This is a genomic window from Buchananella sp. 103232 (assembly GCF_058725725.1).
The window spans coordinates 1-57,671 of record NZ_JBZXJM010000006.1; the positions used below are offsets into that span (position 1 = coordinate 1).

The window sequence follows — 57,671 nt, forward strand, 5'->3', positions numbered from 1 at the left end:
CCGGAAATCCCACCCTCGCCCCACAGCCAGCCGATGAACGTCAGAATCAGCAAACCGGCGCCTACCGCTACAGCAATCGCAAACCAGAGACGCTTATAGATTGGGGATTTCGCCTGTTTACCGGGCCTGGTCTGCTTCGCCATGCGTCATTCCTATTTGAAAAACCGACCTTGTGTCCCTAGTTCACGGCAGCACGTGGCCTGCTGCACGGTAGAGCTCGTAGAAGTGCTCCCGGCTCAGCTCCAACTCGCTGGCTGCCGCGATTCGCGCCAGTCGCTCACCCTTGGTGGTGCCGGTGACCACCTGGGTGCCGCCGACCCGCAGGATCCACGCCGCCGGGATAGCCTCCGGCGCAACGCGGTACTCACCAGCCAGGCGCTCGATGACCTCGTTGAGCTTGCCCCAGTTCTCCCGATCCCCCATGAAGGTGCGCCAACGCTTGGTGTCCATGTACGGCGAGTAGGCCTGCAGCACCACGCCGTCCTCACGCGCCGCCTCCAGCAGCCCCGCGTCCCGCGAGGGCGACAACTCCGTGGACAGCATGTTCACCGTCAGGTGCGCCGCCACCAGCGCCGGGTGCGCCAGCGAGAACTGCACCTGGTTGGCCGCCACCCACTTCGACGCCAGCGACCTCATCTGCCGCGCATTGTGGTTGGACACGCCAAAGGCCCGCACCTTCCCGGCCGCGTACAGGTCCTCAAACGCCCGCTCGATCTCATCGGCGTCCGCCAACACGTCGGGCCGGTGAATCAACAGCACATCCACGTAATCGGTGCGCAACGCCACCAGAGATTCCTCCACGCTGCGCACAATGTGCTCATACGACGAGTCGTAAAACCCCGGCCTAATCCCCGTCTTGGTCTGCAACTGCACGGCCTCGCGCTCCACGCCCACGGCCCCAAACAGCTCTTCGCACACGTGCCGCGCCCCGCCGTAAATGTCCGCGTGGTCAAAGAACGTCAGCCCGCTCTCCAGCGCGCTATCCACAAACGCCCGGCGCCCGGCGTCGTCCAACTCGTTAATCCGCATGCAACCGACCGCAATGTTCGGTACCTCGATTGCTTCGCCCGGCCCATGCAGTACGACGTTCCGCATCTCTTCCTCCTCACCGCGCCGCCCGTTGCTTGGCCGCCGGGCGATATGGGGGCCGGCGGCTTGCGCTCCCCTAAAGCCTATTTCCACCGGCGGCCTGATAAGCGCGCAACGCGCGCGATTTCTTACTGAGGCCGATTGGCGGGATCGGAAAAGACCGCGCCCGCAAACCAGTTCTGGCGGGCGTGGTTGGTGCGGTCGGTGTAGACGGGTCCCTCAAAGAGCGCGCCGTCAAACCGAGGCGGGCGGCGGAAACTCGCCCCCGCGTAGACCGCCTCGCCGGTGAAGCGGGCGCCCTGGAAGGCGGCCCCGGGCCCAAAGGAGGCCGTGGAGAAGCGCACACCGGTGTGGAAGGCATCGTCCATGTAGCGGGGAACCGTCGCATTCGGGGCCGCCCCGAACGTCACGCCCGAAAAGCTCGCGTTCTCACCGAAGCTGGCGGAGAAGAAGTCCACCCCGCGCGCGAACGCCGCGCCGTCAAAGTCGGCCCCGGCCCCGAAGCGGCTGCCGTCAAAGGCGGTGAAAGAGTTAAACGCGCAGCCCCGGAAGCTGGCCCGCGCCCCGAAACCGGCCCCGGAGCACTCCGCCGTTTCCGCAAAGCGCGCCCCGGCAAAGCTCGCGCCGCGCCCCAGCAAGGCGTTCGTGCAGGAAAACCCACCCTGGACGGTGAGCCCGGAGAAGTCGGCCCCCTCCCCCAGCGTGGCGGCGGTGAAGTCGCAGCTGGCGCGGAAGGCCGCCCCGGCAAAACTGGTCCTGGCCGGGAACCGCGCCAGCACGAATTTGGTGTGACCGCCAAACTCCGTCCTGGTGAAGTCCGCGCCCCGCCAGAACCTCGCCCTGGAGAAGTTCGCGTTCCCCTGGAACGTCGCGCCCGCAAAGGAAACGGGGGCAAAGAACTCGCAACGCTCGAACTCCACGGGGGCGGCGAGCACTGCGCCGGTGAGATCGAAGCGGCACGCGCTCCACGAGGTCTTTGCCGGCGCGCGCAGGTGGGAGGAGATGAGCTCCAGCACCGCCCTCTGAGTGTCAGCCAGCGCTGCACCGTCCTCAGCCTGCGCGTGCGCCGCCCCGGCGTGCTCCGCCACCTGCGCCACCGTAGCCGCGGTCGCCACCTCGGCTACCCCGCTCCCCCGCAGGAAGCCGCACAGCGCGCCCACGACGCGCTGCTTGTAGACGCCCCGGTATAAGTCGGCCAACTCCCCCAGCGCGCGCACCGCTTCGAGCCGCGCGTCCGCCTCGGGCGCGCCCAAACCAAGTGCGGCCCGCTCGATCCGGGCCAGTACCTCGCGGTGGCGAGCGCGCCGCAGCAACGGCCCGCCCAGCGTGCGCACGATCGGCCCGCCGTGCAGCCACAGTCCCAGGCGCCGCCAGAGCCCGGCCTGACCCCACCACCACAGCGCGCCGACCACCCCTCCCAGGCAGACCAACACCTGTAGTAGGAGCGGCCAGGCGGTAACGTCGTCCCCCCAGGGCCAGTTCGCCGCCCGCCAGCCCTGCCAGGCCGGGCCCGGCACCCAGAGCAAGGCGGCTGCAGCCAGGTGCGCGCCACCTATCCGGGTGGCGGCCTGCGGGCTGAGCGTGAGCACGGCGCGGCGCAGGCGCGGCATCCCGTACTGCAGGAACTGAAAGAACAGCAGCACCAGTGCCACCAGAGGCGCTACCAACACCCCCAACAGCACTTTCGCTACCTTGCGCACACGCGAATTCTAGGCCTGCCTTATTCCCGCCCGCCCACTCGCACCCTGCCGCAGGCCCGCCCCGCCTGCCCGCACTGCCCCGCTCACGCGGCGCGGCCCGCGTCCCCGGCCGGGAGAACGCGGGCCGCGTGGCCGCAAGGGCTTTTAGTGGCTGGCCTCGTGCAGCAGCTCCTGGAAGACGGCCTGCGAGACCGACCCAGTGCCGCCCACCACGTAGATCTCCTCATATTCCGACGGGTTGATGTAACCGCGCAGGGGCTGGGGCACGCTGTTGGGCCGCGTCAGCACCAGGGCGCCCCGCTTGCTGGCCGCGAACGCGCCACCGCTGAGTGCGTCCGGGAAGGACTCCCCGCTCGTTACCACCACCATGGTGGGCCGGTAGATGTACTTGGCAGCCACCTGCACGGCGGTGTCGTAGCGGTCGGTGCCCACCACCTTGTCCACGTGGATACCGCGGGTAGCGGACACGGCCGCGCCTCCGATGGCGTGCTTGGGGGCGTGCAGCGAGTTCACAAACGCGCGCTCGTCTGCGGTGAGCGGCGTAGCACCGCGCGTCAGCAGGATCGCGCCACTCTTGGCTGCTGCTGCCGGGCCGGCTGCCAGGGCGTCCGCGAAGTTGGTGCCGTCCACAAACAGGATCGGCCCCATCGCATCGCCGTTGTTCACGGAGATGTCATAAATCAACTCTGTTAGCTGCCTGGCGGTTTGGTAGCGGTCGGCCCCGGCGTGGCGGACCACCGAGGCAAAACCCATTGCCTTGACCTGGTTTTCCACGCCGGTCCCGATGGACGACGTTCCACCGACCACGTGAACGGATACCGCTCCGTCCGCTTTTGCCTTGAGGAGGGCATGGCGGCTCTCCAGGCTGAGCGTGTGTTTGGGGGCAAGGATCAACGGGGATGTGCTGAGGGCAGCAAAGGGGGTGGCGGCCAGGGCGTCGTACGGGTTCTCACCACTAACCAGCACCACGGCTGTTCCCCACTGTCCCTTTTCAAACACCTTCGCTGCGGTGGCGTAACGGTTGGGGCCGGCCAGGCGTTCAAAGACGCTGGGCGGCACTGGCGGCGGGCCGTCCAATGGGAGTGGCGCCACCACGCCGGCTGCCCCGGCGGAAACGGCCATGGCTGCTTCGGCTGGGGATCCGGTGTGGCCCACCGGCCGGGCGAGTGCCGGGGAGGCCACCAAGAGGCCTGCCATGGCTGCCGCTGCGGCCAGTGCAACGCCGGTTCTGGTGCTTTTGGGTTTCACGATCCTTTTCCCTTTCTCTGGGCGGTTGCCCAGTGAGCTTCAGTTAGCGCCAATCTCTAAGCGGATGCGGTTGAATGTGGCCCCGGAGACGGACTTGGGACCGCCGGTCACCAGCGCGAAATGAAAACGGCCCGGTTCCAGGTAGTCCAGCACGGGCGGCGGCACCTGGTTGGGCCTGGTCAACACCAGGGCGCCGTTTATGTAGGCCGCCATCGCGCCTCCGGAGAGTGCGTCCGGGAAGTCCTCCCCGCTGGCGATCACCAGCTGCCGGGTGGTGGTGACGTAGGCGCGTGCCACCTGTACAGCGGTGTCGTAGCGATCCGCGCCCACCAGGGTGCCCACGTGTACCCCGCGCAGCGCCGCCACGGCCGCGCCTCCCACCGCGTACATGGGCACGCCGTAGTTCTGCGCGTTGCCCAGGATATCGGGGCGCACACGCCGCCCCTCCGTCAGGAGGATCGCGCCGTTCTCTGCGGCCGCCGCCGGGCCCGTGGCCAGTGCGTCGGGTACAGAGGTGCCGTCCACGAAGAAGATGGCGTTGAACTCCTCTCCCTGGGAGAGATACTCCGCGCGCGTCTGGTGGGCCAGGACTGAGGCGGTCTCGTAGCGGTCACTGCCGTAGTGGCGGCTCACCTGCTGGAATCCGAGCGCCCGGACCTCCGCCTCCACGCGAGGGCTGAGAGAACCAGTTCCCCCGGCCAGTCGCACGTCCGTCACTCCGACGGTGCGAGCGTTGAGCAGCACCTCACGCGCGGCCGGGTGCAGGGAGCCGGGGGTCGTCAGCACCACGGGCGCCCCCAGTGCGGCCGCGAGCGGGGTGGCGGCCAGAGCGTCCCACGGGATCTCCCCGGAGGCCAGGACGATCGACTTGTAGTCCCAGGCACGGGAGAAGTAGATCGCCTTGGAGGTGGTGTAGCGCGAATTGCCGGCGATGCGCTCGATCCACGGGCTGGCGGCCGGCATCACCTCGCCCTTACCGTCTGGCGAAGCGTGGCCGGCGTCAACCGCCGGTGCGGCCCCGGCGGCGCTGGCCGGCGCCGGGGCGAGGAGCGCGAATGAGGTGGCGGCCAGCAGGCCGCACGCGGCCGCCAACGCAGCCCGGGCCCTGCCTCGTATTGTCTTCATGTCACTACCTTTCAACTGGACCATCGCTCCGGTCGAAGCAGCGGCAAAAGCGGTCGCACCGGGGCCGGCGACCGCGCTGCACTAACGCACGCGCGCGAACTCACGCAGGCTCTCCGCACTCTGGTGAGAAATGGAGTGGTAACCACCCACGACGATCAGGCCGTCGGCGTCCTCGACGGTCTGGAGGTAGCGGTCCTCCGCCTCCGGCGGGGAGTCGACGCCCAGCGCCACCACCGGCACGGATAGGCAGATCGTCAGCGCCCCTACGAGGGCGCCGAGCAGCGCTTTTCGGCTACTGCGTAAAGCGTTCCTCTTCACGATGTTTTCCTTTCCGGGAAAGTGCGGGGCAGGAAATGCGTTCTGCTGGCACCGGGCGCGCCCTGGTCGCCTGTTAGACACATTACAGGCGGCCAGGGCGAAAATGGGCTGGAAGCCGATTGAGCACCTCAATCGGTGCGCGCAATAGCGGATGGCGGTAAACGGCGGGCCGAAATCGCGTGAGCTAGGGCAGCAGCAGGGCCTCGCACAGCCGCCTTTCGGTGAAGCTGCTTACCGAGCCGGGGCCGCCCAGCACAAACAGGTCGGTAGCCCGCCCAGTGGAGCGCAGGTAGTTAAGCAGCGGCGCCGGTACGCCGTTGTGCTTCGTCAGGAGCATGGGGCTGCGCAGATTGGCGGCCAGCGCTCCCCCGGACAGGGCGTCCGGGTAGGTGTAGCCGTTGGCCACCAGCCACTTGGTGGTGGACGGGAAGAAGGTCCGGGCCACCTGGGCGGCGGTGTCGAACCGGTCGGCGCCCACTACCGGCCGGGCTCCGATGGATGTGGACGCCTTGGCCGCGTTCCCGCCGATGGCCCACATGGGTCGATCGTAGGAGGCTGCCTCCTCGGCCACGTACCAGACCATCGCCGGGCCGTTGGTGAGGAACAGCAGGCCGTTGCGCGTGGCTGCGGCCGGACCTGCCGCCAGCGAATCGGCGAAGCTGGTGCCGTCGGCGAAGAAGACGGCCTTCACCTCCTGGCCGTTCTCCTGGTATATCTGCGCGGTCTTGATCGCCACGGTGACGGAGGTATCGAAGCGGTCATCGCCGAAATAGCGCACCAGAGAGGGGTACCCCATTTCCTGGATCTGGTTGAACACCCTGGGGCTGAGCGCGTTCAGCCCGCCCACCAGGACGGCGTAGTTGGCGCCGTGCTCCTTGGCGGTCTGCAGGGCGGCGCGGGTTTCTGCGGAGAGCCCGGCGGCGGGTGAGAGCAGTAGCGGGGCTTTGAGCGCGTTCGCCAGCGGGGTGGCCGTCAGGGCGTCGAAGGGATTCTCTCCGCTCGCCACCACCACGAACCTGCCCCAAGCGCCGGCCCCCTCCTCCATCACCGCCTGGGAAGTGGCGTAGCGGTTGGGCCCCGCCAGGCGCTTGTAGGTGAACCCGGGCGCCTCACAGGCAGAGCGGAGGTGCGGTCCGCGCGGGTCAGGCTGGTCGGCACGCGAGCCCGCGAAGGCAGCCGGGGACGCGCTCAAGGAAATAACCAGTGCGCTGGTAACTGCGCACATAACCGCACCAAGGGCGCACGTGCGTCGCGTTGATGTGAACCGAGATTTCATTGCCATTTCCCTTCTTTCTACCGGCTTGTCCAGGATTTATCTGGCGGCCTCGCAGAGCTGGCGACGGGTTGGTTCGGAAATCGAGCTCAGGCCGCCAAGGAGATAGATGCCCTCTGCGTCTGTCGATTCATTCAGGTAGGTGCGCACGACGCCCGGAACGGTCTTGGCCTTGGTCAACAGGAGCGGGGAGTGAAGTCGTGCTGCCAGGGCGCCACCGGAGAGCGCGTCGGGGTAGGAATCGCCATTCGCGGCAACCCAACGGGTCCTGGAAGGGAAGAACGTGCGCGCCACCTTCACGGCGGTGTCGAAGCGGTCGGTTCCCACCACCGGTGTCGCGTTGAGGTGAGCCGCCGCCTTGGCCGCGTTGCCGCCAATTGCCCACATGGGAACGTCGAGGTCTAAGACGGAGTCGTTGATGTGGTAGACCATCGATGAGCCGTTCGTCAGCAGCAAGATGCCGTTGCGCGCGGCTGCAGCGGGCCCGGCAGCCAGGGAATCGGCGAAGTTCCTGCCGTCTGCGAAGAACACGCCCTTCAATAGTTGGCCAGCTTCTTCGTAGTACTGCCTGGTTTTGAACGCTACCATCGCGGAGGTGTCGAAGCGGTCCACGCCGTAGTAGCGCTCCAACAAGAGTCCCATGTCGGAGATTTGGTCAGAAACCCTGGCTGACAGTGAACTGAAACCACCAACGACGACCACGTCTGTGACCCCACGGGCCTTGGCGGCTTGCAGCGCGGCGCGGGTTTCTGGAGACAAGCCCTGGGAAGGCGATAGCAGGATCGGTGCCTTCAGCACATTAGCAAACGTGGTGGCAGAAAGGGCGTCGTACGGGTTGTCTCCGCTGACTACCACCACCGTGGTGGTTCCCCACGGGATCCCGGGGTGTTCCATCACGGCCTTCGATGTGGCATACCGGTTGGGGCCAGCCATGCGGTCACATACGAACGCGTTGGCATCGGTGTGCCCGGCCGCTGCCGGCAGACATGCCTGTTGATCAACTACGGGCGAGCTCTGTGCGCTCACAGCGGTTGCCGGCGTGGAAACAGCCAGCGCCAGCGCGCCAACAAGGACGCTCAACGCGAGTCGCCTTTTGCTTCGGGGCGAACGAATCTTCATGGCAGCTCTCCTTCTCTCTAGCTCGAAACACTGAATTTGTTCCGGCACCTTCGCGCGGTTACCTGCGCAACCGGTCAACTCGGTGCCAAACCCTGTTCAACCTGCTCCACGCAGGACTCGAAAGCGGAAGTAGACAACCGTGGTAGTCGGAAAGACTTAAGCCGGCGCGCCCGCTTGGGCGACCGGTGGTGCGGGGCTTGCAGCGCGCAGTGACCTGCTACTTCCCCACCGTGTTGACCAGGAAGTCGATGACGTCCTGGGAGATGGAACCGTAGCCGCCGAGCACCGACAGGTGTGCGAACTTTCGGGGCGGCAGGTACTGCTGCACGGTTAACGGCACGTCATCGCGGCGGCAAAGCACCAGGGAGGCGGACTTGTTGGCCGCCAGGGCCCCGCCGGCCAGGGCGTCGGGGAAGGTCTGCCCGCTGGCCACGTAAACCTCAGGCACATTCGGCAGGTATGTGCGGGCCACCTGAACGGCGGTCTCGTATCGGTCGGCGCCGGCAACCAGCCCGTCGGCGTTGTACTTGAAAGCGGCCACGGGGCCGCCACCGATGGCGTGGCGCTCACCGTGCAGCTTGCTGAGCGCGTACCAGGTGGACTGAGGCACCCTAGAACCGGCGGTGAGGAGGATGACACCACGGTTTGCGGCCGCAGCAGGGCCAACGGCCAGGGCGTCGGCGAAGTTGGTGCCGTCCACCAGGAAGACCTTCTGCAGGGGCGCTCCCGAGTTTCGGTAGACCTCTGCGGTGGCAAAGGCCAAGCCCTGCGCGGTGACGTAGCGGTCTGCGCCCCCAAAGTGCTGGGCGATGTCGAAACCGTAGGACCTGATCTGTGCACGCAGCTGGGCGGTCATCACGTTCGTGCCACCCACCAGGTAGACGCGGTTTGCGCCCTTCTCGCGGGCGGTACGGAAAACCTCGGCAGTGGGGGCGGGGATGTGCCCGTTGCCGACCAGCACGATCGGGATGTTGTGGGCGGCCGCGAAGGGCGTGGCCGCCAGGGCGTCGGCGTAGTTCTCTCCGCTGGCCACCACCAGGGCTTCCCGGTTCCACCAGCCCCCAAGGTAGAGCTTGCGCGCGGTGTCGTAGCGGTCAACGCCGGCGAAGCGGGAAAAGCGGGTGGCCTCCGCCTGGGCTACGGCATGCCCGGTGAGGGCGGGAACCTCGGTGGGCTCCAGCTCGGTTGCGGCCGGCTCAACATCCTCGCCATCCAAGGCCGCCTGCTCGCCGCCCACAGGGGAGCCGGTCGCTGCGGGCGTGGGCGCGGCAGCGTTGGCAGAAGCCCACGGGGCGAGGCCCGCGAACGCCGCCACAGCCAGAACTGACAGTGCTGCTCTCCAGACGCGGCTCTTGCTTACAGTGAGGGTCATTGCGGTGTCCTTCCCGTCAAATGCTCGAGTAATGGCGATAGCTTGCAGCGAACGAGGGTGATCCAGCCTACAGACACGCGGGGCGTTTTCGCAGGGAATTAGGCGTGCGAAACAACGGTCGGGGGGTGTGGGGTGGCAGTGCCACCCCACACCCCCCGAGCCGAACTTGGGTTACTTGCGCTTGCGCTTTTCCCTCACACGCACGGAGATCGTGATGGGCGTTCCCACAAACCCGAAGGTCTCGCGCAGGCGACGCTCGATGAAGCGCCGGTAGGACGGGTCCAGGAAGCCGGTGGTGAACAGCGCGAAGCGCGGCGGAGCCACGTGCGCCTGGGTGCCGAACAGGATGCGAGGCTGCTTTCCACCACGCACCGGGTGGGGGTGGGCGGCGGTGAGCTCACCCAGGAACGAGTTCAGGCGGCCAGTGGGCACGCGAGTACCCCAGCCTTCCAACGCGGCGTCCAGGGCGCGCACGATGCGGTTAGTGTGCCAACCAGTCTTGGCGGAAAGGTTGATGCGCGGCGCCCACTCCAGCTGCACCAGGTCTCGCTCCTGCTCGCGCTTGAGCAGCGCCTGCCGCTCCTCGTCCACCAGGTCCCACTTGTTGTTGACCACCACGATGGCGCGCCCGGCGTCCACGGCCTGCTGGATCACGCGCACGTCCTGCTCGGTCATCGGCTCAGAGGCGTCGATCAGGACTAGGGCGGCCTCGGCGTTCTCCAGGGCGGTCTGGGTGCGTAGGGAGGCGTAGAAGTCCGCCCCGTAGGTCTGGTGGACGCGGCGGCGAATACCGGCGGTGTCCACGAACAGCCACTGCCGGCCATCCAGTTCGATGATTTCGTCAACCGGGTCGCGTGTGGTGCCGGCGGTGGGGTCCACGACCACGCGGTTTTCCCCCGCCAGGGAGTTAAGCAGCGAGGACTTGCCCACGTTGGGGCGTCCCACCAGTGCGATCCGGCGCGGTCCCCCCTTGGGGCGCGGCTTGGCCACGCCACTGACTTCTGGCAACGCCGCCACCACAGCGTCCAGCACGTCACCGGCACCCCGTCCATGCAGCGCGGACACCGGGAAGGGCTCGCCCAGACCCAGGTTCCACAGGGCGTAAGCGTCGGCCTCCTGGGCCGCAGAGTCAACCTTGTTTGCGGCCAGAACCACGGGCTTGCCGGCCTTGCGCAGCAGCTTGACCACGCGCTCGTCGGTGTCGGTGATACCGACGGTGGCGTCCACGACGAACAGCACGGCGTCGGCCATCTCAATGGCGATCTCGGACTGGTCGGCCACCGCCTTATCCAGGCCGGCTACGTCCATCTCCCAGCCGCCGGTGTCCACCAGGGTGAAGCGGCGTCCCGCCCACTCGGCCGGGTAGGAGACGCGGTCGCGCGTCACGCCGGGCGTGTCCTGCACCACGGCCTCGCGGCGGCCCAGCACGCGGTTGACGAAGGTGGACTTGCCGACGTTCGGGCGCCCGACCACCGCCAGCACAGGCGGGGCGGCCTCCTCCTCGGCCTCCTCGTCCCAGCTCTCCTCGCCGGCCAGCAGGGCCAGGTCCTCGTCGTCCAGGTCGAACTCCTGCAGGCCGGCTAGCAGGGCCTGCGCGCGCTGGGCGTCGTCGGCGTCGTCGTCCAGCGCAGGCAGCGCCGCGTCCGCGCCAAGCACATCGACGTCCAGCGCGGACAGCTCGATGGCGGAGGCGTCCAGCTCGTCGGCTGCAAAGTTCTCAGTCATGTTCCCAATTCTTCCAAAGTGATTGCTTAGCGGCCACCGCACCGGCGCCCCATGGTGTACGACGTCCCGCCCGCCGCCCGGATCAGTGCGCGCTACTGAGTGCGGGCAAAACGCGGGTAGACGGCCGCGGTGATGTCGATGACGGCCGCCAAGGTCTGGGCCGGGGTGAAGGTGGAGTTGTCCAGGGTGACCACGCCGTCGGCGGCCGTGGAGAAGTTGGAGACGGTGGAGTCGTCTGCGTCGCGGCGAACCACGGCGTCTCGCACCGCCTCGCGCTCGCTCTCCCCCGCCGCGCCCAGCACCTCCATGGCGCGGCGCTCCAGGCGCGCCTCCGGGGCGGCCACCAGCAAAATCCGCACGGGCGCGTCCGGCGCGATCTTGGTGGTGATGTCACGGCCCTCGGCCACAATCCCCTCCCCGCTGGCCACGGCGGCGTCGATGAGCTCGCGCTGCAGGGCAGCCAGGTGGGCGCGCACGTCCAGGTTCGTGGCCACCTTGGATACGACGGTGGAGATCTGCTGGTCGCGGATGGCCTCCGTGATGTCCTGCCCGTCCACGCGAACGAAAGGCGCGTCGGGGTCCTGGCCCATCTCCAAGGGCGTGGCGCGCGCGGTGGCGGTCACGGCTGCAGCGTCGTCCAAGTCGACGCCGCACTGCTGGCACCACCAGGCAACGGCGCGGAACATCGCGCCCGTGTCCAGGTAGCGCGCCTTCAGGTGGCGGGCCAGGCCCTTGGCGGCGGTGGATTTGCCCACCCCGCTCGGGCCGTCGATCGCCACCAGCGGCGCATCGGTGCGCCCAATCCCGGCGCCTGCATCCTGCGTGCTCATCAGCGCGCCTCCTTAAACCTCGGTCTCCACGATCCGCCAACCGCGCCTGGTCAGCTCGGCGGCCAGATCGCTCAGGTGCGCCGGCAGCACGGAGAGTTCCACCATGCCCATCTTCTTGCCGCGCGCGTGCTCGATCGTCACGTCCTCGATAGAGATGCCGGCCTCGCCGGCGTCGGTGAAGAGTTGGCCCAGCTGGCCCGGCTCGTCGCTGATCAGCACCGTCAGGCGGCCAAAGCGCGTGCCCGCCCCGCCGTGCTTGCCCGGGATGCGGGCCACGCCCTCGTTGCCACCCCGCAGCAGCGCCCCCAGGGTGCCGTGCACGCCCGGTGCCTCCGGGCCCGCCTGCTCGGCCGCCGCCAGCGCCTCAATCACACCGGAAAGCTCCACCTGCAGCTGCGCCAGTACCGCGCGCACGGGAGCCGAGTTCTGGGTCAGGATCGCCGTCCACATGCGCTCGGAGGACGCCGCGATGCGCGTGACGTCCCGCAAACCCTGGCCCGCCAGGTCCAGCGCGCCGGCCGGGGCCTCCACCAGGCGGCCCGCCAGCAGCGAGGAGACGACCTGCGGCACGTGACTCACCAACGCCACCGCGGCGTCGTGCTCGCGCGCCGAGAGCTGGTGCAGCACTCCCCCGGCGTCCACCGCCAGCGAGCGCACCGCGTTAATCGCCTCATCGCTGGAACCGGCGTGCGGCACCACCACCCACGGGCGGCCCAGGAACAACGAGCCGTCTGCGGCCAGCGCCCCCGTGCGCTCCCGGCCGGCCATCGGGTGCGAACCAACGTAGCGGCGCGCCGCCTCCGGGCCCGCCAGCAGCAACACGTCGGTCTCCACGTCGGCCTTAATAGAGGTCACGTCCGTGACCACGGCGCGCGGGAACTCCGCCAGCGCCCCGGCCACCACCTCGGCAACCACGTCCGGGGGCGTGGCCACCACCACCAGGCTCGGCTCCGGGCGGCCGGCCCAATCGGTGCGGCCGGCGCCAACGTCGCGCGCCAACGCCGCCCCGGCGGGCGACGAATCGCGCAAATAGACCTCCACCTCCGGGCGCAGCGCCAAACCCAGCGAGGCGCCCAGCAGCCCCGTGCCGATGATCAGCACGGGGCCGGCGGTCAGCTTCGCGCTCACAGGTCCACGGCCTGCATCAGGGAAGACAACTCCGGGCCGGAGATCACGCGGTGGCGCCCCGGCTTCAGGTCACCCAGCAGGATCGGGCCCACGCGGGTGCGCACCAGGCGCGTGACCGGGTGGCCCACCTCCTCCATCAGGCGGCGCACGATCCGGTTGCGGCCCTCGTGCAGCACGATCTCCACGATCGAACCCCACGGGGTGGCGGCCTTGATGGTGACCTTGTCGCACACCACCGGGCCGTCCTCCAGCTCCACGCCGCTCTCCAGGCGCTTGACCAGGCCCGGCTTGCAGGTGCCCTCCACCGTGGCCAGGTAGGTCTTGCGGATCTCGTACGACGGGTGGGACAGCCGATGGGCCAGCTCGCCGTCGTTCGTCAGCAGGATCAGCCCCTCGGTGTCCGTGTCCAGGCGACCCACGTGGAACAGGCGCTCCTTGCGGTCCTGAAACCACTCGCCGATGTGGAAGCGGCCCTGGTCGTCGCTCATCGTGGAGACCACGCCCGTGGGCTTGTTGAAAGCGATGGTGATCTTGCCCATGTCAGTCTGCACCGGCGTGCCGTCCACGTGAATCTTCACGCCCGGGCCCACGCGCACGCCCAGCTCGGTGACAACCTGGCCGTTGACCTGCACACGCCCGGCGGCGATCAGGGACTCGCACTGCCGACGCGAACCCACCCCGGCGGCGGCCAGCACCTTCTGCAGGCGCTCACCGGAGGGGTCATGCACGTTGGCCACCGGCTCGGTGGCCTTACCGCGCACCGGTCCGCGCCTCTTGACTCCGCCGTGCCCGGTGCGGGCGGCGCGCGCGTGGAACTCGCTCATTTCCCTTAAGCCTTCCAGATCGATGCCGTGTGTGCCCGCGCGGGGCCGGAAACACGTTATCGAGCGGTTCCAGCACGGACAGGCTCGCCCCCATCTTCTCAGGAAAACGCGGTGGAGTGCAGCAGCGCGCGCCGGACGAGCCCCCTGCGGGTGGCTCAGGCGCTTGCAGGCGGGTGGGTCAGGCGCTCGCGCCGCGGGCGATGAGCTCGCGGGCAAGCTGGCGGTAGGCGTGCGCGCCGGCGTGGTTCGGGGCGTAGGAGAGGATCGGCTCGGTGGCCACCGTGGCGTCGGGGAACTTGATGGTCCGTCCGATCTGGGTCTTGAACACGGTGTCCCCGAAGGCCTGCTCGAGGCGCTCCAGCACCTCGCGGGTGTGCAGCGTGCGCTTGTCCACCATGGTGGCCAGGATGCCGTCGATGGTCAGGCGCGGGTTGAGGCGATCGCGCACCTTCTCGATGTTCTCCACCAGCAGGGCCACGCCGCGCAGCGCAAAGAACTCCGCCTCCAGCGGGATCAGCACGCCGTGGGCGGCGGTGAGCGCGTTGACCGTGAGCAGGCCCAGGGAGGGCTGGCAGTCGATGATGATCACGTCGTACTCGTCCAGCACCGGGCGCAGCGCGCGCGCCAGGATGGACTCGCGGGCCACCTCGTTGACCAGCTGCATCTCTGCGGCGGACAGGTCGATGTTGGCCGGCACCAGGTCCAGGTTGCGCGTGGCGGTGGGCACGATGACGTCGTGGATGTCCATCTTCGGCTGGGTCATCAGCGTGTAGATGGTGTTGTCCAGGTCGTGCGCGGCCACGCCCAAGCCCGCAGAGGCGGCGCCCTGCGGGTCGAAGTCGATGATGAGAACCCGGCGGCCGTACTCAGCCAGTGCGGCGCCCAGGTTGATGGTGGTGGTGGTCTTACCGACCCCGCCCTTCTGGTTGCACATGGCGATGATGCGGGCCGGGCCGTGCCCCTCCAGCGCGGGCGGCTCCGGGAACCCAGGGCTCAGATCTGCTAGCTCGGGAAAGCTCAGGTTCTCACTCACGCGGCCACCTTAACGCGCCGGGCGCTCCTTACCGTGCAGACCGCGCCGGGCGCCAACGTATTTGCCGCGATTCTTCGGGGCTGGCGCACTGCGGGCGCCACGCCCGTTCATGGATCGGCGCGGCGCTAGCCGAATGCCCGCCCGAACTGGGAGACGTAGTAGTCGCCGTCCAGGGGCGACTGGACGATGAACCACTGGAGGTAGGACAGGCTGCCGTCCGGGTTCAAATCCTGCGCCGGGCGCCTGATGCCGCAGAAGAAGTCCCCGGCCTCGCCCGTGACTTCCATGCCGAGCCGGCGCCCCTGCCCGTCGACGTCGGTGATGGGGACGCCGAACGGGCCGATCAGCACGCACTGCTCCACCACTCCCCCGGGCGGGAAGATCGAGGCGCGGTAGTTGCTCACCCCGTCCGGGCAGACCCCCACGCAGCCGGTCTGCACGGCTGTCATGTTCTCCGCGCTGGTGTGGGGCGCGGCCGCTGAGTCGTTGCCGTCAGCCAGGGCGTTGTAGAACAGCTGCAGGTCCCAAAGCTTGGGTTGCTCCCACTCGCCGAAGTCACTGTAGAAACGCGTGGTGGCGTACTTGTAACCGTCCGGCACCCAGTGCAGCACGATCACCGCCTGGGCGTCGGTGCCCGATTCAGCTCCGACGTCCGGGGCGGCCAACACTTCCCAGAGGGTGAGCGCCAGTTCGGTGCCGCTGGCCTCCACGACCGTGAACGAGACCTCCAGCACGTGCGCCTGGAGCATGGAACGGTCCTCGCCCGCCCACGGTTCGACGTCGAAGATGAGTTCGCCGCGCGTGTTGTAGATGCCTGCGGACTGCTGGATCTTTCCGCGTGGGCCCTCGCACCCGAACACGATGACGGTGGAGGCCCCCTGCAGGGGGCCGGCCTTGTCGATGCGCATGATGCGCACCTCTCTGGCACCGGGAACCGGTTGCGCCTTGCTGTCCGTGAACTGCACCGGCCCGCTCTCCGGCCCCGGCATGAGGGCCCATTGCGCGCACTGCGGTGGGATTACCACGCTGAGATTGGGGGCGTCGGGGTCGAATTCGCCGCCCGACGTTCCTCCCGGCTCTTGCGTTGGCGCGGCCTGCGTAGTGGTGGTCGCCGCCGGGGGCGTGGAGACCGGGGAGCTTGGGGCGGGCGCGCCGGTGGTGGCAGGTCCGCTCGGGGAGGCCGAGGGACCGGCCCCGATCGGGCCGGAGGGGGTGGGCCACAGCCCTAGCAACAGGGCCACCAGGGCCGCGACGAGCAGCGCCACGCCCGCCACGAAGGCGGCTACCGCGTAGGCGGTGTGAACACGTCTGCGTTCCGTCTGCGCAGACTCAGGAGGGTTCGAGGAGCGCATGACTCAATTGTGCCCCACCTCACGTAATGGTGGGGCGACTTGGGTTCTGCCACCACGCCGGCGGGAAGGATGCCGGCAACCCCGTCGTCACAGGGCACGCTCCGCTAACTGAACGCCCGCCCGAACTGGGTGACGTAGTAGCCCTCCCCCTGCGCAGAGCGCACGATCAGCCACTGGGCGTAGGTCATGGCCCCGTCGGGCTCCAGTTCCTGACCGGGCCGCCGAATCCCGCAGAAGAAGTCTCCCGCCTCCCCGCTCACCTCCAGTGGCAGTTTGCGCGCCGCGCCGTCCACCTCCGGCAGGGGTACGCCCAGCTCTCCGATGAGCACGCACTCCTCCACCACCCCGCCGGGCGGGAAGATCGAGGCGCGGTAGTTGCTCACGCCGTTCGAGCAGGCGCCCAGGCAGCCGGTCTGGACCGCCTTCATGTTCTCGGGGCTGGTGTGCGCGGCGGCCGCCGCGTCGTTGCCAGCGGCCAGGGCGTCGTAGAACTCCTGCAGCTGCCAGGCCTGCGGGTGCTCCCACATGCCCGCCGTGCTCTGGTAGCGCGTGGTCTGGTACTCGTATCGCTCCCCGCCCCACCACAGCACGATCGTCGCCTCCACGGGCGTGCCAGCCAGCGCGCCCGGCAGGGGTGCGGCGCGCACGTCCTGCACGGTCAAGTGCAGTTCGTTGCCGATGGTTTCCACTTTGGAGAAGCGAACCACCGGCACTTCCGCCTGCAACATGGTGCGGCCCCAGCCGGCCCACAGCTCGATCCCCGTGGCCAGCTCGCCGGCGCCGTTGTAGATCGCCACCGACTGCTGGGTCTCGCCCGTCTCCGCGACGCAGCTAAGCACGACGGCCGTAGCCGCGGCCTGCGCCGGCGAAACGTCGTGCACCGTCTCGATCCTCACCCGCCCCGCCCCAGTAGGGGAGGCCGCCGCGCCGTCGACGAAGTGCAGCGCGCCACTCTCCGGTCCAGGCAGCAGCGCCAGCTGGGCGCACTCCGGCGGGACCACCGCCCACGCGTCGGCCGGATCCGGCCAGAAGCGGTTGGACGACGTTCCTCCCGGCCGCAGCGAGCCGGCCCCCGCCTGTCCGCCGGGCGTGGAGGTGCCCGGGCTGGCCGCCTCCGTCCCCGCAGCGGCGGGCGAGGCGGTGGAAGGGCTAGGCGCGGGCGCCGCCGGGTGCGGCCCGGGCTGGTCCGCGTCGCTGCCGGCACCGGTGGCGATGAGCACTACCGAGGCGGTCACCAGCGCGGCCCCCGCGATCAGCGAGGTCACGGCGTAGACCGGGTGGATGGGCCTCCTGCGGCGCGGCGGGCGGGGCTGGTTTGCGGTCATGCACACATTGTGCCCCCGGCCACTAACAAGAGAAGGAGAACGACGGGCAACAGACCGAAATCAGCGCGCGCGGGGATGACTGGTGGCGTAGACCTCCCGCAGCGCCTGGGCCGTGACGCGCGTATAGATCTGCGTGGTGGTGACCGAGGCGTGCCCCAGCAGCTCCTGCACCACGCGCACGTCCGCCCCGGCATTCAGGATGTGGGTGGCAAAGGAGTGGCGCAGCACGTGCGGGGAGATGTGCTCCTGCACGTCCGCCGCAGCGGCGGCCTCCTGCAGCACCGCCCAGGCCGACTGGCGCGAGAGCCGCTGCCCGCGCGCGTTCACGAACAGCGCGGGCGTGCCCTCGCCGCGCGCCACCAACTCCGGGCGGGCCGCCGCGATGTAGCCGCGCAGCGCCGCCACCGCGTGACTACCCACCGGCACCACACGCTCCTTCCTGCCCTTTCCGCGCAGCAGGGCCGAGGCGGGTTCGCTCAGGCAGACGTCGTCCACGTCCATGCCCACCGCCTCGCTGATGCGCGCGCCGGTGGCGTAGAGGAACTCCAGCAGCGCCGCGTTGCGCGCACCGGCCGGGCCCGGCTTGCGGGCGGCCGCCGCCAGAATCGCCTCCACCGTGGGCAGGTCCAGCGCCTTGGGCAGCGCCTTGGGCACCGCCGGCCGGGCCACGTCCGCGCTCACGTCGCGGGCCACCACCCCCTCCTCCAACAGGAAGCGGTGCAGTCCACGCACAGAGGCCACCAGCCGGGCCGCAGAGGAAGCCGCCAGCGGCGTGCCACCGTCCTGCCCCAGCCGGCAGGCCTGCACGCAGGCCTCGATGTCCTGCTCGGTAAGGGCGGCAGCGTCGGCCACCTCCCTGCCAGCCAGAAAGGCGTTGTAACGCTGCAGGTCGCGGCGGTAGGAGGCAAGCGTGTTCTCAGCCAGGCCGCGCTCCACCCGCAGGTGGGCCAGGTAGAGCGGAATCTGGGCAGAAAGCGGGCCGGGCAACGCCTGCCCGTGCGGCGGCGCCTGCGTCGTTGCGGCCACGCCCTGCCTCCCCTCGCCCATCATGCGGACATAACGCCGTAAGGTTAGCGCCGTTTTCGTTTACAGGGAGCCAATCGGTACCCGGCAAGGCGCGCAACACCCGCCGCGCCAACTAGGCTTGGACCTGCGAGTTGGAGTCAAACAAGGAGAGAACGTGCCCGCGCCCCTAAACCTGACCGAACTGGACCTCCGCGCAATTGACACCGCCAAGGTGCTGGCGGCCGACGCGGTAGAGAACGCAGGCCACGGCCACCCCGGCGCGGCGATCTCACTCGCCCCCATCGCCTACACGCTCTTTCAGCGCTTCTTGCGGTACGACGTTGCCGACGACCGGTGGGAGGGCCGCGACCGGTTCGTGCTGTCGGCGGGGCACTCCGCCCTCACCCAGTACGTCCAGCTCTACCTGGCCGGCCTGGGCCTGGAACTGGACGACCTGAAGGCGTTGCGCACCTGGGGCTCCCTCACCCCCGGCCACCCCGAGCTGGGGCACACCAAGTTCGTCGAGACCACCACCGGTCCGCTCGGTGCGGGCCTGGCCACTGCCGTCGGTATGGCCTTCTCCCAGCGCCGCGTGCGCGGCCTGCTGGACCCGCACACCGAGGCCGGCAAGTCCCCGTTCGACCACCGCGTCTACGTGATCGCCTCCGACGGCGACCTGCAAGAGGGCGTGACCGCGGAGGCATGCTCCCTGGCCGGCACCCAGGAGCTGGGCAACCTCATCGTGCTGTGGGACGACAACCGCATCTCGATCGAGGACAACACGGACATCGCCTTCACCGAGGACGTGCTGGGCCGCTACGACGCCTACGGCTGGCACACCCAGCGCGTGGACTTCACCGCCACCGGGCAGTACGTGGAGGACCTGGACGCCCTGGCCGCCGCCATCGAGACCGCCAAGGCAGACGCCCGCCCCTCCCTCATCGCGGTGCGCACCATCATCGGCTGGCCCTCCCCCACCAAGCAGAACACCGGTGGCATCCACGGCTCCAAGCTGGGCGGCGAGGAGCTGGCCGGGCTGAAGGAGGCCCTGGGCTTCGACCCGGCGCAGATGTTCGCCGTGGAAGAAGCAGTGGTGGAGCACACCCGCGCCGGCGCGGCCGCGCTCTCCGCCGCCGCCCGCAAGGAGTGGGACGAGCTCTACGCCGCCTGGGCGCAGGCCAACCCCGCCGGCGTCGAGCTCCTGGAGCGGCTGCAGGCCCGCCGCCTGCCCGAGGGCTGGCAGGAGTCCATCCCCGCCTTCGGCACCGGCAAGCCGATGGCCACGCGCGCCGCCTCCGGCGCCGTCCTCAGCGCCCTGGCCGGCGTGCTACCCGAGCTGTGGGGCGGCTCCGCCGACCTGGCCGGCTCCAACAACACCACCATGAAGGGCGAGCCCTCCTTCCTGCCCGCCCGCCGCTCCACCGGCGAGTTCGCCGGCCACGAGTACGGGCGCACCCTGCACTTCGGCATCCGCGAGCACGCCATGGGCTCCATCCTCAACGGCATCGCCACCCAGGGACTCACCCGTCCCTACGGCGGCACCTTCCTGCAGTTCGCCGACTACATGCGCCCCGCCGTGCGCCTGGCCTGCCTCATGGACGTGCCCTCCATCTTCGTGTGGACCCACGACTCCATCGGCCTGGGCGAGGACGGCCCCACCCACCAGCCCGTGGAGCACCTGGCCGCTCTGCGCGCCATCCCGGGCCTGAGCGTCGTGCGTCCCGCCGATGCCGCCGAGACGGCCGTGGCCTGGCGCGAGGTGCTGGTGCGAGACAAGGCCGCCGGCCTGATCCTCTCCCGCCAGAACCTCGCCGACCCGGTACGCGACGAGGCCAGCGGCCTGGCCAGCGCCGAGGGCGTGGCCCGCGGCGGCTACGTGCTGCGCGAGGCCGGGGCCGTCGGCGGCGCAGGCCAGAGCACGGCCGGCGAGCAGGGGGCGGCCGGCAAGGTCGACGTCGTCCTCATCGCCACCGGCTCCGAGGTCGCGGTCGCGCTGGAGGCGCAGGAACTGCTGGCCGCCGAGGGCGTGGCCGCGCGCGTCGTGTCCATGCCGTGCGTGGAGTGGTTCGACGCGCAGGACGCCGACTACCGCGAGCAGGTCCTGCCCGCATCCGTACGTGCGCGGGTCACCGTGGAGGCCGGTATCGCCCAGAGCTGGTACCGCTTCCTCGGCGACGCCGGCGTGCCCGTCAGCCTGGAGCACTTCGGTGCCTCCGCCTCCGCCGAGCGCCTCTTCGAGGAGTACGGCTTCACCGCCCAGAACGTGGCCGCCGCCGCCCGCCAGTCCATCGCGCGCGCCGGCAGCGCCGCCTGAGCAACGCATCTACCCAAATCCCGCCCACCCAACACCGACAAACCGCGGCAAATAGGCAGCCGCTAGACGGAGGAATCATGAGCAACGAAGAGATGATCGAAGAGACGCAGTGCTGCGAGGGTTGCGGCTGCGGCGAGCCGGAGACCACCGAGGAGTTCCTGGAGGACGACGACCTGATCGTGGCGCTGGCCGGCCTGCCCTTCGAAGAGGACCAGGAGGAGGCCTGCGAGGAGGGCTGCGGCGGCGGGGACGAGGGCCCCACCCCGGCCCTCGAGGTCATGACCACCGGCGTCGCCTCCGACGCCGCCTACGCGCACGTCGAGCGCCTGGTGGAGGACAAGATCGCCTCCCGCATCGCCGCGAAGGACTCCACCATCTGGGGAGAGGCCGCGCAGGCGGAGGCCTCCATCCGCCTGGGCTGGACCCACCTGCACACCACCTCCCGCGACCTGGTGGAGCCCATCCGCGCCCTGCGCGAGGAGCTGCTGGCCGACGGCATCGACCGCGTGGTACTGGCCGGCATGGGCGGCTCCTCCCTGGCCCCCGAGGTGATCGCCGGTACCTACGGCGTTGACCTGGTGGTGCTGGACTCCACCGACCCCGACCAGGTGGCGCGCGGCCTGTCCGGCGACCTGGCCCGCACCGTCCTGGTGGTCTCCTCCAAGTCCGGTGGCACCGTGGAGACCGACTCCCAGCGCCGCATCTTCGAGGCCGCCTTCACCGAGGCCGGCCTGGACGCCGCCAAGCACATCGTGGTGGTCACCGACCCGGGCTCGCCGCTGTTCCACGCCGCCACCGAGGCCGGCTACCGCAAGATCTTCGAGGCCGACCCGACCGTGGGTGGCCGCTTCTCCGCCCTGACCGCCTTCGGTCTGGTGCCGACCGGTCTGGCCGGCGTGGACGTGGAGCAGCTGCTGAACGACGCTGCCGCAGTGGCCGACGAGCTGGCCGAGGACTCCCCCGCCAACCCGGCCCTGATCCTGGGCGCCGCCATCGCGGGCACCGACCCGCTGCGCGACAAGCTGGTGCTGGCCGACGACGGCTCCGGCCTGTTCCACTTCGGCGACTGGGCCGAGCAGCTGGTGGCCGAGTCCACCGGTAAGGACGGCGTTGGCCTGCTGCCCGTGGTGGCCTCCCTGGAGGCCCCCGAGCTGGCCGAGGAGGCCGGTGACGTGTTGCCGGTGTTCCTCTTCAACCTGGACGCCGACGAGGTGCTGCTGCGCTCCGACGCCGTGCACGTGGCCGGCCGCCTGGGCGCCGCCATGCTGCTGTGGGAGTACGCCACCGCCATCGCGGGCGTGCTGCTGGGCATCAACCCGTTCGACCAGCCCAACGTGGAGTCCGCCAAGGCCGCCGCGCGCGAGCTGCTGGAGAACACCCCGGAGCCGGAGGCCGCCGCGTTCGTGGAGGACGGCATCGAGGTGCGCGCCTCCGCCGGTCTGCTGGACGGCGTGACCACCGTCGAGGGCGCCCTCGAGGCCCTGTATGCCACCCTGGACGCGGACAAGGGCTACCTGGCCGTTATGGCCTACCTGGACCGCGAGGGCGCGCCGGCCGGCGTGCTGGAGCCGGTGCGTGACGCCCTGGCCCGCCGCGTGGCCCGCCCCGTCACCTTCGGGTGGGGCCCGCGCTTCCTGCACTCCACCGGCCAGCTCCACAAGGGCGGCTTCCCGATCGGTGCGTTCCTGCAGATCACCGGCACCGCCACCGCCCAGCTGGACATCCCGGGCCGCGAGTTCGACCTGGCCACGCTGATCGGCGCGCAGGCCGCCGGTGACGCCGCTGTCCTGGCCGAGCACGACCGCCCGGTGGTGCGCTTCCACGTGCAGAACGCGGCCGCCCTGGAGCGCCTGGCCGCGCTCCTGCAGGCATGAGGGGTGCCGAAGAGGTAGCCCTGGAGCAGCTGGCCACCCTGCGGGATCCGCTCGATCGGCGGCTCCCGCGGGTGGCCGGCCCCAGTGCCCTGGTGATCTTTGGTGTCACCGGCGACCTCGCCAAGAAGAAGCTGCTGCCCGCCGTCTACGACCTGGCGGCGCGCGGACTGCTGCACCCGGCCTTCACGCTGATCGGCTACGGCCGACGCGACTGGAGCGACGAGGTCTTTGCCTCCACCGTGCGCGAGGCCGTGGTGGCGCACGCCCGCACTCGTTTCGACGAGCGCATCTGGGCGCAGCTGGCCGCCGGCATCCGCTTCGTGCAGGGAAACTTTGACGACGACGCCGGTTTTGACCGCCTGGCGGAGACGCTGGCGGACGTGGACGCCACCCGTGGGACGGGCGGCAACACCGCCTTCTACCTGTCGGTGCCGCCGGACGCGTTCGCTAAGGTGTGCGGCCAGCTGGCCCGCGTGGGCCTGGATGACACCTCGCGCGGCTGGTCCCGCGTGGTCATCGAGAAGCCCTTTGGGCACGACCTGGCTAGCGCACGCGAGCTGGACGCCGCTGTTTCCCGGGTGTTCCCGGAGACCAGCGTGTTCCGCATCGACCACTACCTGGGCAAGGAGACGGTGCAGAACCTGCTGGCGATGCGCTTCGCCAACCGCATGTTCGAGCCGCTGTGGAACGCCAGCCACGTGGACCACGTGCAGATCACGATGGCCGAGGACATCGGCATCGGTTCGCGCGCCGGCTACTACGACGGCATCGGCGCGGCCCGCGACATCCTGCAAAACCACCTGCTCCAGCTGCTGGCGTTGACGGCGATGGAGGAGCCCGCCTCCCTGGACCCGGACAACCTGCGCCAGGAGAAGATCAAGGTGCTGGAGGCCGTGCGGGTGCCGGAGGACCTGGCCCAGGCCGGGGCGCGCGGGCGCTACGGGGCCGGCTGGCAGGGCGGGCAGAAGGTGCGCGCCTACGTGGAGGAGGACGGCATCGCGCCCGATTCCACCACGGAGACGTACGCGGCCCTGCGCCTGTTCATCCACAATCGCCGCTGGGCCGGGGTGCCGTTCTACCTGCGGGCCGGCAAGCGCCTGGGCCGCCGCGTCACCGAGATCGCGGTGGTGTTCAAGAAGTCGCTGCACTCCCCCTTCCACGACACGGAGATCGACGGCCTGGGCCACAACGCCCTGGTGGTGCGCGTGCAGCCCGACGAGGGTGTGACGCTGCGCTTTGGCGCCAAGGTGCCGGGCACCATGACGCACGTGCGCGACGTGTCGATGGACTTCGGCTACGGGCACGCCTTCACCGAGAACTCCCCGGAGGCATACGAGCGCCTGATCCTGGACGTGCTGCTCGGTGAGCCGCCGCTGTTCCCGCGCCAGGCCGAGGTGGAGTTGTCTTGGCGCATCCTGGACCCGGTGTTGGAGTACTGGGCAGCCAACGGCGCGCCGGACACCTACGAGCCGGGCTCGTGGGGGCCGGCCAGTTCCGACAAGCTGCTGGCGGCCGACGGGCGCGCCTGGCGCCTGCCATAGGAGTAGATGTGCGAATCAAACTTGCTTACACCTCCTCCGCGAAGGTGGCCGCCCGGCTGCTGGAGCTGCGCGAATCGGGCGGCTCCTCTGCGCTCGGGCGCGTGCTGACGCTCGTGGTGGTGGTCCCCTCCCCCGCCGACGTGGAGGACGCCCTGGCGGCCACCACCGCCGCTTCCTTGGAGCACCCGTGCCGCGTGATCGTGGTGACCGGTTCGTGCGCCACGTGTAGCGAAGCGGGCGCCGCGGAAGTCGGGATGGACGACGCTGCCGCCCCGGCCAACGGCGCGGTGACGCCGTGCGAGGAACCGCGCCTGGACGCGGAGATCCGCGTGGGCCGTGGGGCCGGTGCCAGCGACATCGTGGTGCTGAACGGTCGTGGCGAGGTGGGTGGTCCGGAGACCCTGATCGCCCCGCTGCTGCTGCCCGACTCCCCGATCGTGGTGTGGTGGCCCACCGACCCGCCCAAGGCGCCCAGCCAGGACCCGTTGGGCAAGCTGGCCCACCGGCGCATCACCGACTCGCGCGGCACGCAAAACCCGATCGAGCGACTGAAGGAGCTGGCCCAGCAGCACGTGCCGGGCGACTCGGACCTCTCCTGGTCCGGCGTGACCATCTGGCGCTCGCTGATCGTGCTGGCCGCCGGCGAGCCGCCGCTGGCGCCGATCACGTCCGTCGACGTCTGGGGCAGCGCCACCCACCCGGCCGGGCGGCTCATCGGCGCCTGGCTGCGCGTCCAGTTGGGCGTGCCCGTGCGCATGCACATCAACCCGGAGGCGGCCACCGTCAACCGGGTGGTGCTGCACCGCGAGACTGGCGATGTGGAAATCGACCGTCCCGTGGGAAGTGCGGTGGCGGTGCTGCGTCGTCCAGGCGTCCCCGACGTCTCTCTGGCGCTGCCGCGGCGCACCACCGCGGACTGCCTGATGGAGGAACTGCGCCGCCTCGACGTGGACGCGATCTACGCGAAGGTGATCTCGCAGGGACTGGAGCTGGTCGAGGAGGTCCAGTGAGCAAGCAGGTTGCAAGCCGAGTCGTCGTGCTGCCGGACCTGGAGGCAGCGGCCGAGCTGGCAGGTGCCCGCCTGCTGGACGGCATCATCGCCGACCTGTCCACGCAGGACGTGACGCACGTGGTCCTCACCGGCGGCACCGCCGGCATCAGGATGCTGGTGCGCGCGGCGGCCAACCCGCTCGCGGCGGCCGTGGACTGGCGCCGGGTGCACATCTGGTGGGGCGACGAGCGCTACCTGGCTGAGAACCACCCGGAGCGCAACTCCTTCCAGGCGCACACGGCGCTGCTGGACCACCTGCCCGCGCCGGCCCACCTGCACCCCATCCCGGGGCCGCCGATGGCGCTGGAGCAGGCGGGCGTGGAGTTCGCGCGGGCGCTGGTGGCGCACGCCCGCGTGGGCGACGACCTGCCCCGCTTCGACCAGGTTTTCCTGGGCGTGGGGCCAGACGGGCACGTGGCCTCGATCTTCCCGGGGCACGCCACGCTGCAAGCCGGCGGGACCGTGGTGGTGGAGGCCAACTCCCCCAAGCCCCCGGCCGAGCGGGTCTCCCTGACGCTCGGGGCGCTTGCCACCGCGAAGCGGCTGACGTTCCTGATCGCCGGGGCGGACAAGGGCCCGGTCCTGGGCGAGATCGCCGCCGACACGGACTGCGCCCTGCCTGCGGCGGTGCTGGACCGGCTCTCCGGGCACCACGGTGCCTGGTTGACCGACCAGCCCGCGCTGCAGGCCTCGGGGTTGCCCGGGGCGCTGGAGCGGTAGCGGTCGCTAGGGGCGGGCCGAGGCTCGCTCAAACTTGGCAAACCGCGTCGAGACTTGTCCTGAGCGGCCCCGCCATTGACAAGTTCCGGCGGGCTTGGACAAGTTTCGGCGGGCTTGGACAAGGTTCAGCGGGCGCTTTCCGCGTGGCCGGGGCGCGCGGAGCTGCTGGGCCGGGTTCCAACTAGACGTTTGATGCTTCGACTAGACGTTTGACGCTTCGACTAGACGTTAACCAGGGCCGGAACGTCGAGTTGAGTGCCCCAACGTCGAGTTGAAGATCGAAACGTCTAGTTCAGACAACGCGAGCGCCAGTCCACGGGCACCTTTAGAGCGCAACCCCGTCCCAGTGCCGGCCCCTCCCCGTGTAAGCCCGGAGCATGGACGACGTTCCACCCAGCCCGTTGCTCGAGCCGGTCCCTCCGCGTGGAGGCCCGGAGCATGGACGACGTTCCGCCCGCCCCGTCGCTAGGGCCGGCCCCTCGGCGTGTTGGCCTGGGTGGGGCGCTCGTCCCTTGCTCTCTACAGGGTCTTTCTGCTGGCCGGCCGGGGAGGGCGCGAGGGCGGCGGGTGTTTTCCACAAGGGGTAGATACGGCAACGAGCCCTGGTTTAGGTTCGGTTTATGGAGATCAACCCGACCCAGCAACCGGCAGTGGCCGCCACGGGCCCGGCCCGGCGGGTGGCACCACGGCTTCTCCTTGCCACCCTGGTGGCCCTTCCCCTGCCCCTGGCCGCGTGCTCGACCCAGACCGAGGCGCCCCCAGCCCCGCTGCCCATGCCCAGCGTGAACACCACGGCGCCGGCGAGCAGCCAGCCCTCCGACCAATCCACCCAGGCAACACCGGTCCCATCAACCGGTGCTGCCAGCGAGACACCGCTCGTACCGGAGCAGATACAGGCGCCCGTCCCCTCGGACGTAGCGCTAGAGAACAGCGCCGACGGTGCCGAGGCCTACGCCTACTTCCTCTTCCAAGCCTGGTGGTACCTCATCAACACCCACGACATCGAATGGTGGGACACCAACATCCCCGACTGCGACTGGAAGCACCAGATTTACTCGATCGCTGCGGAAAAGGAGCGCAGAGGGCTGCGTAACGAAACAGCAGAGATCACCCCTTACACCACAAGCAGGAAGGTGAATCCTGAAAACTCCAGCGAGTTTGCCATTACACTGCGCGCAAACGTCGGGGACATATACGAAATATCCAAGGGTGGCACCAGGGAAATTAGCACAAAAGCAACCACCTTCGAGCTCACCGCCAGATTGGAGTACCGGGACAGCGGCTGGAAGATCGTAGGCGCAGTAAACAGCACGGTCGGAGATGAGCAGTGATCTCCCCACTATTCGTTTCCTGCCTGGTCGCGTTAACTTCCCTAACCGCCAACAACTCCGAGGACTGGACAAGCTCGATAAACAACGATTCTGGAACTGTCACCGTCACAGGTGTCTGGAATGACACGCCTTCTGACAGCGAAATTGTAGAAACCCCGATCGCGGCGTTGCCTGTGCCGTCTGTGGTTCCTACTAGGCCGCATTACTTGTGTGAGTTTGAGGACCCGACCGAGTGCATGTGGGACTACGGGGAAAAACGCCGCCTGCCCCGCCCGTCCCCCAGCCAGGCACCCGAGGTGGACTGGACCAGAGCGGTGACCATCCGGGAGGTCGAGTCCATCAACTTCGCCCCACCCGCAGTGATCATGTGGCCCAACACCGGCGACGTTCTCATCAACCTACCCACCCCCGTGATGACCGACGCGGGTGAGCGGATCTACACCCTGCAGTTCACCACCGCCGACATCCAAGTACGCGCCACCCCGTTCGAGTACACCTGGGACTTTGGCGATGGCACGGTAGAGACCGTGGACCACCCCGGCCTGCCCGACCCCCAGGCCACCTACAAACACCAATACCTCACCCGCGCCGCCAAGAACCGCATCACCCTGACCACCACCTGGAGTGCTGAGTTCCTCCACCCCCGCACCGGGGCCTGGATCCCCATCGAAGGCAGCGTGCAAACCCTCAGCTACTCGCGCTGGTTCACCCAGAAAATGGCCGTGCCCTTCCTGACCGACGAAGCCGAAAAACTAGACGGCCACTAACCCACCCCCACCCCCTTGTTGCACACGCCCCCTGCAGCCGGGCGGTGGTGCCGGCAGACACGTCGGTGGGGGCGATTCGCAAAGAATCGCCCCCACCGACATCACCTCCGGACCGCGCCTATGCGGCCCGGGCTCAGAAGAGTTCGAGCACTCCAATGAGGATGATGGAGGTTACCCACACCACTGCGGTGACAACGGTGATGCGGTTGAGGTTCCGCTCGGCAACGCCGGAGGACGACATCGAGGAGGAGATGCCACCACCGAACATGTCAGAGACGCCGCCGCCCTTGCCCTTGTGCAGCAGGATGGACAGGATCAGGAAGAGGCTGGAAATGACCAGCAGCACCTTCAGCAGGATAGAAACGAAAAACACGAGCAGACCGTTCGTACTAGCGAGCAGGGATGCCCGCGGGCCTAAGCCGCGCAGACGTACCCCCCAATGATACTGGAAAGAAAGAGTGGGGTGGCGCACCGCTCCGGGCGCGCCACCCCACCACCTGAGAGGGAGCTAGATCAGGCGTTGAAGCGCGCGATCTTGGCGAACTCCTCGGCCTGCAGGGAGGCGCCGCCCACCAGGGCACCGTCCACGTCCTCCTTGGCCATGATGTCGGCAACGTTGGAGGACTTCACGGAGCCACCGTAGAGCACGCGCACCTTGGCGGCGGTCTCGGCGTCGAACAGCTCAGCCAGGCGAACACGGATGGCGGCGCAGACCTCCTGCGCGTCCTCCGGGGTCGCCACCTCGCCGGTGCCGATCGCCCAGACGGGCTCGTAGGCAACGACGGTCTGGGCGGCCTCCTCGGCGGAGAAGTCCGCGTACATGCCGTCGATCTGAGCCAGGACGTAGGAGACCTGCTCGCCGGCCTTGCGGACGTCCAGGCCCTCGCCGCAGCACAGGATCGGGGTCATGCCGGCGGCGAGCGCCACCTTGGCCTTGGTGCCGATCAGGGCGTCGGTCTCGCCGTGGTACTCGCGGCGCTCGGAGTGACCCACCACCACGTAGGAGACACCCAGGCGGGTGAGCATGGCGGCGGAGATCTCACCGGTGTATGCGCCGGAGGCGTGCACGGAGACGTCCTGGGCGCCGTAGCGGATGGAGAGCTTGTCGGCCTCCACCAGGGTCTGCACGGAGCGGATGTCCGTGAACGGCGGAACCACCACGACCTCGACGGCGTCGTAGTCGTGGCCGGCGTCGCCCAGCGCCACGGCCAGGCCCTGCACCAGCTGGACGGCCTCGAGGTGGTCCAGGTTCATCTTCCAGTTGCCCGCCATCAGCGGCTTGCGGTTGGTCATCTCAGTCCTCCAGAACAGCGATACCGGGGAGGGTCTTGCCCTCCAGCATTTCGAGGGAAGCTCCACCACCGGTGGAGATGTGGGAGAAGGTGGCCTCGTCGAAGCCCAGGCGGCGCACGGCGGCGGCGGAGTCGCCGCCACCGATGACGGTGAAGGCGTCGCCCTCGCTCATCGCCTTGGCGACGGCGCGGGTGCCGCCGGCGAAGGCCTCGAATTCGAACACGCCCATGGGGCCGTTCCACACGATCGTCTTGGCATCGGCCAGCTTGGAGGCGTACAGCTCCTGGGAGGCCGGGCCGATGTCCAGGCCCATGTCCTCGGCCGGGATGGCGTCGGCGGCGACCACCTGGAACGGGGCGTCGGCGGCGAAGTGGGTGGCGGCCAGCACGTCAACCGGCAGCACGATCTCCACGCCGTTGGCCTCGGCGGTGGCCAGGTAGCCCTTGACGGTCTCGAGCTGGTCCTCCTCCAGCAGGGACTTGCCGACCTCGTAGCCCTTGGCCTTGAGGAAGGTGTAGGCCATGCCGCCACCGATGAACAGGCGGTCGGCCTTGTCCAGCAGGTTGGCGATCACGCCCAGCTTGTCGGAGACCTTGGAGCCACCGAGAACAACGGCGTAGGGGCGCTCCGGGTCCTTGATGGCCTTGCCCAGGGACTCGATCTCCTTGAGCACCAGCAGACCGGTCGCGGAGGGCAGCAGCTTGGCCACGTCGTAGACGGAGGCCTGCTTGCGGTGCACCACGCCGAAACCGTCGGAGACGAAAGCGTCGGCCAGCTTGGCCAGCTCGCCAGCCAGCTCCTCGCGCTCGGCGTCGACCTTGGAGGTCTCGCGGGCGTCGAAGCGGATGTTCTCCAGCAGCAGGATCTCGCCCGGGGCGAGCTCGGCGGCGAGCTTCTGAGCGGATTCGCCAACGACGTCCTCGGCCAGGGTGACCTTGGCGTCCACGAGCTCGCCGAGGCGCTTGGCGACGGGGGCCAGCGAGTAGGCGGGGTTGACCTCGCCCTTGGGGCGGCCCAGGTGAGCGGTGACGATGACGGCGGCACCGGCCTTGAGCAGGTAGTTCAGGGTGGGCAGGGCGGCGAGGATGCGGCCGTCGTCGGTGATGCGCTCGCCGTCCAGCGGGACGTTGAAGTCGGAGCGGACCAGCACGCGCTTGCCGGTGAGGTCGCCCAGGGTCTCGAGGGTCTTCATTCTTCTCCTCAGCTTTGAGTGGGACTGTCGATAAGGAAGCGGCGCCCGCGCATGGAACGTGGGCGCCGCTTCAAATGCTCAGAAACCGGTCAGGATCAGAGCTTGCCGCCGATGAAGACGGTCAGGTCAACGAGACGGTTGGAGTAACCCCACTCGTTGTCGTACCAGGACACGACCTTGACCTGGTCGCCGATGACCTTGGTGAGGCCAGCGTCGAAGATGGAGGAGTGCGGGTCGGTGACGATGTCGGTGGAGACCAGCGGCTCCTCGGAGTAGGCCAGGATGCCCTTCAGCGCACCCTCGGCGGCCTCCTTGATGGCGGCGTTGACGGCCTCGACGGTGACCTCCTCACGGGCGGTGAAGGTCAGGTCGGTGGCGGAGCCGGTGGGGACCGGAACGCGCAGGGCGTAGCCGTCCAGCTTGCCCTTCAGCTGGGGCAGAACCAGGGAGACGGCCTTGGCCGCACCGGTGGAGGTGGGGGTGATGTTCAGGGCGGCGGCGCGGGCGCGACGCAGGTCCTTGTGGGGGGCGTCCAGCAGACGCTGGTCACCGGTGTAGGCGTGAACGGTGGTCATGAGGCCACGCTCGATGCCGAACTTCTCGTCCAGAACCTTGGCCATGGGGGCCAGGCAGTTGGTGGTGCAAGAAGCGTTGGAGACGATGTTGTGCTTGGCCGGGTCGTACTCCTCGTGGTTCACACCGACGACGAAGGTGGCGTCCTCGTTCTTCGCCGGGGCGGAGATGATGACCTTCTTGGCGCCGCCCTCGAGGTGGGCCTTGGCCACCTCGGCGTCGGTGAAGAAACCGGTGGACTCGACCACGATGTCAACGTTGTGCTCGCCCCACGGGATGTTCTTGGGGTCGCGCTCGGCGAAAGCGGCGATGCGCTTGCCGTTGACGGAGATGGACTCGTCGTCGTAGGAAACCTCGGCGTCCAGGCGACCCAGGATGGAGTCGAACTTGAGCAGGTGAGCCAGGGTCTTGTTGTCCGTCAGGTCGTTGACGGCGACGACCTCGACGTCCGCACCCTGCTCGAGAGCGGCGCGGAAGAAGTTACGGCCGATGCGGCCGAAGCCGTTGATACCAACGCGGATGGTCACGATTGTCCTCCTGAAGTGCGCCAGATGGCGCGGAAGTCGTCTTTTTGGCTTGGCCCGGGTGGGGCCACCGTCCCTCTAGCCGGACGGCCAGCGTGGAACATGCCCTACGTTACACGGATGTGGCGTGGTCGATTCGGTGCAAACGTCCCAATGTGCCGCGCAATTGCTTGCGGCGAACAGAGTTGACGCACGGTTGCGTGATGGGTTGCACGATTTCGCAAGGCGCGTGTGCCCTATCGGTGTACGACGTTGCCGCCCGTCCTTTTCGCGGCGGGCGGTGGGTGAAATTGGCGGCCGTTAGTGGTCCTGGCCCTCGGGTGGGATCGCTGCGGTGGTGCCGGGAATGCCCAGTTCGTCGGCGCGCTTGTCGGCCATCGCCAGTAGGCGGCGGATGCGTCCGGCCACTGCGTCCTTGGTCAGCGGCGGCACGGTCAGGCGGCCCAGTTCCTCCAGGGAGGCCTCGGGGTGCTCCATCCGCAGGCGTCCGGCCTCTACCAGGTGGGCGGGCACGTCGCCCCCCAGGATTTCGAAGGCACGGCCCACGCGGGCGCCGGCGGTGACGGCGGCCTGGGTGGAGCGGCGCAGGTTGGCGTCGTCGAAGTTCTGCAGCCGGTTGGCGTGGCCGCGCGCCTCGCGGGTGGAGCGGCGCTCCTCCCAGCGGTGCACGGCGTCCTTGGCGCCCATCAGGGTGAGCAGGGTGGCGATGTGGTCGCCGTCGCGGATCACCACGCGGTCCCCTCCCCTGGCCTCGCGCGCCTTGGCGGACACGCCCACGCGCCGAGCCAGGCCCACGATTGCCAGGGCGGACTCGCCGCCGGGGCAGGTGATCTCCAGCGCGCCGGAGCGCCCGGGTTCGGTCAGGGAGCCGCGGGCCAGGAACGCGCCGCGCAGCGCGGCGATGGCCTCTGTGGTGGTGCCCGCCACGACGCGGGGAGGCAGGCCGCGCACCGGGCGGCCGTGGCGGTCGATGAGCCCGGTGGTGCGGGCCAGGTCCGCCCCCTTGGTGACGACCCGCACCACGTACCGGTTGCCCTTGCGCAGGCCGCCGTTAATCACGATCATCTCTGAGTCGACGTCGTACAGCTCGCGCAGGGCCTGGCGCAGCCGCCGGGCGGCGACGCCGGAGTCAAGCTCGGGGGCGAGCACCACGGTGCCGCCGGAGATCTGCAGTCCACCGGAGAATCGCACCAGCGCGGCCACCTCTGCCCGCATCTCGCCGGGGCGTTCCACCTGCACGCGCGCAAGCTCGTCCTTGACTTCGACCGTCATAGACATAGAGCTGTTCCCTTCGAGCGATGAGGTACGGGACGCGACTCCAGCTAACTTACTACGCCGGCAAAGGCCTCGCGGAACGCAGTGGCGAGACGTAACTCATCATGCACGGCCTGCCCGGCGGTGCCTCGCACGGGCCTGTAGATGGCGCGCGCGCCCATCTGTTCCACGCGCGCGTCGAGCGCGGCAGAACGCACCGATGGGTCGCAAATGACCACGTCGATGCGCAGGTCCGGGCTGTGTTCCTCCAGCACCGCCAGGTGATCGGCCTGGCTGAGCCCGGCCGCCTCGCCGCTGCCCGCGGACAGGTTCATCACCACGGCGCGGCGGGCGGGGGTGGTCACCAGGGCGTCGTGCAGGTCGCTGACCATCAGGTGCGGCAGCACGGAGGTGAACCAGGAGCCGGGCCCCAGCACCACCCAGTCCGCCTCCCGGACGGCGCTCAGCACGCGCTCGTCCACGGGCGGGTCGGAGGGCTCCAGCCACACCTCCTCCACGTTCTGCGTCACCGCCACGCGGGCCTGCCCGCGCACCACGCCCACGTCGCGCACCCGCGCCGCGATCTCCAGGGGCACGTTTGCCATCGGCATGACCCGGCCACGCGCGCCCACCAGGGCCCCGATCTGGTCGAGCGCGTCGATAGAGTCGGTGTGCAACTGCCACAGGCCGGTGATGATGAGGTTGCCGAGGGCGTGCCCGTTGAGCGGGCCGGCGGAGGCGAAGCGGTGCTGGAGCACGTTGGCCCACTCCCGTTCCCTGGGGGCCTGCGAGCAGAGCGCGGTGAGCGCCATCCGCAGGTCGCCGGGCGGCAGGCAGCCGAGCTCGCCGCGCAGCCGCCCGGAGGAGCCACCGTCGTCAGCGACCGTGACGATAGCGGTGAGCTGGTCGCTGACGTGCGTCAGCGCGCGCAGGCTCGCCGCCAGGCCGTGGCCGCCCCCAAGGGCCACCACGCTGGGGCGAGCCGTCTCCGCGCCGGTCACTACTCGCGCCCGAGGTCGCGGTGCAGCACGGTGGTGGTGAAGCCCGCCTCGCGCAGCTTCTCCCCCAGGTACTCGGTCATCGCCACGGAGCGGTGCTTGCCGCCCGTGCAGCCCACCGCGATCGTCACGTAGGGCTTGAGCTCGCTCAGGTAGCCGGCCAGCACCGGCTCCAGCGCGGACAGGTAGCGGTCGGCGAACTTGGTGGCGCCCTCCAGCCCGAGCACGTAGTCGCGCACGGGCTGGTCCTTGCCGGTGAGGTGGCGCAGCTCAGTTACCCAGTACGGGTTGGCCAGGAAACGCATGTCTACCACGTGGTCGGCGTCCAGGGGCAGCCCGTACTTGAAGCCGAAGGAGACCACTGCGACCCGCAGCGGGGAGTCCTCTCCACCCACCACCTCGCGGATGCGGCGCGCTAGGTCGTGCACCGTGAGCGAGGTGGTGTTGATGACCACGTCCGCGCGGCGGCGCAGCGGTGCCAGCAGCTCGCGCTCGGCCTTGATCGCATCGAGCATGCGGCCGTTGCCCTGCAAGGGGTGCGGGCGGCGGTTGTACTCGTAGCGCTTGACCAGTTCCTGGTCGTCGGCGTCCAGGAAGATGATGCGGTAGTGCGTCTCCTGCTGGCGCAGCTCGTCCAGCACCGCGACGAACTCGCTGAAGAACTCCCGGCTGCGCACGTCCACCACCACGGCCAGGCGGTGCACGCCGCCGGCGGCGGCGGTCATCATGCCGGCCATGGCGGTGATCATCCGCGGCGGCAGGTTGTCCACCACGTACCAGTCCAGGTCCTGCAGCGCCATGGAGGTGCGGGTGCGCCCGGCACCGGACATGCCGGTGATGATCAGCAGCTCGGGGCGCGGCGAGGTGGAGTGAGCCGCAATGCCTTCTGCGATCGCGATTCCCTCCGGGAGGGTCTGGGGGTCGGTGTCTTCCAGCTCGTTCTCACTCATGACACCAGTTTGCCATGCCGTGGGCTGGATCACTGCACGCGGTCGCCCTGTGGGCGCCCCGAGGTCGGTGCGCCGGCCCCGGTGTCAGCTCAGCTCGATGCCGATCCCGGCGGCGGTGCGGGCGGCCAGCTCGCGGGCCTCCGCCACGCTGCCGGCGCGGGCCGCCACCACGCCGAGCCGGCGACCCGGGGTGGCAGTGGGCTTGCCGAACAGGCGCAGCTCCACGCGCGGATCGGCCACGGCGGCCTCGACGCCGGTGAAGGACGCCACGCCCTCCCCCGGAGACTTCAACACGGCCGAGGCCCCGGGGCTGACCAGAGAGGTGTCCACCGGCAGGCCAAGGATGGCGCGCGCGTGCAGCTCGAACTCGCTGAATCGCTGCGTGGCCAGGGTGACCAGGCCCGTGTCGTGCGGGCGCGGGGAGACCTCAGAGAAGATCACCTGCTCCCCCTTGACGAACAGTTCCACCCCGAACACGCCCCAGCCGCCCAGGGCGCCGGTGATCGCGGTGGCCACCTCCTTTGCCCGTTCCAGGGCAGCGTCGTTCATCGGGTGCGGCTGCCAGGACTCCACGTAGTCGCCGTCCACCTGCCGGTGGCCGATAGGCGCGCACACGCTGGTGACCGTGCCACCGTCGGCGGCGCGGGAGCGCACCGTCAGGAGCGTGATCTCGTAGTCGAAGTCCACGAAGCCCTCCACGATGACGCGGCTGACCTCGCCGCGCCCGCCGGTGCGCGCCCCGCTCTGGGCGTACTCCCACGCCCCGGCCACATCCTGGGCCGTGCGGACCACGGACTGGCCCTTGCCGGAGGACGACATGACCGGCTTGATGACGGCGGGCAGCCCAACGGCCTCAACCGCCGCCTGCACCTCCTCCAGGCAGGAGGCAAAGCGATAGGCGGAGGTGGGCAGTCCCAGCTCCTCGGCCGCCAGGCGGCGGATGCCCTCGCGGTCCATGGTCAGCTGGGTGGTGCGGGCCGTGGGCACCACCCGCACCTCGCCAGCCGCCTCCAGCTCCGCCAGCGCTCCGGTGGCGATCGCCTCGATCTCGGGGACCACCACCTGCGCGCGCGAGGCCCGGATGGCCTCCTTCACCGCCACCGGGTCCAGCATGTCGATCACCATGGCGTTGTGGGCCACCTGCTGGGCCGGGGCGCCCTCGTAGCGGTCCACTGCCGTGACCTCCACGCCCAGGCGCGTCAACGCGATCGCCACCTCCTTGCCCAGCTCCCCGGAGCCCAACAGCAGGACTCGCGTGGCGGACTCAGACCAGGGGGTGCCAAGGGTGATGCTCATGGGCCCAAGCGTAGCGGCTCGCGATCAGGCCGAGTCGGCGTGCAGGGTGGCGAAGATGGCCTCCGCCAGGCGCGGCCCGACCCCCGGGGCCTCCTGCAGTTGCTCCACCGCCTGCTGCCGGATCGCGGCCACCGAACCGAAGTGGCGCAGCAGCGCGGCCTGCTTGGCCGGCCCCAGCCCGGGCACGGCGTCTAGGGCGGAGCGGGTCATGGCCTTAGAGCGCTTCTTGCGGTGGGCGGTGATGGCGAAGCGGTGGGATTCGTCGCGCAACGCCTGCAGCAGGTGCAGCGCCGGGGCGGTGCGCGGGAAGACCACCGGGAAGTCCTCCCCGGGCACCCACACCTCCTCCAGGCGCTTGGCCAGGCCCACCACGGCCACGTCCACCACGCCGAGTTCCTCCAGCACCGCAGCGGCGGTGTTCACCTGGGGCAGGCCGCCGTCGACCACCAGGAGGTCGGGGCGGTAGGCGAAGCGCCGCGGGCGCCCGGTGGCCGGGTCGATGGGCCCGGAGGCGAGCTGCTCGCCGTCCTCGTCCTCGCCGTCCTGCCCGTTGTCCTGCGCCAGCAGGCGCTTGAGGCGGCGGCGCAGCACCTCCGCCATCGCGGCCGTGTCGTCCCTGGCGCCCTGGCCGTCCTCTCCCCTGATGACGAACGAGCGGTAGTCGCTCTTGCGCGGCACGCCGTCCTCGAAGACCACCATCGAGGCCACCTGGTGGGTGCCCTGCGTGTGGGAGACGTCGAAGCACTCGATGCGCAGCGGGGCCTGGTCCAGGCCCAGGTATTCGCCCAGTTGGGAGAGGGCCTGCGCCCGTTGCGTCAGGTCGCCGGCCCGCTTGGCCCGGTGCAGCGCCAGGGACTGCACCGCGTTGGTGTGCACCCGCTGCGCCAGCTCCTTCTTCTCGCCCCGCTGCGGCACCCGCAGGCGCACCGCCGCACCGCGCAGCGCCCCCAGCCAGGACTTCAGCTCGGCGGCGTCCTCCGGCAGCACCGGTACTAGGATTTCGGCCGGAATCGCGGAGGCGGCATGGTGGGCGACGTCGTCCACCGACGTGCCTGCCCGCGTGGCGCCCCCCTTCTTTGCCTGTTCGCCGCGCGAGCGGCCCGAGGCGCTCATCTCCTTGGCGGCGGACTCCAGGGCGCTGGCCGCAGCGATCGCCAGCGCCGCCTCCTGCTCCTGGCCGTAGACCTGCTCCAGCAGCTTGGCGATCAGCTGGCCGTCGGTCAGCTCCTCCGCCAGCTCCACCACCCAGCCGCGCTGGCCCCGGATGCGCCCGCCGCGCACGTGGAACACCTGCACGGCGGCCTCCAGCTCGTCGCGGGCCAGGGCAAAGATGTCCGCGTCCGTGTCGTCGCTCAGCACCACCGCGTTTGCCTCCAGCACCCGCTCGATGGCCTTGAGCTGGTCGCGCAGGCGCGCGGCGGACTCGTAGTCCAGGCGGGCGGCGGCCTGGCGCATCTGCTCCTTCAGCTCCCGCACCACGCCACCGGTGCGCCCGGCCATGAAGGAACAGAACTCCTGCGCCAGCTGCCGGTGTTCGGCCACGCTCACCTTGCCGACGCAAGGGGCGGAGCACTTGTCGATGTAGCCCAGCAGGCACGGCTTGCCGGTGCGCTTGGCGCGGTCGAATACGCCCTTGGAGCACGAGCGCACCGGGAAGACCCGCAGCAGCGCGTCCATGGTTTCGCGGATGGCCCAGGCGTGCGCGTAGGGGCCAAAGTAGCGGGTGCCCTTGGAGCGCGCGCCGCGCGTTACCAGCACGCGCGGGTAGGTCTCCCCCATCGTCACCGCCAGGTAGGGGTAGGACTTGTCGTCCTTGAACATGACGTTGAAGCGCGGATCGAACTCCTTGATCCACGAGTACTCCAGCGCCAGCGCCTCCACCTCGGTGGCCACCACGGTCCACTCCACCGCGCACGCGGTGGTGACCATCTGCTGGGTGCGCTCGTGCAGCGCGGCGATGTCCTGGAAGTAGTTGGACAACCGCTGGCGCAGGTTCTTCGCCTTGCCGACGTAGATGACGCGCCGCTGCTCGTCCAGGAAGCGGTAGACGCCCGGGTCCGTGGGAATGGACCCGGGCGCGGGCCGGTACGTGGACGGGTCAGCCAACGCTGCGCCCGCGTGCCTCGAGCAGCTCGCGCAGGTAGCGGCCCGTGTGGGACTCCTCCACCGTGGCCACCTGCTCCGGCGTGCCCGTGCAAAGCACGCGCCCGCCGCCGCTGCCGCCTTCCGGCCCCATGTCCACGATCCAGTCCGCGTTGGCGATCACGTCCAGGTTGTGCTCGATCACCAGCACCGTGTTGCCCTTGTCCACCAGGCCCTGCAGCACGCGCAGCAGCTTGGAGATGTCTTCCAGGTGCAGGCCCGTGGTGGGCTCGTCGAGCACGTAGATGGTGCGTCCGGTGGACCGCTTTTGCAGCTCGCTGGCCAGCTTGACGCGCTGCGCCTCGCCGCCGCTGAGCGTGGTGGCGCTCTGCCCCAGGCGCACGTAGCCCAGGCCCACGTCCACCAGGGTGTCTAGGTGACGGGCGATGGCGGGAACGGCGCGGAAGAACTCGGCCGCCTCCTCGATGGGCATGTTCAGAACGTCGGCCACCGTCTTGCCCTTGAAGTGCACCTCCAGGGTCTCGCGGTTGTAGCGCGAACCTTCGCACACCTCGCAGGGCACGTACACGTCCGGCAGGAAGTTCATCTCGATCTTCAGCGTGCCGTCGCCCTTGCAGGACTCGCAGCGCCCGCCCTTGACGTTGAAGCTGAACCGGCCGGGCTGGTAGCCGCGCACCTTGGCCTCCGGCGCGGAGGCGAACAGCTTGCGGATGTGGTCCCACACGCCCGTGTAGGTGGCGGGGTTGGAGCGCGGGGTGCGGCCGATGGGCGACTGGTCCACGTGCACCACCTTGTCCAGGTGCTCCAGGCCCTCGACGCTCTTGTGCTTGCCGGCCACGATGCGCGCCCCGTTCAGCTTGGCGGCCAGCACCTGGTAGAGCACCCCGTTGACCAGGGAGGACTTGCCGGAGCCGGACACGCCCGTGACGGCCACGAGGTTGCCCAGCGGGAAGGAGACGGTGACGTTTTGCAGGTTGTTCTCCCGCGCCCCGACCACGGTGAGCTGGCGCGCCTTGTCCTGCTTGCGGCGCTCGGTGGGCACCACGATCTCCTTGCGGCCGGACAGGTAGGCGCCGGTGAGCGAGCGCTCGTTTGCCAGCAGGCCCTCCAGGGTGCCGGAGTGCACCACCTCGCCGCCGTGCTCGCCGGCGCCGGGGCCGATGTCCACCAGCCAGTCGGCGGTGCGGATGGTGTCCTCGTCGTGCTCCACCACGATCAGCGTGTTGCCGAGGTCGCGCAGGCGGGTCAGGGTGTCGATCAGGCGGCGGTTGTCGCGCTGGTGCAGGCCGATGGAGGGCTCGTCGAGCACGTAGAGCACGCCCACCAGGCCCGCGCCGATCTGGGTGGCCAGGCGGATGCGCTGCGCCTCGCCGCCAGAGAGCGTCCCGGCGGCCCGCGAGAGGGTGAGGTAGGTCAGGCCCACGTCCACCAGGAAGCCCAGGCGCGCGTCGATCTCGATGAGCACCTGCGCGGCGATCGCCCGCTCGCGCTGCCCCAGCTCGACGTTTTGCAGGTAGGCGCGGGCGTCGGCGATCGACAGCTCGGAGATCTCGGCGATGTTCAGCTCACCGATCCGCACGGCCAGTACCTCCGGGCGCAGGCGCGCCCCGTTGCAGGCCCCGCAGGGGATCTCCCGCATGAAGGACTCGTAGCGCTCGCGCTGCGAATCGGACTCCGTCTCCTGGTGCTTGCGCTCCACGAACGTGACGGCGCCCTCGAAGCCGCTGGTGATGGTGCGTTCGCGCCCCCATCGGTTGCGATACGTTTGGCGCACCGTGTAGTCCCGCCCGTAGAGCAGCATCTGCTTGGCGCTCTTGGAGAGCTTCTTCCAGGGCGTGTTGAGGTCGAATCCCTCCTGGCTGGCCACCACCTGCGCTTGGCGCAGGAAGTACTCCGGGTAGCCCACCCAGACGGCGATGGCGCCCTCGTTGACGGACAGGTCCGGGTTGGGCACCACCAGTTCCGGGTCCACCTCGAGGCGCGAACCGATGCCGCTGCACTCCGGGCAGGCGCCGTAGGGGGCGTTGAATGAGAAGGTGCGCGGCTCGATCTCGTCCAGGGCGAGCGGGTGGTCGTTGGGGCAGGCGCGCTTCTCGCTGAAACGGCGCCGACGCTCGGGGTCGTCGTCCTCGCGGTCCACGTAGTCCACCACTACCAGGCCGTCGGCCAGGCGCAGGGCGGCCTCCACGGAGTCGGTGAGGCGTTGGCGCAGCCCGTCGCGAATCTTGAGGCGGTCTATCACCACGTCGATGTCGTGCTTGAGCTTCTTCTCCAGCGTGGGCGGCTCCTCCAGGCGCACCGCAGCGCCGTCCACGATTGCGCGCGAGTATCCCTGGGCCCGCAGGTCGGCAAAGAGCTCGCCGTACTCTCCCTTGCGGCCGCGCACCACGGGCGCGAGCAGCTGCAGGCGGGTGCCCTCCGGTTGCTCAAGCACGCGGTCGACGATCTGCTGCGCGCTCTGCGCGGTGATCTTCTCGCCGCACTCGGGGCAGTGGGCGGTGCCGGCGCGGGCGAACAGGAGGCGCAGGTAGTCGTGCACCTCGGTGATCGTGCCGACGGTGGAGCGCGGGTTGCGGGAGGTGGACTTCTGGTCGATCGAGACGGCCGGGGACAGGCCCTCGATGAAGTCCACGTCAGGCTTGTCCATGCGGCCCAGGAACTGGCGGGCGTAGGAGGAGAGCGATTCGACGTAGCGCCGCTGCCCCTCCGCGAAGATCGTGTCGAATGCGAGGGATGACTTGCCCGAGCCCGACAGCCCCGAGAACACGATCATCGCGTTGCGGGGCAGCTCGAGGTCAACGCCCTTGAGGTTGTGTTCGCGCGCACCGCGCACCACCAGTTTGTCTTGCACCTTGCCAGTCTACGTTCGCCCTGTTATTCGCACAAACGTTCGAATGGGTGAGGTGGTGGCGGCTGGGGTTCGGTTGGACGACGCCCCGCCTGCCGCAGCGATGCACCGCCCGCCCGGAGTCGAGCCGCACTAAGCTAGACGCGTCCGCGCAAGAGCGAGAGGAACGACGATGGCGTTTGTGGCAGTTGAGTACGTGTACGACCCGGCCCTGGCCGAGGAGATGGCGCAGGTGCGCCCGGCGCACCGCGAGTTCCTGGCCTCGCTGTTCGAGCAGGGCAAGCTGGTGGCCTCCGGCCCGTTCACCGAGGCAGACGCGCCCGGTGCGTTGATCCTGCTCGCGGTGGAGGACGTCGCGGCGGGGCTGGAACTCCTGGAGGCTGACCCGTTCTTCCAGGCGAACCTGATCGCGGGTCGCAGCGCGCGGGCCTGGAACCCGGTGATCGGCGAGTTCGCCGGCCGCTAGATTGGCTTCGCTCCGGCGCCGGCGGTTCTGGCCCGATCCTTTCGTGGTCGGGATAGTCGGTGCACTGTTTGCCGGCCTGTTCCTGCCGGCGCCGCCGGGCGCCCAGGCCCCCCTGGGGGTGGTGCGCACCGGGGCGGTGGTGGTGCTTTTCTTCCTCTACGGTGCCCGCCTGCGCGGCCGCGAGGTGTGGTCAGGGGTGCGGAACTGGCGCCTGCAGCTGCTCACCCCGGTGGTGACCTTCGTGATCTACCCGCTGGTGGGCCTGGCGGTTTCCGCCGCGCTGGAGCCATGGCTGGGCGTCTTCTCCCTTGGGGTGCTCTTTACCGCGCTGCTGCCCTCCACGGTGCAGACCTCGATCACGCTGACCTCCATCGCGCGCGGCAACGTGGCCGGCGCGGTGGTGGCGGCCACCGTCTCCAACCTGGCGGGGGTGTTCCTCACCCCGGTGCTGGTGATGATCTACCTGGGCGGTGAGGTGGGCATAGGTTTTGCCCAGTTCGGCAAGGTGGCAGCCCAGATCCTGCTGCCCTTCGTGGTGGGCCAGGTGGCCGGGCGCTGGACCGGGAACTGGTTGCGGGCCAGGCCGCGCCTGACGCGCGCTTGGGACCAATCCACGCTGGTGCTGATCGTCTACATTTCGGTGGGCCAGGCCACCACGGCCGGCGCGTGGGAGTCGGTGAGCGCCCCGATGCTCGCCGCCCTGCTGGTCTCCTGCCTCCTGCTGCTGGCGCCGGTGCTGGCGCTGACGTGGTGGGGCGGAGCGGCTTTGCGGCTGGATCGCTCAGACCGGATCGCCTTCCTCATGTGCGGCTCGGTGAAGGCACTGACCTCGGGGCTGCCCATGGCGGCGGTGTTGTTCCCGCCCGAGCTGTTGGCGGCTGCGACGATCCCGGTGGTGCTGTTCCACCAGGTGCAGCTCGTCGTGAAGTCCGTGCTGGCCCAGCGCCTGGCTGCCCGCAGCGGCTAGCGGCCTGTCCAGCGCAATCGGGTGGGGTGGCAGCGTTTTCTTCGCTGCCACCCCACCCGATATGGACCGCCTAAAGCTACTTCGAGGCGAGCTGCTTTCGCTTGTCCATCCCGGACTTCACCATCGAGGCGATCACGGTGACGGTCAGGATGCAGACAATGACCCCCAGGGAGAACATCGTGGAGGGCTCCGGCAGCAGGTGGACGGGCTGGCCGCCGTTGATGAACGGGACCTCGTTCTCGTGCAGCGCGTGCAGCAGCAGCTTGGCGCCGATGAAGCCCAGGATGGCGGCAAGGCCGTAGTGCAGGTAGACCAGGCGGTCCAGCAGGCCATCGATGAGGAAGTAGAGCTGGCGCAGGCCGAGCAGGGAGAAGGCGTTGGCGGCGAACACCAGGAAGGGCTCGCGCGTCACGGAGAAGATGGCCGGGATAGAGTCCACGGCGAACATGACGTCCGCGGTGCCCACGGCGATGATGCACAGCAGCAGCGGGGTGATCGCGGTCTTGCCGGCGTGGCGGTGAATCAGCTTGCCGCCCACGAAACCGTCCGTCATCGGCACCACGCGCGCCACGAGCTTCACGAAGCCGGTGGGCTTGTACTCCTCGTCCTCGACCGCGTGTTCCTTGTCCCCGGTGGCTCCCTCCAGGGCCTGCTGCACAGCCACCCACAGGAGCCAGGCACCGAACAGGTAGAACACCCACGCCCAGTGCTCGATCATCGCGGTACCGGCCAGGATGAAGATCAGGCGCAGCACCAGGGCGAAGACGATGCCCACCAGCAGCACCTCCTGCTGGTAGGCGCGGGGCACTCTGAAGGCACTGAGGATGATGACGAACACGAAGAGGTTGTCGATGCTCAACGCCTTCTCGGTGACGTAACCGGCGAAGTACTGCCCGGTGTACTCACCACCCCAGAAGTACCAGACGATCGCACCGAACACGATGGCCATCGCCACGTAGGCGGCCGACCAGATCGCCGCCTCCTTCAGGGTGGGCTCGTGCGGGGTGCGCACGTGGCCCACGATGTCCACCACGATCATGGCGAGGATGATGCCGGTCAGGCCAAGCCAACCAAGCAGATGTACGTCCATATGTATGACTCTCCAATGTCTCATTGGAGGTCTCTTCCCGCCTTGGAGGCCTGGGACGCCGAGCGCGCTTCGCCGTGATGACGACGCCCCTGTTGATGGGAGTACTCCCCTCCGCAGCCTCCAAAAATACCGGCCCGGGCCCCCACCGCGCTAACCGGCCGCTCAGGACAATGCTCACAGGGGCGCCGCTCAGCGCCTGCGGGCGGTGGGAGGCCAACGTCGGCCCACTAGTCCGACCGGTAATCGCCTCCGGGCGGTGGGAGGCCAACGTCGGCCCCCTAAACCGGCCGGCTCGCGGCCCGCCTGCGGCTAGCCCACCGCCTTGAGGGTGCGCAGCTCCTTCTTCAGGTCGGCCACCTCGTCGCGCAGCCTGGCCGCCACCTCGAACTGCAGGTCCTCTGCGGCGGCGTGCATCTGCGCGGTCAGCTCCTCGATCAGCCCGGCCAGGTCGTCCACCGCCACGCCGGCAAGCCGCTCCCGCACCGTGACCGTGGCGTCCTTGCGCTCGCGCTTGGAGGGTCCCTGCCCCGCGCCCCGGTAGCCGCCGGCGAGCAGCTCGGCGGTGTCCACGTCCTCGCGGGCCAGCATGTCGGTGACGTCGGCGATCTTCTTGCGCAGCGGCTGCGGGTCGATCCCGTGCGCCTTGTTGTAGGCGATCTGCTTCTCCCGCCTGCGCTCGGTCTCGTCGATCGCGGCCGCCATCGCCGGGGACACGCTGTCCGCGTACATGATGACCTCACCGCTGACGTTGCGGGCGGCGCGGCCGATGGTCTGGATCAGCGACTTGGCCGAGCGCAGGAAGCCCTGCTTGTCCGCGTCCAGGATCGCCACCAGGGAGACTTCGGGCAGGTCCAGGCCCTCGCGCAGCAGGTTGATGCCCACCAGCACGTCGAAGGTGCCCAGCCGCAGCTCGCGCAGCAGCTCCACGCGCCGCAGCGTGTCCACGTCCGAGTGCAGGTACTCCACGCGCACGCCGCGCTCGGCGAAGTACGTGGTGAGGTCCTCCGCCATCTTCTTCGTCAGGGTGGTGACCAGGACGCGCTCGCCACGCTCGGTGCGGGCGCGGATCTCCCCCAACAGGTCGTCGATCTGCCCCTGGGTGGGCTTGACCACCACCTTCGGGTCCAGCAGGCCAGTGGGGCGGATGATCTGCTCCACCACCCCGTCGCTGCGCTCCAGCTCGTACTCGCCCGGCGTGGCGGAGAGGTAGACGGTCTGGCCTATCCGCTCCAGGAACTCCCCCCACTTCAGGGGCCGGTTGTCGAGCGCGGAGGGCAGGCGGAAGCCGTGCTCCACCAGGGTGCGCTTGCGGGAGGCGTCGCCCTCGTACATCGCGCCAATCTGCGGCACCGTCACGTGGGACTCGTCGATGACCAGCAGGAAGTCCTCCGGGAAGTAGTCCAGCAGCGTGTTCGGGGCGCTGCCGCGCTCGCGCCCGTCGATGTGGAGCGAGTAGTTCTCGATGCCGGAGCAGGTGCCCACCTGCCGCATCATTTCGAGGTCGAAGGTGGTGCGCATGCGCAGACGCTGGGCCTCCAGCAGCTTGCCCGCCTTCTCGAACTCCGCCACCCGCGCCTCCATCTCCGCCTCGATGGAGGAAATCGCGCGGGCCATGCGCTCCGGGCCGGCCACGTAGTGGGAGGCGGGAAACAGGAAGACCTGCTCTTCTTGCCGAATCACGTCCCCGGTGAGCGGGTGCAAGGTGGCCAGCGCCTCGATCTCGTCACCGAACATCTCGATGCGCACCGCGTTTTCCTCATACACGGGAATGACGTCGATGGTGTCTCCCCGCACCCGGAAGGTGCCGCGCTGGAAGTCCATGTCGTTGCGGTTGTACTGGATGTCCACCAGGCGCCGCAGCAACTCCTCGCGCGTGAGCTCCATGCCCACCTCGAGCGGGATCATGCGGTCCACGTACTCCTGGGGGGTGCCCAGGCCGTAGATGCAGGAGACAGAGGCGACCACCACCACGTCTCGGCGCGTCAGGAGCGAGTTGGTGGCCGAGTGGCGCAGCCGCTCGACCTCGTCGTTGATGGACGAGTCCTTCTCGATGAAGGTGTCCGTCTGGGGCACGTAGGCCTCGGGCTGGTAGTAGTCGTAGTAGCTGACGAAGTATTCCACCGCGTTGTTCGGCAGCAGTTCGCGCAGTTCGGCAGCCAGCTGGGCGGCCAGCGTCTTGTTGGGGGCCAGCACCAGGGCGGGACGGCCCAGTTTCTCGATCAGCCAGGCGGTGGTGGCGCTCTTGCCGGTACCGGTGGCGCCCAGGAGCACGACGTCGCTCTCCCCCGCGTTGATTCGCTCGGCCAGTTCCTTGATTGCCTGGGGCTGGTCACCGGCCGGCTGGAACTCTGAGATGACCTGGAATGGGGCGACGGAGCGAACGAGGTCGGTTACGGGGCGCATGGCGACAAGACTACGTGGGTGGCCGACGTCCCGCCCGCCGCGCCTTTGCCGAGACGCGTTTGGGGGTGGGAAGCCTGTTGGCTTCCCACCCCCAAACTCACGCCTTGGAAGCGAGCTTTCCGCTTATCAGCGCTCGTTGCGGCGGCGAGAAATCGCCATCGTGGCGCCGGCACCAAGAAGCACGGCGAGGGTCAGGACGATCATGCCCTGGTCGAAACCGGTCTTGGCGAGCGTCTTGCCCTTGCCCTTGGCCGGGGTGCTGGGCTGGGCGCTGGCCTGCTGGGTGGCGGCGACGGTGGGCTTGACGGTGGGCTGGTCCGTGGCGGCCTGGCTCGGGCCCTGCGCACCGGCCGAGGAGTTGTCGCCCGGGGCCTCGGTGCCATTTCCGCCCGGCTGGCCGGAGACGGACGGGTTCGGGGTGGCGGACTCAGAGGGAGCCGCAGTCGCGGACTCAGAAGGCGCCGCAGTCGCGGACTCAGAAGGCGCCGGGGTGGCGGACTCAGAAGGCGCCGGGGTGGCGGACTCGGAGGGCGCCGGGGTGGCGGACTCGGAGGGCGCCGGGGTGGGGGTGCAGTTCAGCGTGGCCGGGTCCACCAGGGTCAGCTCCTTGGCGTCGCCCAGCTTGATGAAGCGGTCGGACTGACCGGCGGTCAGGGCCAGGGCGGTGTCGTACAGCGAGGGCTGGTAGGCCTGCTCGGCGTCGAACCAGTAGGCCTGCACGCTGATCGGCTTGGTGTAGTCGAACACGAAGGAGGGGTAGGCAGCCTTAATGTCAGCGGCGCTGAGCTTGCCCTCGGTCCACAGCTTCTGACGCAGCTCCTGCTTCAGGGAGATGGACTTGCCGTCGTGAGTGGCAACGAAACGGTAGTTGGCGTGCTTCTGGGCCACGTCAACGGTCATCACGTTGTCAATGACCTGACCGGCCTCACACTTCGCGGCAGCCAGCTCGAAAGTCGGCGCGGCCGGAGCCGTAGCAATCAACGGCGTGCAGTTCAGCGTGGCCGGGTCCACCAGGGTCAGCTCCTTGGCGTCGCCCAGCTTGATGAAGCGGTCGGACTGACCGGCGGTCAGGGCCAGGGCGGTGTCGTACAGCGAGGGCTGGTAGGCCTGCTCGGCGTCGAACCAGTAGGCCTGCACGCTGATCGGCTTGGTGTAGTCGAACACGAAGGAGGGGTAGGCAGCCTTAATGTCAGCGGCGCTGAGCTTGCCCTCGGTCCACAGCTTCTGACGCAGCTCCTGCTTCAGGGAGATGGACTTGCCGTCGTGAGTGGCAACGAAACGGTAGTTGGCGTGCTTCTGGGCCACGTCAACGGTCATCACGTTGTCAATGACCTGACCGGCCTCACACTTCGCGGCAGCCAGCTCGAAAGTCGGCGCGGCCGGAGCCGTAGCAATCAACGGCGTGCAGTTCAGCGTGGCCGGGTCCACCAGGGTCAGCTCCTTGGCGTCGCCCAGCTTGATGAAGCGGTCGGACTGACCGGCGGTCAGGGCCAGGGCGGTGTCGTACAGCGAGGGCTGGTAGGCCTGCTCGGCGTCGAACCAGTAGGCCTGCACGCTGATCGGCTTGGTGTAGTCGAACACGAAGGAGGGGTAGGCAGCCTTAATGTCAGCGGCGCTGAGCTTGCCCTCGGTCCACAGCTTCTGACGCAGCTCCTGCTTCAGGGAGATGGACTTGCCGTCGTGAGTGGCAACGAAACGGTAGTTGGTGTGCTTCTGGGCCACGTCAACGGTCATCACGTTGTCAATGACCTGACCGGCCTCACACTTTGCGGCAGCCAGCTCGAAAGTCGGCGCGGCCGGAGCCGTAGCAATCAACGGCGTGCAGTTCAGCGTGGCCGGGTTTATTAGGGTAAAGGGGTTCGACGCCCCCAGAAGCGTAGCGTTGGTTAGATCGGGGCCGTACTCGAGGTCTACGGTGGTCCTGCGAGACTGCGGGTACTTGTACGGAGCTGCCTTGTTGTTGAACCAGTAGGCCTTCACCGTCACCTCCTTCCCGTAACCCAGCGAGGCGTTGCCTCCAAGCAAGGTGGCTATGTCCACCTCGTTACCAGCCAGCACAACGGCACGTTCAGGGCCACTCAGTTGCTTGACCGGGAGGTTGCGGCCCTTTACTTCGATCACGAAGCGGTACTGCTTCTTGTAGGCCTCGTCGGTGTTAAACCCGTCCACGCGCACCCTATTCGTCTTGTTCTCGCACGTCGCGGGGGTCAGCGTCACCACGGGGGTCTTCGGCTCCACCGGACCGCTGTCCGCAGATGCGGTGGCGTGAACGGTGATCGCGAGAGCACAGGCGGCAAGCGCCGCCCCGAGCTTCCTCAGCATGAAGGCATTCCTTTCGTAGCCCGGCATTTCTGCCACTTCTCGCCACCGTCAACGCGAATCAACCGCACTTCCGGAGGCTGCCTGGCGCAATCTTGGCACGTAATGGTGAACAAGTGTGAAACGTGTAGTGACGAAGTATGCCACATTTCGGGCTGTGGATACCGCCTGCACAGCCCGGTCGTTGTGATATTGCCGATCCGGGCGCGCAAGCCAGCGCTTGGTGACTGCTCGGGGCCTAGTTTGCGCCCCTACCCGTGTCCCGACGCAAGCGGGCCGCATCCGCCCACTGTTCAAAATGTGGACGCAGATTGGTGGCAAGCTGCTCCACGCTGGCGTCGTTGACCAGAACCACGTCGGCGATCGCCCGGCGCTCCTCGTCGCTCGCCTGCGCTTCGATCCGCGCCAGGGCGTCTTGGGCGCTCATTCCCCGCCCCGCCAGGCGTCGCAGCCGCAGCGGCACCGGCGTCTCCACCACCAAGACCGCGTCGTAGTCCTTCTCCGCGCGCAACTCGGTTAACAGCGGGATGTCGTAGACCACCACGGAGCCGGGCGGCGCGGCCGCGAAGGCACGCCCGGCGGCGGCCTGAATCGCGGGGTGCATGACGTCTTCAAGGGCCGCGCGGGCAACGTCGTCCGAGAAAACTATCCGGGCCAGGGCGGCGCGGTCTAACTCGTCGGTCGTGCTGAGGACCTCCGGGCCAAACAACGAAACGATCGCCTCCAGGGCGTCGCTGCCCGGGGCGACCACCTGCCGGGCCAGTTCGTCTGCGGAGACCACGACGGCGCCAGCGTCGGCGCAAATCGCTGCGACGGTGGACTTGCCCGCGCCTATTCCGCCGGTTAGTCCCACTAGGAAGATCCTGCTGCGGTGCTCAGGGGTGAGACCGCCGGTATCGCCTGCGCTCCCGGCCACGTCAACCCCACCATTCCTCGTGCTGGCAAAGGGCCGCAACTACGCTGATCACAGTTGGCGCATCCACCTTGTCCAGCGGCGGTATGTGCACGAACAGCGTGGCGCCCTCCCCGCGCTCAATGGCCTCCTGCGTGATCACGGCGAGCGCGGCGTTGCACAGGTAGCGGCCCGCGTCGTCGGACCGGCGCACCGGCAGCGGGCCGCCCTCCCGGTCCTCTCCGCTCAAGGCCGTCACCGCCGCATCCACGTCGAAACGCGATGACCATTCGGCTTGTGCGCCAGGGATCACCTCCGCGGTCTGCGGGAGCTGCCCGTCCACGTCCACGCTGTCCGCCGCCAGCTCGTTAAAGGCGCGCGCCTCCAGCGTCATCTGGCTCTCTGAGGTATCGACGCCCAGGCAGACCGTGAGTGCGGGCCGTTGCTGGGCCAGCAGCTCGCGCAGCAACGGCAGCGTGCGGCGGTAGGAGACGGGCAGCTGGGCGAACACCACCGGGCGCTGCACGCCCAGCAGATCGGGGTCCTCGGAGAGAAGCTGCACCACCTGGCCAGAGGGGTTTACCTCCACGCCGGGGAAAGGCCCGTAGCCCGTGATCAGGATCGGGGAAGAATCTTGCATGTCCCCAAGAGTAGTGCCCGGTGCTACGCCAGGCGCCCGCAACGGTACGGGGCGGCCCCACCCGCCGGCAGCGCGCCGCGATCGCGAGACGCAAAAGCAGGGAGGGCGCCCCGCAGGACGCCCTCCCCGTTGTTGAACCGGGATCAGTTACCGGTCAGCTTCTCGCGCAGAGCAGCCAGGGCCTCGTCGGAAGCCAGGGTGCCAGCGGACTCCTCGGTCGAGGAGGAGTAGGAAGCCGGAACCTCGGCCTCGGCGGCGGCAGCCGCACCGGCCTCCTCGGCAGCGGCCTGAGCGGCCTCAACCTGAGCCTTGTGGGCCTCCCAGCGGGCGTGGGCCTCAGCGTACTGCTGCTCCCAGGCCTCACGCTGCTTCTCGAAGCCGGGCAGCCACTCGTTGGACTCCGGGTCGAAGCCCTCCGGGTACTTGTAGTTGCCCTGCTCGTCGTACTCGGCGGCCATGCCGTAGAGGGACGGGTCGAACTCCTCGGAGGCGACGTCCAGGCCCTCGTTGGCCTGCTTCAGGGACAGGGAGATGCGGCGACGCTCCAGGTCGATGTCGATGACCTTGACGAAGACCTCCTCGCCCACCTTGGCGACCTGCTCGGGCACCTCGACGTGGCGGATGGCCAGCTCGGAGATGTGCACCAGGCCCTCGATGCCGTCCTCGACGCGCACGAACGCACCGAACGGAACCAGCTTGGTGACCTTGCCGGGCACAACCTGGCCGATGGCGTGGGTGCGGGCGAAGGCCTGCCACGGGTCTTCCTGGGTGGCCTTGAGGGACAGGGAGACACGCTCGCGGTCCATGTCCACGTCCAGCACCTCGACGGTGACCTCCTGGCCGACCTCGACGATCTCGTTCGGGTGGTCGATGTGCTTCCAGGACAGCTCGGAGACGTGAACCAGGCCGTCTACGCCGCCCAGGTCCACGAACGCACCGAAGTTGACGATGGAGGAGACCACACCGGAGCGGACCTGGCCCTTCTTGAGGGTCTGCAGGAAGTGGGAGCGGACCTCGGACTGGGTCTGCTCCAGCCAGGCGCGGCGGGAGAGCACAACGTTGTTGCGGTTCTTGTCCAGCTCGATGATCTTGGCCTCGAGCTCCATGCCGACGTAGGGCTGCAGGTCGCGGACGCGACGCATCTCCACCAGGGAGGCGGGCAGGAAGCCGCGCAGACCGATGTCGATGATCAGACCGCCCTTGACGACCTCGATCACGGAACCGGTGACAACGCCGTCCTCCTCCTTGATCTTCTCGATGGTGCCCCAGGCGCGCTCGTACTGGGCGCGCTTCTTGGACAGGAGCAGACGACCTTCCTTGTCCTCCTTCTGGAGAACGAAGGCCTCAACCTCGTCGCCGACGGCGACCACGTCAGAGGGGTCAACGTCGTTCTTGATGGACAGCTCGCGAGAGAGGATTACGCCCTCAGTCTTGTAGCCGATGTCGAGGAGAACCTCGTCGCGGTCGACCTTGACGATCGTGCCGGTGACGATGTCGCCGTCGTTGAAGTACTTGATGGTGCCATCGATGGCAGCGAGGAGGTCCTCAGCCGAGCCGATGTCGTTAATAGCGACCTGCGGGGCCGACGAGGGGGTAGAGGTGGTCAAGAGAACTCCGATGGATTTGGATAGTGATTGCAAATGGATGTGCGGGCGCAAGTTGCGCCTACACGATCGGCAAGGCTAACAGAAAGCGCTTGTTTTCGCCAGATGCGATACTCGGGCCATGAATGGCGACTATGAATCCATCGTTGGCGGCTACCGCGAGCTCTCGGAGGCAGAGCAGTCCGCCTCCGTCGAGGCCACCGCGCGGTGGTGGGACGGCGAAGCGGAGGAATACTACCGCGATCACGGCGCGACCCTGGGGGACGCCGAGCTGCACTGGTGCCCGGAGGGGCTGCGCGAGTCCCAGGCGCGCCTACTCGGGGACGTGGCCGGGCGCGACGTGGTGGAGTTCGGTGCCGGGGCCGCGCAGGGCTCGCGCTACCTGCACGGACTGGGCGCGCGCGTGACTGCCACCGACATCTCCAGCGGGATGCTGGCCCAGGCCCGCGCTTTGAACCGGGCCGCCGGGATCGACTTCCCGCTGCTGGTGGCCGACGCCCGCTGCATTCCCCTGCCCGATGCGTGCGCGGACGTCTGCTTCACCGCCCACGGCGGGATCGCCTTCGTGCCGGACCCGGTGCGCATCCACGCAGAGGCCGCCCGCCTGCTGCGCCCGGGAGGCCTGTGGGTGTGCTCGCTGCCGCACCCGGTGCGCTGGATGTTCCCGGACGTGCCCACGCAGGCCGGCCTGACCGTGACCCGCTCCTACTTCTCTAACGAGCCCTACGTGGAGCGCACCGAGTCCGGCCGCATCGTCTACGCCGAGTACCACCGCACGCTCAGCCAGCACGTGGCCGACGTCCTGTCGGCCGGATTGGTCATCGAGGCCATCGACGAACCGACCTGGCAGGCAGGGGACCTGGAGTGGAACGGCTGGTCCCGCCTGCGCGGGGAGCTCATGCCGGGCACGCTCATCATTACCGCGCGCAAGCCGGCTTAGGCGGCACGCAAGCAGACGGGGCGGGGAGCTTGGAAAGCTCCCCGCCCCCGCCTTGCTCTGCTAGTGACCGGCCTCCAGCCAGTTGCGCCCCAGCCCCACTGAGACGTCCAGGGGCACCGACAGGCTGGCGGCCGCGGCCATCTCGTGGCGCACCAGCGCCTCGACCTCCTCGGCCTCGCCCGGCCCCACCTCCAGGACCAGTTCGTCGTGGACCTGCAGCAGCAGGCGCGACTTGAGCCCGCGCTCGTCCAGCGAGCGCTGCACGCCGAGCATGGCCACCTTGATCAGGTCCGCCGCGCTGCCCTGGATGGGGGCGTTCAGCGCCGCGCGCTCGGCCATCTCGCGCCGCTGCCGGTTGTCGCTGGCCAGGTCCGGCAGGTAGCGGCGCCGGCCCAGGATGGTCTGGGTGTAGCCGTCCAGGGTGGCCTGGCGCACCACAGCGGCCAGGTAGTCGCGCACCGCCCCGAAGCGGGAGAAGTAGTCGTCCATCAGCGCCTTGGCCTCCCCCACGTCGATACGCAGCTGCTTGGACAGCCCGTAGGGAGATAGCCCGTAGGCCAGGCCGTAGCTCATCGCCTTGATCTTGGAGCGCTGCTCCGGCGCCACCTGGGCCGGGTCCACGTGGTAGACCCGCCCGGCCACGAAGGAGTGCAGGTCCTCGCCGCTGTTGAAGGCCTCGATCAGCCCGGCGTCCCCGGACAGGTGGGCCATGATGCGCATCTCGATCTGGGAATAGTCGGCGGTGAGCAGGTAGTCGTAGCCCTCCCCCACCACGAACGCCTGGCGCACCCGGCGCCCCTCCTCGGTGCGCGCCGGGATGTTTTGCAGGTTCGGCTCCAGGGAGCTCAGGCGCCCGGTGGCCGCCGCAGTCTGCTGGAAGGTGGTGCGGATGCGCCCGTCGTCCTCCACCGCCTTGGCCAGGCCCTCCACGTTCTGGCGCAGCTTGATCCGGTCCCGGTGCAGCAGCAGCGCGGCCAGGAACGGGTGGGCCGTCTTCTCCGCCAGGTCCCGCAGCGCCTCCGCGTCCGTGGTGTAACCGGTCTTGGTACGCCGCGTCTTGGGCAGGCCCAGGTCGGTGAAGAGCACCTCCTGCAGCTGCTTCGGGCTGGAGAGGTTGACCTGCTTGCCGATCGCCTCGAAGGCGGCGTTCGCGGCGGCCTCCACCTCCGCGTCCAGCGTCAGGCGCCGCTCGGCCAGCAGGGCGGCGTCCGCCCCGATACCGGCCCGCTCCATCCGAGCCAGCACGGCGGCCACCGGCAGCTCCATGTCCGCCAGCAGCCCGGTCGCGCCGCGCTTGTCCACCTCGGAGCCCAGCACCCGGTGTAGCTCCACGCTCGCCGCGGCCTCCGCCAGCGCCGTCGTGCCGCCCTCGATGTCCAACAGGCCGTCGCCCACCTCCAGGGCCTGGTCAAGGTAGCGCTCGCTCAGCTCCGCCAGGTCAAAGCGCCGTCCGTCCGGGAAGCAGAGATAGGCCGCCAGGGCGACGTCGTCCACGATGTTGCCAAGGGCCATGCCGCGCGAGGAGAGGGCGTGGGTGGCGGCCTTCGCGTCGTGGGTGACCACCGGGGCGGTGCGCAGGAACTCGCGCAGCTGCGCGTCCTGCTCCAGGGTTATCACCACCAGGTCCCAGTAGATGGAGACCACCGCGTCGCTCAGCGCCAGCCCGGTGCAGTCGGCCTTGAAGGGACTGGGAGAGCCCACGCCCTCCACGCTCGCGCCCAGCACGGTGCCGGCCTCTCGCCACGCCTCCAGCTGCTCGGCCACCTCGCCGGCCGTCGCCGTGGCGGCGCGCAGTAGGCGCGGGGTGGAGCGTCCGTTCACGGCGGCGAGCCCCCCGTTTGGTCCCTCGCCGTTCGCGCCGGCCGCGCCACTGAGGCTGCTTTCGGCGCCCTGCCCGTCTGCGGCCTGGCCGCCACCCGCCTCACCTGCGGGTGGGCCGGCGGCAACGTCGGCCCCCTGCCCGCCTCGGTGCGGCAGCTGCCGCAAGGCGAGGTCGCGCAACTGGCGAAACTCCAGGGCGTCGCACACCGCGTGCACCCGGGCGGCCTCCGCCCCGATCGGCACCAGGTCAGCCACCGCCACCGGCAGCTCCACGTCCGTCAGCAGCCGGTTCAGGCGCCGGTTGCGCTGCACGTCCGGGATCGCCGCGCGCAGAGCCTCGCCGCGCTTGCCCTTGATCTCGTGGGCGTGGGCCAGGATCCCGTCCAGGCCGTCGTACTGCGCCACCCACTGGGCCGCCGTCTTCGGCCCCACCCCCGGCACGCCCGGCAGGTTGTCGCTCGCCTCGCCCACCAGCGCCGCCAGGTGCCGGTAGCGGTTGGGCGCCACCCCGTAGCGGGCCTCCACCTCCTGCGGGGTCATGCGGCGCAGCTCGGAGACGCCCTTGATCGGGTAGAGCACCGTCACCTCGTCGGTGACCAGCTGGAAGGTGTCGCGGTCCCCGGAGACCACGTACACCAGGGCGCCCGCCTCCCGGCCCTGGCGCGCCAGGGTGGCCAGGATGTCGTCTGCCTCCACCCCGTCCTTCTTCAGGTGCATGATCCCAAAGGCGTCCAGCACCTCCTCGATCAGCTCCACCTGGCCCTTGAACTCCTCCGGGGTCTTCTCCCGGGTGCCCTTGTACTCGGGGTATTCCTCGGTGCGGAAAGTCTTGGAACCGGCGTCGAACGCCACAGCCACGTGGGTGGGCTTCTCCTGCGCCAGCAGGGACAGCAGCATGCGGACAAAACCGTGCACCGCGTTGGTGGCCTGGCCGGTCGAGGTGGTGAAGTTTTCCACCGGCAGGCCAAAGAACGCGCGGAAGGCCATCGAGTGGCCGTCGATCAGGAGTAGTCGAGGAGTGCTCACACGTGTAACCCTAGGCCCCATGACCACTCCCGCGCTTCCCCTCCCCGATTCCTACAACGCCGCCGCCGCCCAGGCCGCCACCCCGCAGGAGGCCGCCCAGCTGGTGGAGCTGGGTGAGCTGGCGGAGCGGATGGGCATAGAGCTGGAGCAGGTTTCGGCCGACTTCGCCGTGGCCACCATGCCGGTCGAGGGCAACCGGCAGCCCCTCGGCGTGCTCAACGGTGGGGCTTCTGCGGTGCTGGCTGAGACGGTCGCCTCCATCGCCGCCCGCCTGCACGCCTTCCACGTGGGCGGGCACGCGGCCGTGGGCGTGGACCTGTCCATCACCCACCACCGCCCCGTTCGGGAGGGGTGGGTGCGGGCGCAGGCCACCGCCCTGCACCGAGGCCGCACCACGGCCTGCTACGAGATCGTTCTGACCGATTCGGCCGGACGACGTTCCGCCACCGCCCGGCTCACCCTGGCCGTCCTGCGCGGAAGCTGATTGCGTCGCTGCGCTAAAGGAGGAGACCGACCGTGTGCTTCTTTAACCTCTGGCTACTGCCTGAACGCTGTGCCACCGACGACTTCGCTCAAAGGGCCAAGGAATCGGCCGGTGTCGACCTAACCCTGCTTAACAACGACGTTGTCGCGCCGCAATCGGCTCAGTTGGCATCCACATTCCGCCTCGGCCCTGCTACCTGCGATTGCGCAAGCTTCATCGGGAACCGATCCGCCGGCCGGGACGACCTCGAGGTGGCTCGGGTGCGACGATGGATGGACCTGCTTGCCCAAGAGCTCGGGCCAAAAGCCAGGGTGGGACTGATCCAGACTTGGAGCCCCGCAAAATTAGTAGAGCCTGCAACGGTAACCAGACTGCCCCTGCACCAAGTCGACGAGGCTCGCCTGCGAGCACTACAAGAGGACGAGCTACTGTTGATCCGCTTTAGCAGGTGGTGAGTCAGTGGCCCTCGCGGGCGGGCAGCATGCGCTTAACCCCTGTCACCGCGAACGCCGCCAGGGAGCCCCACAGCAGGCCGAACACGCCGGACAACGCGGTGTCCACCAGCCACATCACCGCGCCGCCAGCGCCGGCCACCGCGTGCACGGCCACCTCCACCCAGTGGTGCAGGAATTCCACGTGCAGGTCCGCCAGGGACACGATCACGATGTGACCGCCCACCCACAGCATCGCCACGGTGCCAACCACGCCGATGAAGTCGAAGACCTTGGGCATGACCCGCACGATCGCCGCCCCCAGCCTGGCGCGCCCGCCGCCGCGACGCACCAGCGAGGCGCCGAAGTCGTCCATCTTCACCAGCACCGCCACCAGGCCGTAGACAAAGAAGGTCATGAACAGTGCCACGGCCACCAGGATCGCCACGCGCATCGTGTTCGTCTCCCCCGCCAGCTCCGCCAGGGAGATCAGCATGATCTCTGCAGACAGGATCAGGTCCGTGCGGATCGCGGAGGACACCATGCGCTTTTCCAGCTCCTCGGCGCTCTCCGCGCCCGCCGCACCGCCGTCGTCTCCGTGGTGGGAGAGCACGTGGAGCTTGACCAGCACCTTCTCCGCCCCCTCGAAGCACAGGTAGGTGCCGCCGATCAGCAGCAGCACCGGCAGCGACCACGGCGCGAAGTAGGACAGCAGGAACGCCGCCGGCAGGATCACCAGCAGCTTGTTGATCAGCGAGCCGCGCGCGATCCTGCCGATGATCGGCAGCTCCCGCGCCGGGGACAGGCCCCGCACGTACTGGGGCGTCACCGCCGTGTCGTCGATAACCACGCCCACGGCCTTGGCCGACGCCTTCGCGGCGCCGGCGGCAACGTCGTCCAAAGAGGACGCGGCGAGCTTCGCCATCGTCGCAATGTCGTCCAGCAGGGCAATAAGGCCACCGGCCATCGGCTAGCTCCCGTCCAAATCAAAAGCACTGTGCTCGGGCACCCCGAAAGGCGCCCGAGCACACAGCATAAATGCTCAGTCCTTGCCCTTACCGAGCTGCTCGATCACCGCGTCCGCCACCTCGCGCATGGTCAGGCGGCGGTCCATGGAGGTCTTTTGAATCCAGCGGAACGCCTCCCCCTCGCTCAGGTTCATCTCAGACATGAGCAGGCCACGGGCCCGGTCCACCCGCTTGCGAGTCTCGAAGCGGACCTGCAGGTCGGCGATCTCGTCCTCCAGCGCCACGATCTCCTGGTAGCGCGCGAAGGCGATGTCGATGGCCGGCAGCAGGTCAGCCTCAGAGAACGGCTTGGTCACATACGCCATCGCACCCGCGTCCCGCGCGCGCTCCACCAGCGCGGACTGCGAGAACGCCGTCAGCATCACCACGGCACACGCGTTGTCCTTCAGAATGCGCTCCGCGGCCGTGATGCCGTCCATGATCGGCATCTTCACGTCCAGCAGCACCACGTCCGGCTCGAGCTCG

The 57,671-nt window shown here is 69.0% G+C and carries 46 protein-coding genes (1 of these 46 running past the window's edge); 11 read left to right on the top strand and 35 right to left on the bottom strand.

What is annotated here, in order from left to right; all coding sequences use genetic code 11:
* Positions 1-183: 183 nt before the first annotated feature.
* From AC4PWQ_RS00945 to AC4PWQ_RS01020, 16 genes are all read right to left on the bottom strand, one after another.
* On the bottom strand, positions 184-1,095 hold the full coding sequence (locus AC4PWQ_RS00945) for an aldo/keto reductase (protein ID WP_492089505.1): 912 nt from the start codon (positions 1,093-1,095) through the stop codon (positions 184-186).
* A 122-nt stretch (positions 1,096-1,217) separates the two neighbouring features.
* On the bottom strand, positions 1,218-2,789 hold the full coding sequence (locus AC4PWQ_RS00950; protein ID WP_492089506.1) for a pentapeptide repeat-containing protein: 1,572 nt from the start codon (positions 2,787-2,789) through the stop codon (positions 1,218-1,220).
* A gap of 144 nt (positions 2,790-2,933) precedes the next feature.
* The gene (locus tag AC4PWQ_RS00955) at positions 2,934-3,911 is read right to left on the bottom strand and encodes a cell wall-binding repeat-containing protein (protein ID WP_492089507.1); all 978 of its coding nucleotides are present in this window, start codon (positions 3,909-3,911) and stop codon (positions 2,934-2,936) included.
* A gap of 165 nt (positions 3,912-4,076) precedes the next feature.
* The gene (locus tag AC4PWQ_RS00960) at positions 4,077-5,162 is read right to left on the bottom strand and encodes a cell wall-binding repeat-containing protein (protein ID WP_492089508.1); all 1,086 of its coding nucleotides are present in this window, start codon (positions 5,160-5,162) and stop codon (positions 4,077-4,079) included.
* Positions 5,163-5,243: 81 nt separating this feature from the next.
* A complete protein-coding gene (locus tag AC4PWQ_RS00965; protein ID WP_371152167.1) occupies positions 5,244-5,480 on the bottom strand; it encodes a hypothetical protein in 237 nt (78 codons plus the stop codon).
* 184 nt (positions 5,481-5,664) lie between these two features.
* Positions 5,665-6,705: a cell wall-binding repeat-containing protein gene (locus AC4PWQ_RS00970; RefSeq protein WP_492089509.1), complete on the bottom strand. Its 1,041-nt coding sequence runs from the start codon at positions 6,703-6,705 to the stop codon at positions 5,665-5,667.
* Between the two features lie 87 nt (positions 6,706-6,792).
* A complete protein-coding gene (locus AC4PWQ_RS00975) occupies positions 6,793-7,833 on the bottom strand; it encodes a cell wall-binding repeat-containing protein (RefSeq protein WP_492089510.1) in 1,041 nt (346 codons plus the stop codon).
* Positions 7,834-8,089: 256 nt separating this feature from the next.
* A complete protein-coding gene (locus AC4PWQ_RS00980) occupies positions 8,090-9,244 on the bottom strand; it encodes a cell wall-binding repeat-containing protein (protein WP_492089511.1) in 1,155 nt (384 codons plus the stop codon).
* A 171-nt stretch (positions 9,245-9,415) separates the two neighbouring features.
* On the bottom strand, positions 9,416-10,969 hold the full coding sequence (der, locus tag AC4PWQ_RS00985) for a ribosome biogenesis GTPase Der (RefSeq protein ID WP_492089512.1): 1,554 nt from the start codon (positions 10,967-10,969) through the stop codon (positions 9,416-9,418).
* 92 nt (positions 10,970-11,061) lie between these two features.
* The gene (gene cmk / locus AC4PWQ_RS00990; RefSeq protein ID WP_371164606.1) at positions 11,062-11,799 is read right to left on the bottom strand and encodes a (d)CMP kinase; all 738 of its coding nucleotides are present in this window, start codon (positions 11,797-11,799) and stop codon (positions 11,062-11,064) included.
* 12 nt (positions 11,800-11,811) lie between these two features.
* Entirely contained in the window at positions 11,812-12,927 is a 1,116-nt protein-coding gene (locus AC4PWQ_RS00995; protein WP_492089513.1) for a prephenate dehydrogenase, read from the bottom strand.
* The gene (locus AC4PWQ_RS01000; RefSeq protein ID WP_371152160.1) at positions 12,924-13,751 is read right to left on the bottom strand and encodes a pseudouridine synthase; all 828 of its coding nucleotides are present in this window, start codon (positions 13,749-13,751) and stop codon (positions 12,924-12,926) included. The genes AC4PWQ_RS00995 and AC4PWQ_RS01000 overlap by 4 nt, the downstream gene beginning before the upstream one ends.
* A gap of 178 nt (positions 13,752-13,929) precedes the next feature.
* Complete coding sequence (locus AC4PWQ_RS01005) at positions 13,930-14,784, bottom strand: ParA family protein (RefSeq protein ID WP_371152159.1); 855 nt, start codon at positions 14,782-14,784, stop codon at positions 13,930-13,932.
* A gap of 125 nt (positions 14,785-14,909) precedes the next feature.
* Positions 14,910-16,136: a hypothetical protein gene (locus AC4PWQ_RS01010; protein ID WP_492089514.1), complete on the bottom strand. Its 1,227-nt coding sequence runs from the start codon at positions 16,134-16,136 to the stop codon at positions 14,910-14,912.
* 104 nt (positions 16,137-16,240) lie between these two features.
* Positions 16,241-17,461: a hypothetical protein gene (locus AC4PWQ_RS01015; protein ID WP_492089515.1), complete on the bottom strand. Its 1,221-nt coding sequence runs from the start codon at positions 17,459-17,461 to the stop codon at positions 16,241-16,243.
* 60 nt (positions 17,462-17,521) lie between these two features.
* On the bottom strand, positions 17,522-18,487 hold the full coding sequence (locus AC4PWQ_RS01020; RefSeq protein WP_371152156.1) for a site-specific tyrosine recombinase XerD: 966 nt from the start codon (positions 18,485-18,487) through the stop codon (positions 17,522-17,524).
* 154 nt (positions 18,488-18,641) lie between these two features.
* On the opposite strand from AC4PWQ_RS01020, the gene tkt reads away from it, so the two are divergent.
* From tkt to AC4PWQ_RS01055, 7 genes are all read left to right on the top strand, one after another.
* Positions 18,642-20,780: a transketolase gene (gene tkt, locus AC4PWQ_RS01025; protein WP_371174167.1), complete on the top strand. Its 2,139-nt coding sequence runs from the start codon at positions 18,642-18,644 to the stop codon at positions 20,778-20,780.
* A 77-nt stretch (positions 20,781-20,857) separates the two neighbouring features.
* Positions 20,858-22,654, top strand: a complete 1,797-nt coding sequence (locus tag AC4PWQ_RS01030) for a phosphoglucose isomerase-related protein (RefSeq protein WP_492089516.1) — start codon at positions 20,858-20,860, stop codon at positions 22,652-22,654.
* Entirely contained in the window at positions 22,651-24,195 is a 1,545-nt protein-coding gene (zwf, locus tag AC4PWQ_RS01035; protein ID WP_492089517.1) for a glucose-6-phosphate dehydrogenase, read from the top strand. The genes AC4PWQ_RS01030 and zwf overlap by 4 nt, the downstream gene beginning before the upstream one ends.
* Before the next feature lie 8 nt (positions 24,196-24,203).
* On the top strand, positions 24,204-25,205 hold the full coding sequence (locus tag AC4PWQ_RS01040; protein ID WP_371152152.1) for a glucose-6-phosphate dehydrogenase assembly protein OpcA: 1,002 nt from the start codon (positions 24,204-24,206) through the stop codon (positions 25,203-25,205).
* On the top strand, positions 25,202-25,966 hold the full coding sequence (gene pgl / locus AC4PWQ_RS01045; protein ID WP_492089518.1) for a 6-phosphogluconolactonase: 765 nt from the start codon (positions 25,202-25,204) through the stop codon (positions 25,964-25,966). Before AC4PWQ_RS01040 ends, pgl begins: the two co-directional genes overlap by 4 nt.
* A 620-nt stretch (positions 25,967-26,586) precedes the next feature.
* The gene (locus AC4PWQ_RS01050; protein WP_492089519.1) at positions 26,587-27,297 is read left to right on the top strand and encodes a DUF6318 family protein; all 711 of its coding nucleotides are present in this window, start codon (positions 26,587-26,589) and stop codon (positions 27,295-27,297) included.
* A 206-nt stretch (positions 27,298-27,503) separates the two neighbouring features.
* Entirely contained in the window at positions 27,504-28,064 is a 561-nt protein-coding gene (locus AC4PWQ_RS01055; RefSeq protein ID WP_492089520.1) for an immunoglobulin domain-containing protein, read from the top strand.
* A 133-nt stretch (positions 28,065-28,197) separates the two neighbouring features.
* On the opposite strand, the gene secG is transcribed toward AC4PWQ_RS01055, so the two are convergent.
* The 10 genes from secG to uvrA form a co-directional block, all read right to left on the bottom strand.
* Entirely contained in the window at positions 28,198-28,437 is a 240-nt protein-coding gene (gene secG, locus AC4PWQ_RS01060) for a preprotein translocase subunit SecG (RefSeq protein ID WP_371152148.1), read from the bottom strand.
* Between the two features lie 140 nt (positions 28,438-28,577).
* Positions 28,578-29,357, bottom strand: coding sequence for a triose-phosphate isomerase (gene tpiA, locus AC4PWQ_RS01065; protein ID WP_371164596.1), 780 nt, complete (start codon positions 29,355-29,357; stop codon positions 28,578-28,580).
* Between the two features lies 1 nt (position 29,358).
* Positions 29,359-30,549 carry a phosphoglycerate kinase gene (locus AC4PWQ_RS01070; RefSeq protein ID WP_492089521.1) on the bottom strand — a complete coding sequence of 397 codons (1,191 nt, stop codon included), beginning with the start codon at positions 30,547-30,549 and terminating at the stop codon, positions 29,359-29,361.
* Between the two features lie 95 nt (positions 30,550-30,644).
* Positions 30,645-31,649 carry a type I glyceraldehyde-3-phosphate dehydrogenase gene (gene gap / locus AC4PWQ_RS01075; RefSeq protein ID WP_371152145.1) on the bottom strand — a complete coding sequence of 335 codons (1,005 nt, stop codon included), beginning with the start codon at positions 31,647-31,649 and terminating at the stop codon, positions 30,645-30,647.
* A 297-nt stretch (positions 31,650-31,946) separates the two neighbouring features.
* Positions 31,947-32,924 (bottom strand): DNA-binding protein WhiA, encoded by a 978-nt coding sequence (gene whiA / locus AC4PWQ_RS01080; protein ID WP_371152144.1) that lies wholly within the window; start codon positions 32,922-32,924, stop codon positions 31,947-31,949.
* Positions 32,925-32,968: 44 nt separating this feature from the next.
* Positions 32,969-33,901 carry a gluconeogenesis factor YvcK family protein gene (locus tag AC4PWQ_RS01085; RefSeq protein ID WP_492089522.1) on the bottom strand — a complete coding sequence of 311 codons (933 nt, stop codon included), beginning with the start codon at positions 33,899-33,901 and terminating at the stop codon, positions 32,969-32,971.
* Positions 33,901-34,848 carry an RNase adapter RapZ gene (rapZ, locus tag AC4PWQ_RS01090; RefSeq protein WP_371152142.1) on the bottom strand — a complete coding sequence of 316 codons (948 nt, stop codon included), beginning with the start codon at positions 34,846-34,848 and terminating at the stop codon, positions 33,901-33,903. Before rapZ ends, AC4PWQ_RS01085 begins: the two co-directional genes overlap by 1 nt.
* Before the next feature lie 84 nt (positions 34,849-34,932).
* A complete protein-coding gene (gene purT, locus AC4PWQ_RS01095; RefSeq protein ID WP_371174176.1) occupies positions 34,933-36,144 on the bottom strand; it encodes a formate-dependent phosphoribosylglycinamide formyltransferase in 1,212 nt (403 codons plus the stop codon).
* Between the two features lie 24 nt (positions 36,145-36,168).
* Positions 36,169-38,250: an excinuclease ABC subunit UvrC gene (gene uvrC, locus AC4PWQ_RS01100; protein WP_371164592.1), complete on the bottom strand. Its 2,082-nt coding sequence runs from the start codon at positions 38,248-38,250 to the stop codon at positions 36,169-36,171.
* Positions 38,243-41,098 carry an excinuclease ABC subunit UvrA gene (uvrA, locus tag AC4PWQ_RS01105; RefSeq protein ID WP_371152139.1) on the bottom strand — a complete coding sequence of 952 codons (2,856 nt, stop codon included), beginning with the start codon at positions 41,096-41,098 and terminating at the stop codon, positions 38,243-38,245. The genes uvrC and uvrA overlap by 8 nt, the downstream gene beginning before the upstream one ends.
* Positions 41,099-41,267: 169 nt before the next feature.
* Here uvrA and AC4PWQ_RS01110 point away from each other — a divergent pair, with 169 nt between their 5' ends.
* Both AC4PWQ_RS01110 and AC4PWQ_RS01115 read left to right on the top strand, forming a co-directional pair.
* Positions 41,268-41,561, top strand: coding sequence for a YciI family protein (locus AC4PWQ_RS01110; protein ID WP_371152138.1), 294 nt, complete (start codon positions 41,268-41,270; stop codon positions 41,559-41,561).
* A gap of 43 nt (positions 41,562-41,604) precedes the next feature.
* Positions 41,605-42,528, top strand: a complete 924-nt coding sequence (locus AC4PWQ_RS01115; RefSeq protein ID WP_492089523.1) for a bile acid:sodium symporter family protein — start codon at positions 41,605-41,607, stop codon at positions 42,526-42,528.
* 76 nt (positions 42,529-42,604) lie between these two features.
* On the opposite strand, the gene AC4PWQ_RS01120 is transcribed toward AC4PWQ_RS01115, so the two are convergent.
* From AC4PWQ_RS01120 to rpsA, 6 genes are all read right to left on the bottom strand, one after another.
* On the bottom strand, positions 42,605-43,618 hold the full coding sequence (locus AC4PWQ_RS01120; protein WP_371152135.1) for a TerC family protein: 1,014 nt from the start codon (positions 43,616-43,618) through the stop codon (positions 42,605-42,607).
* 309 nt (positions 43,619-43,927) lie between these two features.
* Entirely contained in the window at positions 43,928-46,021 is a 2,094-nt protein-coding gene (uvrB, locus tag AC4PWQ_RS01125; protein ID WP_371152134.1) for an excinuclease ABC subunit UvrB, read from the bottom strand.
* A 126-nt stretch (positions 46,022-46,147) separates the two neighbouring features.
* Entirely contained in the window at positions 46,148-48,343 is a 2,196-nt protein-coding gene (locus AC4PWQ_RS01130) for an LPXTG cell wall anchor domain-containing protein (protein WP_492089524.1), read from the bottom strand.
* A gap of 235 nt (positions 48,344-48,578) precedes the next feature.
* Positions 48,579-49,193, bottom strand: coding sequence for a dephospho-CoA kinase (coaE, locus tag AC4PWQ_RS01135; RefSeq protein ID WP_371174180.1), 615 nt, complete (start codon positions 49,191-49,193; stop codon positions 48,579-48,581).
* A gap of 64 nt (positions 49,194-49,257) precedes the next feature.
* A complete protein-coding gene (locus AC4PWQ_RS01140; protein ID WP_371174181.1) occupies positions 49,258-49,872 on the bottom strand; it encodes a pyroglutamyl-peptidase I in 615 nt (204 codons plus the stop codon).
* Between the two features lie 143 nt (positions 49,873-50,015).
* Positions 50,016-51,479 carry a 30S ribosomal protein S1 gene (gene rpsA, locus AC4PWQ_RS01145; protein ID WP_371152130.1) on the bottom strand — a complete coding sequence of 488 codons (1,464 nt, stop codon included), beginning with the start codon at positions 51,477-51,479 and terminating at the stop codon, positions 50,016-50,018.
* Positions 51,480-51,597: 118 nt separating this feature from the next.
* Here rpsA and AC4PWQ_RS01150 point away from each other — a divergent pair, with 118 nt between their 5' ends.
* On the top strand, positions 51,598-52,416 hold the full coding sequence (locus tag AC4PWQ_RS01150) for a class I SAM-dependent methyltransferase (RefSeq protein WP_371164587.1): 819 nt from the start codon (positions 51,598-51,600) through the stop codon (positions 52,414-52,416).
* Positions 52,417-52,476: 60 nt separating this feature from the next.
* On the opposite strand, the gene polA is transcribed toward AC4PWQ_RS01150, so the two are convergent.
* Complete coding sequence (gene polA, locus AC4PWQ_RS01155; protein WP_492089525.1) at positions 52,477-55,284, bottom strand: DNA polymerase I; 2,808 nt, start codon at positions 55,282-55,284, stop codon at positions 52,477-52,479.
* On the opposite strand from polA, the gene AC4PWQ_RS01160 reads away from it, so the two are divergent.
* Complete coding sequence (locus AC4PWQ_RS01160) at positions 55,283-55,747, top strand: PaaI family thioesterase (RefSeq protein WP_492089526.1); 465 nt, start codon at positions 55,283-55,285, stop codon at positions 55,745-55,747. The genes polA and AC4PWQ_RS01160 overlap by 2 nt on opposite strands.
* Positions 55,748-56,203: 456 nt before the next feature.
* On the opposite strand, the gene AC4PWQ_RS01165 is transcribed toward AC4PWQ_RS01160, so the two are convergent.
* Both AC4PWQ_RS01165 and AC4PWQ_RS01170 read right to left on the bottom strand, forming a co-directional pair.
* Positions 56,204-57,145, bottom strand: coding sequence for a DUF808 domain-containing protein (locus AC4PWQ_RS01165; RefSeq protein WP_492089527.1), 942 nt, complete (start codon positions 57,143-57,145; stop codon positions 56,204-56,206).
* A gap of 75 nt (positions 57,146-57,220) precedes the next feature.
* Positions 57,221-57,671, bottom strand: partial view of an ANTAR domain-containing response regulator gene (locus AC4PWQ_RS01170; RefSeq protein WP_371153032.1) — the 3' portion only. 176 nt of this gene lie beyond the right edge of the window; only the last 451 of its 627 coding nucleotides appear in the window; the start codon falls outside the window, past its right edge — the gene reads right to left on this strand; it ends in the stop codon at positions 57,221-57,223.

Bases quoted from the DNA above. Each gene is read 5' to 3' on its own strand.
- AC4PWQ_RS00980 (WP_492089511.1), bottom strand. From the start codon at position 9,244: ATGACCCTCACTGTAAGCAAGAGCCGCGTCTGGAGAGCAGCACTGTCA.
- AC4PWQ_RS00945 (WP_492089505.1), bottom strand. From the start codon at position 1,095: ATGCGGAACGTCGTACTGCATGGGCCGGGCGAAGCAATCGAGGTACCG.
- AC4PWQ_RS01130 (WP_492089524.1), bottom strand. From the start codon at position 48,343: ATGCTGAGGAAGCTCGGGGCGGCGCTTGCCGCCTGTGCTCTCGCGATC.
- AC4PWQ_RS01010 (WP_492089514.1), bottom strand. From the start codon at position 16,136: ATGCGCTCCTCGAACCCTCCTGAGTCTGCGCAGACGGAACGCAGACGT.
- purT (WP_371174176.1), bottom strand. From the start codon at position 36,144: ATGAGCATCACCCTTGGCACCCCCTGGTCTGAGTCCGCCACGCGAGTC.
- uvrB (WP_371152134.1), bottom strand. From the start codon at position 46,021: ATGCGCCCCGTAACCGACCTCGTTCGCTCCGTCGCCCCATTCCAGGTC.
- cmk (WP_371164606.1), bottom strand. From the start codon at position 11,799: ATGAGCACGCAGGATGCAGGCGCCGGGATTGGGCGCACCGATGCGCCG.
- polA (WP_492089525.1), bottom strand. From the start codon at position 55,284: ATGGGGCCTAGGGTTACACGTGTGAGCACTCCTCGACTACTCCTGATC.
- AC4PWQ_RS01030 (WP_492089516.1), top strand. From the start codon at position 20,858: ATGAGCAACGAAGAGATGATCGAAGAGACGCAGTGCTGCGAGGGTTGC.
- AC4PWQ_RS00970 (WP_492089509.1), bottom strand. From the start codon at position 6,705: ATGTGCGCAGTTACCAGCGCACTGGTTATTTCCTTGAGCGCGTCCCCG.
- tpiA (WP_371164596.1), bottom strand. From the start codon at position 29,357: ATGACCAACCGCAAGCCGCTGATGGCGGGCAACTGGAAGATGAACCTG.
- AC4PWQ_RS00955 (WP_492089507.1), bottom strand. From the start codon at position 3,911: ATGGCCGTTTCCGCCGGGGCAGCCGGCGTGGTGGCGCCACTCCCATTG.
- AC4PWQ_RS01110 (WP_371152138.1), top strand. From the start codon at position 41,268: ATGGCGTTTGTGGCAGTTGAGTACGTGTACGACCCGGCCCTGGCCGAG.
- AC4PWQ_RS01120 (WP_371152135.1), bottom strand. From the start codon at position 43,618: ATGGACGTACATCTGCTTGGTTGGCTTGGCCTGACCGGCATCATCCTC.
- AC4PWQ_RS01160 (WP_492089526.1), top strand. From the start codon at position 55,283: ATGACCACTCCCGCGCTTCCCCTCCCCGATTCCTACAACGCCGCCGCC.
- AC4PWQ_RS01150 (WP_371164587.1), top strand. From the start codon at position 51,598: ATGAATGGCGACTATGAATCCATCGTTGGCGGCTACCGCGAGCTCTCG.
- rapZ (WP_371152142.1), bottom strand. From the start codon at position 34,848: ATGAGTGAGAACGAGCTGGAAGACACCGACCCCCAGACCCTCCCGGAG.
- AC4PWQ_RS00960 (WP_492089508.1), bottom strand. From the start codon at position 5,162: ATGAAGACAATACGAGGCAGGGCCCGGGCTGCGTTGGCGGCCGCGTGC.
- der (WP_492089512.1), bottom strand. From the start codon at position 10,969: ATGACTGAGAACTTTGCAGCCGACGAGCTGGACGCCTCCGCCATCGAG.
- AC4PWQ_RS01140 (WP_371174181.1), bottom strand. From the start codon at position 49,872: ATGCAAGATTCTTCCCCGATCCTGATCACGGGCTACGGGCCTTTCCCC.
- zwf (WP_492089517.1), top strand. From the start codon at position 22,651: ATGAGGGGTGCCGAAGAGGTAGCCCTGGAGCAGCTGGCCACCCTGCGG.
- AC4PWQ_RS01070 (WP_492089521.1), bottom strand. From the start codon at position 30,549: ATGAAGACCCTCGAGACCCTGGGCGACCTCACCGGCAAGCGCGTGCTG.
- AC4PWQ_RS01165 (WP_492089527.1), bottom strand. From the start codon at position 57,145: ATGGCCGGTGGCCTTATTGCCCTGCTGGACGACATTGCGACGATGGCG.
- AC4PWQ_RS01050 (WP_492089519.1), top strand. From the start codon at position 26,587: ATGGAGATCAACCCGACCCAGCAACCGGCAGTGGCCGCCACGGGCCCG.
- AC4PWQ_RS01015 (WP_492089515.1), bottom strand. From the start codon at position 17,461: ATGACCGCAAACCAGCCCCGCCCGCCGCGCCGCAGGAGGCCCATCCAC.
- AC4PWQ_RS01000 (WP_371152160.1), bottom strand. From the start codon at position 13,751: ATGAGCGAGTTCCACGCGCGCGCCGCCCGCACCGGGCACGGCGGAGTC.
- whiA (WP_371152144.1), bottom strand. From the start codon at position 32,924: ATGTCTATGACGGTCGAAGTCAAGGACGAGCTTGCGCGCGTGCAGGTG.